This is a genomic window from Paenibacillus tarimensis, assembly GCF_021532315.1.
Lineage (GTDB): Bacteria > Bacillota > Bacilli > Paenibacillales > Paenibacillaceae > Paenibacillus_I > Paenibacillus_I tarimensis.
In genome coordinates this window covers 115,343-173,013 of record NZ_JAKGAO010000009.1, presented here as the reverse complement: position 1 = coordinate 173,013, position 57,671 = coordinate 115,343, and the positions used below count along the sequence as shown (strand labels likewise).

Annotated in this window: 49 protein-coding genes (2 of these 49 running past the window's edge); 16 read left to right on the top strand and 33 right to left on the bottom strand. The window is 52.0% G+C overall.

The window, feature by feature from the left end:
• Positions 1–859, top strand: partial view of an HD-GYP domain-containing protein gene (locus tag L1N82_RS09620; RefSeq protein WP_328284461.1) — the 3' portion only. It extends 176 nt beyond the left edge of the window; the window shows 859 of its 1,035 coding nt (coding positions 177–1,035); its start codon lies beyond the left edge, outside the window; the stop codon is at positions 857–859.
• Positions 860–952: 93 nt separating this feature from the next.
• On the opposite strand, the gene L1N82_RS09615 is transcribed toward L1N82_RS09620, so the two are convergent.
• From L1N82_RS09615 to L1N82_RS09585, 7 genes are all read right to left on the bottom strand, one after another.
• On the bottom strand, positions 953–2,125 hold the full coding sequence (locus L1N82_RS09615) for a C40 family peptidase (protein ID WP_235287165.1): 1,173 nt from the start codon (positions 2,123–2,125) through the stop codon (positions 953–955).
• A 211-nt stretch (positions 2,126–2,336) separates the two neighbouring features.
• Positions 2,337–3,734, bottom strand: coding sequence for a Fe-S cluster assembly protein SufB (sufB, locus tag L1N82_RS09610; protein WP_235287164.1), 1,398 nt, complete (start codon positions 3,732–3,734; stop codon positions 2,337–2,339).
• 58 nt (positions 3,735–3,792) lie between these two features.
• A complete protein-coding gene (gene sufU / locus L1N82_RS09605) occupies positions 3,793–4,209 on the bottom strand; it encodes a Fe-S cluster assembly sulfur transfer protein SufU (protein WP_235287163.1) in 417 nt (138 codons plus the stop codon).
• Positions 4,196–5,422: a cysteine desulfurase gene (locus L1N82_RS09600; RefSeq protein WP_235287162.1), complete on the bottom strand. Its 1,227-nt coding sequence runs from the start codon at positions 5,420–5,422 to the stop codon at positions 4,196–4,198. The genes sufU and L1N82_RS09600 overlap by 14 nt, the downstream gene beginning before the upstream one ends.
• Positions 5,419–6,726 carry a Fe-S cluster assembly protein SufD gene (gene sufD / locus L1N82_RS09595; RefSeq protein WP_235287161.1) on the bottom strand — a complete coding sequence of 436 codons (1,308 nt, stop codon included), beginning with the start codon at positions 6,724–6,726 and terminating at the stop codon, positions 5,419–5,421. Before sufD ends, L1N82_RS09600 begins: the two co-directional genes overlap by 4 nt.
• A gap of 22 nt (positions 6,727–6,748) precedes the next feature.
• Positions 6,749–7,528 carry a Fe-S cluster assembly ATPase SufC gene (gene sufC / locus L1N82_RS09590; RefSeq protein ID WP_235287160.1) on the bottom strand — a complete coding sequence of 260 codons (780 nt, stop codon included), beginning with the start codon at positions 7,526–7,528 and terminating at the stop codon, positions 6,749–6,751.
• A 184-nt stretch (positions 7,529–7,712) separates the two neighbouring features.
• Positions 7,713–8,303, bottom strand: coding sequence for a DUF1802 family protein (locus L1N82_RS09585; protein WP_235287159.1), 591 nt, complete (start codon positions 8,301–8,303; stop codon positions 7,713–7,715).
• A 180-nt stretch (positions 8,304–8,483) separates the two neighbouring features.
• Between L1N82_RS09585 and mtnK the strand changes: the two genes are divergently transcribed.
• Both mtnK and mtnA read left to right on the top strand, forming a co-directional pair.
• Positions 8,484–9,695 carry an S-methyl-5-thioribose kinase gene (gene mtnK, locus L1N82_RS09580; protein WP_235287158.1) on the top strand — a complete coding sequence of 404 codons (1,212 nt, stop codon included), beginning with the start codon at positions 8,484–8,486 and terminating at the stop codon, positions 9,693–9,695.
• A 71-nt stretch (positions 9,696–9,766) separates the two neighbouring features.
• A complete protein-coding gene (gene mtnA, locus L1N82_RS09575) occupies positions 9,767–10,846 on the top strand; it encodes an S-methyl-5-thioribose-1-phosphate isomerase (RefSeq protein ID WP_235287157.1) in 1,080 nt (359 codons plus the stop codon).
• A gap of 42 nt (positions 10,847–10,888) precedes the next feature.
• Here the strand turns inward: mtnA and L1N82_RS09570 are convergent, their stop codons facing one another.
• Positions 10,889–11,191 carry a YunC family protein gene (locus L1N82_RS09570; RefSeq protein WP_235287156.1) on the bottom strand — a complete coding sequence of 101 codons (303 nt, stop codon included), beginning with the start codon at positions 11,189–11,191 and terminating at the stop codon, positions 10,889–10,891.
• Positions 11,192–11,390: 199 nt separating this feature from the next.
• Here L1N82_RS09570 and L1N82_RS09565 point away from each other — a divergent pair, with 199 nt between their 5' ends.
• Positions 11,391–11,951 carry a hypothetical protein gene (locus L1N82_RS09565; RefSeq protein ID WP_235287155.1) on the top strand — a complete coding sequence of 187 codons (561 nt, stop codon included), beginning with the start codon at positions 11,391–11,393 and terminating at the stop codon, positions 11,949–11,951.
• 128 nt (positions 11,952–12,079) lie between these two features.
• Here the strand turns inward: L1N82_RS09565 and L1N82_RS09560 are convergent, their stop codons facing one another.
• Complete coding sequence (locus tag L1N82_RS09560) at positions 12,080–12,466, bottom strand: DUF423 domain-containing protein (RefSeq protein ID WP_235287154.1); 387 nt, start codon at positions 12,464–12,466, stop codon at positions 12,080–12,082.
• Between the two features lie 55 nt (positions 12,467–12,521).
• Between L1N82_RS09560 and L1N82_RS09555 the strand changes: the two genes are divergently transcribed.
• Positions 12,522–12,971: a hypothetical protein gene (locus L1N82_RS09555; RefSeq protein ID WP_235287153.1), complete on the top strand. Its 450-nt coding sequence runs from the start codon at positions 12,522–12,524 to the stop codon at positions 12,969–12,971.
• 47 nt (positions 12,972–13,018) lie between these two features.
• Here the strand turns inward: L1N82_RS09555 and L1N82_RS09550 are convergent, their stop codons facing one another.
• The gene (locus L1N82_RS09550; protein WP_235287152.1) at positions 13,019–13,516 is read right to left on the bottom strand and encodes a DNA-deoxyinosine glycosylase; all 498 of its coding nucleotides are present in this window, start codon (positions 13,514–13,516) and stop codon (positions 13,019–13,021) included.
• Positions 13,517–13,780: 264 nt separating this feature from the next.
• Between L1N82_RS09550 and yhbH the strand changes: the two genes are divergently transcribed.
• The gene (yhbH, locus tag L1N82_RS09545) at positions 13,781–14,929 is read left to right on the top strand and encodes a sporulation protein YhbH (protein ID WP_235287151.1); all 1,149 of its coding nucleotides are present in this window, start codon (positions 13,781–13,783) and stop codon (positions 14,927–14,929) included.
• Between the two features lie 137 nt (positions 14,930–15,066).
• Here yhbH and L1N82_RS09540 read toward each other — a convergent pair whose 3' ends face one another.
• The 3 genes from L1N82_RS09540 to L1N82_RS09530 all read right to left on the bottom strand — a co-directional run bounded on the left by L1N82_RS09540 (position 15,067) and on the right by L1N82_RS09530 (position 21,334).
• On the bottom strand, positions 15,067–16,668 hold the full coding sequence (locus L1N82_RS09540; RefSeq protein WP_235287150.1) for a family 10 glycosylhydrolase: 1,602 nt from the start codon (positions 16,666–16,668) through the stop codon (positions 15,067–15,069).
• A gap of 200 nt (positions 16,669–16,868) precedes the next feature.
• Entirely contained in the window at positions 16,869–20,024 is a 3,156-nt protein-coding gene (locus L1N82_RS09535) for a hybrid sensor histidine kinase/response regulator (RefSeq protein ID WP_235287149.1), read from the bottom strand.
• Positions 20,025–20,092: 68 nt separating this feature from the next.
• Positions 20,093–21,334 carry an ATP-binding protein gene (locus L1N82_RS09530; protein ID WP_235287148.1) on the bottom strand — a complete coding sequence of 414 codons (1,242 nt, stop codon included), beginning with the start codon at positions 21,332–21,334 and terminating at the stop codon, positions 20,093–20,095.
• 174 nt (positions 21,335–21,508) lie between these two features.
• Between L1N82_RS09530 and L1N82_RS09525 the strand changes: the two genes are divergently transcribed.
• From L1N82_RS09525 to L1N82_RS09515, 3 genes are all read left to right on the top strand, one after another.
• A complete protein-coding gene (locus L1N82_RS09525; RefSeq protein WP_235287147.1) occupies positions 21,509–25,285 on the top strand; it encodes a response regulator in 3,777 nt (1,258 codons plus the stop codon).
• A gap of 124 nt (positions 25,286–25,409) precedes the next feature.
• Positions 25,410–26,105, top strand: a complete 696-nt coding sequence (locus tag L1N82_RS09520) for a response regulator transcription factor (protein ID WP_235287146.1) — start codon at positions 25,410–25,412, stop codon at positions 26,103–26,105.
• A 182-nt stretch (positions 26,106–26,287) separates the two neighbouring features.
• The gene (locus tag L1N82_RS09515; protein WP_235287145.1) at positions 26,288–27,259 is read left to right on the top strand and encodes an HD domain-containing protein; all 972 of its coding nucleotides are present in this window, start codon (positions 26,288–26,290) and stop codon (positions 27,257–27,259) included.
• A gap of 118 nt (positions 27,260–27,377) precedes the next feature.
• Here L1N82_RS09515 and hflC read toward each other — a convergent pair whose 3' ends face one another.
• The 3 genes from hflC to L1N82_RS09500 all read right to left on the bottom strand — a co-directional run bounded on the left by hflC (position 27,378) and on the right by L1N82_RS09500 (position 30,145).
• Positions 27,378–28,256 (bottom strand): protease modulator HflC, encoded by an 879-nt coding sequence (gene hflC, locus L1N82_RS09510; protein ID WP_235287144.1) that lies wholly within the window; start codon positions 28,254–28,256, stop codon positions 27,378–27,380.
• Positions 28,253–29,305: an FtsH protease activity modulator HflK gene (gene hflK / locus L1N82_RS09505; protein WP_235287143.1), complete on the bottom strand. Its 1,053-nt coding sequence runs from the start codon at positions 29,303–29,305 to the stop codon at positions 28,253–28,255. Before hflK ends, hflC begins: the two co-directional genes overlap by 4 nt.
• A 177-nt stretch (positions 29,306–29,482) precedes the next feature.
• Positions 29,483–30,145, bottom strand: coding sequence for a hypothetical protein (locus L1N82_RS09500; RefSeq protein WP_235287142.1), 663 nt, complete (start codon positions 30,143–30,145; stop codon positions 29,483–29,485).
• Between the two features lie 246 nt (positions 30,146–30,391).
• Here L1N82_RS09500 and L1N82_RS09495 point away from each other — a divergent pair, with 246 nt between their 5' ends.
• Together L1N82_RS09495 and L1N82_RS09490 are read left to right on the top strand one after the other, a co-directional pair.
• Positions 30,392–31,816: a SpoVR family protein gene (locus L1N82_RS09495; RefSeq protein ID WP_268821920.1), complete on the top strand. Its 1,425-nt coding sequence runs from the start codon at positions 30,392–30,394 to the stop codon at positions 31,814–31,816.
• Positions 31,817–31,929: 113 nt separating this feature from the next.
• Entirely contained in the window at positions 31,930–32,292 is a 363-nt protein-coding gene (locus L1N82_RS09490; protein WP_235287140.1) for a hypothetical protein, read from the top strand.
• Positions 32,293–32,422: 130 nt separating this feature from the next.
• Here L1N82_RS09490 and L1N82_RS09485 read toward each other — a convergent pair whose 3' ends face one another.
• Together L1N82_RS09485 and L1N82_RS09480 are read right to left on the bottom strand one after the other, a co-directional pair.
• On the bottom strand, positions 32,423–33,187 hold the full coding sequence (locus tag L1N82_RS09485) for a methyltransferase domain-containing protein (RefSeq protein ID WP_235287139.1): 765 nt from the start codon (positions 33,185–33,187) through the stop codon (positions 32,423–32,425).
• Positions 33,188–33,361: 174 nt separating this feature from the next.
• The gene (locus L1N82_RS09480; RefSeq protein ID WP_235287138.1) at positions 33,362–35,257 is read right to left on the bottom strand and encodes a PrkA family serine protein kinase; all 1,896 of its coding nucleotides are present in this window, start codon (positions 35,255–35,257) and stop codon (positions 33,362–33,364) included.
• 584 nt (positions 35,258–35,841) lie between these two features.
• Here L1N82_RS09480 and L1N82_RS09475 point away from each other — a divergent pair.
• Complete coding sequence (locus L1N82_RS09475; RefSeq protein ID WP_235287137.1) at positions 35,842–36,585, top strand: DUF2161 domain-containing phosphodiesterase; 744 nt, start codon at positions 35,842–35,844, stop codon at positions 36,583–36,585.
• A gap of 46 nt (positions 36,586–36,631) precedes the next feature.
• On the opposite strand, the gene L1N82_RS09470 is transcribed toward L1N82_RS09475, so the two are convergent.
• The 4 genes from L1N82_RS09470 to L1N82_RS09455 form a co-directional block, all read right to left on the bottom strand.
• The gene (locus tag L1N82_RS09470) at positions 36,632–37,825 is read right to left on the bottom strand and encodes an aminotransferase-like domain-containing protein (RefSeq protein WP_235287136.1); all 1,194 of its coding nucleotides are present in this window, start codon (positions 37,823–37,825) and stop codon (positions 36,632–36,634) included.
• Between the two features lie 157 nt (positions 37,826–37,982).
• Positions 37,983–39,311 (bottom strand): ABC transporter substrate-binding protein, encoded by a 1,329-nt coding sequence (locus L1N82_RS09465; RefSeq protein WP_235287135.1) that lies wholly within the window; start codon positions 39,309–39,311, stop codon positions 37,983–37,985.
• 247 nt (positions 39,312–39,558) lie between these two features.
• Positions 39,559–40,392, bottom strand: coding sequence for a carbohydrate ABC transporter permease (locus L1N82_RS09460; protein WP_235287134.1), 834 nt, complete (start codon positions 40,390–40,392; stop codon positions 39,559–39,561).
• Positions 40,392–41,270, bottom strand: coding sequence for a carbohydrate ABC transporter permease (locus L1N82_RS09455; RefSeq protein ID WP_235287133.1), 879 nt, complete (start codon positions 41,268–41,270; stop codon positions 40,392–40,394). The genes L1N82_RS09460 and L1N82_RS09455 overlap by 1 nt, the downstream gene beginning before the upstream one ends.
• A 206-nt stretch (positions 41,271–41,476) precedes the next feature.
• Here L1N82_RS09455 and L1N82_RS09450 point away from each other — a divergent pair, with 206 nt between their 5' ends.
• Together L1N82_RS09450 and L1N82_RS09445 are read left to right on the top strand one after the other, a co-directional pair.
• Positions 41,477–43,306, top strand: a complete 1,830-nt coding sequence (locus tag L1N82_RS09450) for a sensor histidine kinase (RefSeq protein WP_235287132.1) — start codon at positions 41,477–41,479, stop codon at positions 43,304–43,306.
• Between the two features lie 2 nt (positions 43,307–43,308).
• Positions 43,309–44,916, top strand: a complete 1,608-nt coding sequence (locus tag L1N82_RS09445) for a response regulator transcription factor (protein ID WP_235287131.1) — start codon at positions 43,309–43,311, stop codon at positions 44,914–44,916.
• A gap of 356 nt (positions 44,917–45,272) precedes the next feature.
• On the opposite strand, the gene L1N82_RS09440 is transcribed toward L1N82_RS09445, so the two are convergent.
• Both L1N82_RS09440 and trmL read right to left on the bottom strand, forming a co-directional pair.
• Entirely contained in the window at positions 45,273–45,524 is a 252-nt protein-coding gene (locus tag L1N82_RS09440) for an AbrB/MazE/SpoVT family DNA-binding domain-containing protein (RefSeq protein ID WP_235287357.1), read from the bottom strand.
• Positions 45,525–45,720: 196 nt separating this feature from the next.
• Positions 45,721–46,185 (bottom strand): tRNA (uridine(34)/cytosine(34)/5-carboxymethylaminomethyluridine(34)-2'-O)-methyltransferase TrmL, encoded by a 465-nt coding sequence (gene trmL / locus L1N82_RS09435; RefSeq protein WP_235287130.1) that lies wholly within the window; start codon positions 46,183–46,185, stop codon positions 45,721–45,723.
• Between the two features lie 135 nt (positions 46,186–46,320).
• Between trmL and L1N82_RS09430 the strand changes: the two genes are divergently transcribed.
• A complete protein-coding gene (locus L1N82_RS09430) occupies positions 46,321–47,037 on the top strand; it encodes a response regulator (protein WP_235287129.1) in 717 nt (238 codons plus the stop codon).
• A 90-nt stretch (positions 47,038–47,127) separates the two neighbouring features.
• On the opposite strand, the gene serC is transcribed toward L1N82_RS09430, so the two are convergent.
• The gene (gene serC / locus L1N82_RS09425; protein ID WP_235287128.1) at positions 47,128–48,216 is read right to left on the bottom strand and encodes a 3-phosphoserine/phosphohydroxythreonine transaminase; all 1,089 of its coding nucleotides are present in this window, start codon (positions 48,214–48,216) and stop codon (positions 47,128–47,130) included.
• Positions 48,217–48,311: 95 nt separating this feature from the next.
• Between serC and thpR the strand changes: the two genes are divergently transcribed.
• Positions 48,312–48,890: an RNA 2',3'-cyclic phosphodiesterase gene (gene thpR / locus L1N82_RS09420; protein ID WP_235287127.1), complete on the top strand. Its 579-nt coding sequence runs from the start codon at positions 48,312–48,314 to the stop codon at positions 48,888–48,890.
• Positions 48,891–48,939: 49 nt separating this feature from the next.
• Here the strand turns inward: thpR and glnA are convergent, their stop codons facing one another.
• From glnA to L1N82_RS09380, 8 genes are all read right to left on the bottom strand, one after another.
• Complete coding sequence (glnA, locus tag L1N82_RS09415) at positions 48,940–50,364, bottom strand: type I glutamate--ammonia ligase (RefSeq protein ID WP_235287126.1); 1,425 nt, start codon at positions 50,362–50,364, stop codon at positions 48,940–48,942.
• A gap of 269 nt (positions 50,365–50,633) precedes the next feature.
• Entirely contained in the window at positions 50,634–51,695 is a 1,062-nt protein-coding gene (gene aroF, locus L1N82_RS09410; RefSeq protein WP_235287125.1) for a 3-deoxy-7-phosphoheptulonate synthase, read from the bottom strand.
• 139 nt (positions 51,696–51,834) lie between these two features.
• Positions 51,835–52,785, bottom strand: coding sequence for a 4-hydroxy-3-methylbut-2-enyl diphosphate reductase (locus tag L1N82_RS09405; protein WP_235287124.1), 951 nt, complete (start codon positions 52,783–52,785; stop codon positions 51,835–51,837).
• A gap of 27 nt (positions 52,786–52,812) precedes the next feature.
• Positions 52,813–54,312, bottom strand: a complete 1,500-nt coding sequence (locus tag L1N82_RS09400) for a sensor histidine kinase (protein ID WP_235287123.1) — start codon at positions 54,310–54,312, stop codon at positions 52,813–52,815.
• Positions 54,312–55,004 (bottom strand): response regulator transcription factor, encoded by a 693-nt coding sequence (locus L1N82_RS09395; protein ID WP_235287122.1) that lies wholly within the window; start codon positions 55,002–55,004, stop codon positions 54,312–54,314. The genes L1N82_RS09400 and L1N82_RS09395 overlap by 1 nt, the downstream gene beginning before the upstream one ends.
• A gap of 83 nt (positions 55,005–55,087) precedes the next feature.
• Complete coding sequence (locus L1N82_RS09390; RefSeq protein ID WP_235287121.1) at positions 55,088–56,665, bottom strand: S1C family serine protease; 1,578 nt, start codon at positions 56,663–56,665, stop codon at positions 55,088–55,090.
• Positions 56,666–56,947: 282 nt separating this feature from the next.
• Complete coding sequence (locus L1N82_RS09385; protein WP_235287120.1) at positions 56,948–57,364, bottom strand: YugN family protein; 417 nt, start codon at positions 57,362–57,364, stop codon at positions 56,948–56,950.
• 65 nt (positions 57,365–57,429) lie between these two features.
• A protein-coding gene (locus L1N82_RS09380) for a response regulator (protein WP_235287119.1) crosses the window boundary here: on the bottom strand, positions 57,430–57,671 show its 3' end. 424 nt of this gene lie beyond the right edge of the window; only the last 242 of its 666 coding nucleotides appear in the window; the start codon falls outside the window, past its right edge — the gene reads right to left on this strand; its stop codon occupies positions 57,430–57,432.

Genomic DNA, 57,671 nt, shown 5'->3' with positions numbered 1-57,671 from the left:
GGGCTCCCACCCCAATGGGGCTGATAAACTGCGCCCGTTGTTCGAGGATGCGCTGCAGGGGATTAGCGAACTGTTTGTAAATGCAACAGCAGATGGGAAGATCCAATCTGAGGATGTAGACCGTACGTTTAAACCACTGGTTGACGGCTGCCGTACAGAAAAGGACGTTGTGTCCCTGCTGGTCGCCTTGAACAATAAAGACGACTACACGTATCAGCATTCCGTGCAGGTTGGCATGATCTCTTATTATATTGCCGCATGGATGGGCTACAGTGAAGAAGAAGCTCAGCGTGTCGGTAAGGCAGGCTTCCTTCATGACATCGGCAAATGCCGGATTGATTACAACATCCTTAATAAACCGGACAAGCTTACAGAAGAAGAGTTCGAGAAGGTTAAGCAGCATACGCTTTACGGAGAAGCGATTTTACGCGAATCGTTAGATGATGAAATATTCGCGCTTGTAGCCCTTCAGCATCACGAGCGTTTTGACGGTAGCGGCTATCCGCACGCTCTGAAGGGTGAGGAAATTATTCCTGCGGCACGTATTGTCGCTATCGCCGATATCTACAGTGCGATGATTTCATCCCGGGTCTATCAGGAGAAGCAGGACTTGCTGCATGTTCTCAACGAGCTCTACGAGCTCAGCTTTCACAAGCTGGACCCCATCATTACCCAGACATTCATTAAGCATATGATTCCTAACTTTATCGGGAAGAAGGTCGAGCTTCAAAACGGGGAGACCGGAACCATCGTCATGACCAATCCAAGCGATTTTTTCAGGCCGCTGATACAAATTGGCGAGGAATTCGTCGATACGTCGCGTAAGCCTGATAAAGGAATTAAAGATATTCAGCTATAATCACACTTACTCCAAAAACAGCAAGGGATGATGATTACCGGCAGCCTCTGAGCTGCTGTAATCATCATCCCTTGTTATTTCATTACATTTACTTCACGGAAGACGCTTCGAATACAGATAAGTATCCTTCCAATATTTCTTATTGATATCCGTTACTTGCACACCGTCCTTAGGCATCGGACTCGAGTGAATCATCTTCTGTGCGCCCATATATATACCAACATGTCCCACCGTTCTATTACTCTTGAATCTGCCCGGTACATAAAAATACAGCAGATCCCCTACACGCAGCTGGCTGCGGGAAACCCTCTTTCCAAGTTTCGCTTGTTCTCTTGCCGTCCGGGGCAAAGTAATACCGGCCTTTTTATAGACATACTGCACATAAGATGAACAGTCAAAGCGCTTGGTTCGCGCATATGGGCCAGCTCCAAATTTATAAGGAACACCCAGATGCTTCCGAGCCTCATTCACAATTGCGATTGAATTCTTCAGTGCCGGAACGGCTTCATCTTCTTGAACACCGCTATTCTGAGCAGTTGGCTCTACTTCGCTCATAGCCGGCAGGCCTGATTCCTGCTCAGCTCCCGGCTTCTTAGCCGGATCGGCTGGATCATCCGCAAAACCTTGATCTGCCTGTGGATCTGCTGGTAGCGGCTGCGGGAAAATCGCAACGCGTTCATTATCCATCGTAAATACTGCTTCCTTATTGAACAGCTGCTTTAATGCATCAGCTGGAACCAGCATTCTGTTCCCGCGCTTTATAACAGGACTGTTTAACTGGATTTCCCGTCCCTCCTGCACGACTATTGCCGATTGATCACGCAGCTTAAGAACAGGGTCATGGTCACCGATCCACAGCTCGGTGTTGTTTTTATCCTTTTCCATGACGGCCTGGAATCCGATTAAACCCGCCATTTTCGCTGCATCCGCATAGAGATTCCCATCGATCTTTTCCAGCTCCACGATAGCTTGACCGTTCTCAAGCATTAAGGGTTCATTACTGCCGGCAATCTTCTGTTCAATCATTCCGGTCTGCTGCGGTGTATCTTCTGTACTGCCCCCGTGATGCTTGTTATCACTTGTCTCTTGCTTCTTCTGTGTTCCAGCTGACTGCTGCTTCTGACCGGTGGACTGCTGCTTCTGTCCCCCGCCGCCGTTCTGCTGGGCTTTCTGGTTGCCTCCTCCAGCTGCACAACCCGATACACTTGCAGCCGTCAGACTGGCAGCCAGAACAATGGCTGCGATTCTATACCTTGTGGATACCATGTGCTATTCATCCTCCCGTGAAGGTTCCGTTACCTTCTATAGGATGGATTAGTGCAATCGTAACTATGCAGAGAAGCGTACTTTTTTAGATGCTCAGTGCTATGAAAAATGGTAACACAGAAGCAAAAGACAAACATAAAAAAAGTGCCTGAGCATCTTAGACACATAGGTCAAGATAGCTGCAGACACGTCATGATTGTTTATGAAATTATTAACCGATACTGCCTTCCATCTCGAACTTGATGAGACGGTTCATCTCTACGGCATACTCCATCGGAAGCTCCTTCGTGAACGGCTCGATGAAGCCCATTACGATCATTTGTGTCGCTTCATCTTCGGTCAGACCGCGGCTCATCAGGTAGAACAGCTGATCCTCAGACACCTTGGAAACGGTCGCTTCATGCTCAAGTGTAATATTGTCATTCATGATCTCGTTATAAGGAATCGTATCCGATGTCGATTGATTATCCAGGATCAGCGTGTCACACTTGATATTTGCTTTTGCTCCGTCCGAGTTGCGACCGAACGATGCAAGACCACGGTAAGACACTTTACCACCGTGCTTACTAATGGACTTGGATACGATCGTGGAAGTCGTGTCTGGAGCCAGATGGATCATCTTAGCACCGGCGTCCTGATGCTGGCCTTTACCGGCAACAGCGATGGAAAGAACCATACCCTTAGCGCCACGGCCGCGGAGCACGACAGCCGGATATTTCATCGTCAGCTTCGAGCCGATGTTTCCATCCACCCACTCCATCGTTGCGTTCTCATCTGCAACGGCACGCTTGGTTACGAGATTGTAGATATTTGGCGCCCAGTTCTGGATCGTCGTATAACGAACGCGTGCGTTCTTCTTGACGATAATTTCCACAACCGCGCTGTGCAGGGAGTTCGTGCTGTAGATCGGCGCTGTACAGCCCTCTACATAATGCACAAAGCTGTCTTCATCTGCGATGATCAGCGTACGCTCGAACTGGCCCATGTTCTCGGAGTTGATCCGGAAATACGCCTGCAGAGGAACCTCGCATTTTACACCCTTTGGCACATAGATGAAGCTGCCTCCGGACCAAACCGCGCTGTTCAGCGCTGCGAACTTGTTATCATTAGGCGGTATAACAGTACCAAAGTGTTCACGAAATACGTCTGGATGCTCACGCAGTGCAGTGTCGGTATCCATGAAGATAACTCCCTGCTTCTCCAGATCTTCCTGCATACTGTGGTAGACTACCTCCGACTCATACTGGGCAGATACACCGGCAAGGAACTTCTGTTCCGCTTCGGGGATGCCCAGCTTGTCGAATGTTTCCTTGATTTCGGTCGGTACTTCCTCCCACGTCTTGCCCTGCTTTTCGGATGGCTTAACATAATACTGGATGTCGTTGAAGTCCAGCTCATCCAGATCACCGCCCCAGCGAGGCATCTCCATCTTGTTGAACTGCTCCAGCGACTTTAATCTGAAGTCGAGCATCCATTCAGGCTCATTCTTCATTTGGGAGATTGTCTTCACGATCTCGGGTGTAAGACCTTTGCCTGATTGGAAAACGGACTTATGCTCATCACGGAAACCATATTTGTACTCTTCGAGTTCCGGGGCTTTCTTGGCCATTACAAATTACCTCCTTAGTGTGAAGCACTGTCCCGCTCACGGTTACGCTTCACTAGGGTCAGTTCTCGACCCCTTTGCGCAGCGCGTTCCAAGCCAGCGTGGCGCATTTAATCCGCGCCGGAAACTTGTTCACGCCCGACAGTGCTTCCAGGTCTTCATATTCCTCAAACTCTACCTCGTCACCCTTCATCAGCGAAGAAAACTTATCCGCCATGACGAGTGCCTCTTCCTTCGTTCTGCCTTTGACAGCTTCTGTCATCATGGAGGCGGAGGACATGCTGATTGAGCAGCCTTCTCCAGTGAAACGGGCCTCCCGGACGATTCCGTCTTCAACCTGCAGCTGCAGGGAAATACGGTCGCCGCATGTCGGGTTATTCAGTTGAATCGTAACCGATTCCTCTTCCATCGTACCCCGGTTGCGCGGGTTCTTGTAGTGATCCATAATGACACGGCGGTACAGATCATCCAATTGCATGTCCGAAGAACTCCTTTGTACGTTGTAATGCGGACACCAGCCGCTCCACTTCGTCTTCGGTGTTATAGAGATAAAAGCTTGCGCGAGCCGTTGCAGAAACTTCCAGCTGCCTCATCAGCGGCTGGCAGCAGTGGTGTCCGGCCCGAACGGCGATCCCTTCCGTATCCAACACGGTAGCAACATCGTGGGGATGCACATCCGCAAGATTAAAAGTTACAAGTCCTACGCGGCCCTCGCGAGGCCCGTAGATTGTGATACCTTCCATCTCGGAAAGCCTGTCATAAGCATAAGCTGCGAGCTTCGATTCATGACGGTCGATCTCATCCAGCCCTACTTCGGTAAGAAAATCAATCGCAGCAGCCAAACCTGCCGCTCCTGCAATTATAGGCGTTCCGCCTTCAAATTTCCAGGGAGCTTCCTTCCAAGTGGACTCATACAAGTCAACATGGTCAATCATTTCTCCCCCAAACTCTATCGGTTCCATGCGTTCCAGCAGCGATTTGCGGGCATACAGTGCACCTATACCGGTTGGTCCGCACATCTTGTGACCGGAGAAAGCGAAGAAATCGCAATCCAAATCCCTGACGTCAACCTTCATATGAGGAGCCGACTGGGCACCATCCACGACCATCACAGCACCATGACGATGAGCGACTGCCGCAATCTGCTTCACCGGATTAATGACGCCAAGCACGTTCGACACTTGCATGACAGATACAATTTTCGTGCGGTCCGTTATGGTCCGCTCTACATCGGCCATAGCGATCGTTCCGTCTGCCTGCAGGGGAATGTATTTCAAGATGGCGCCGGTCGCTTTCGCAACCTGCTGCCAAGGGATTAGATTACTATGATGCTCCATTGGGGTCAGAACAATTTCGTCCCCTTCCCCGCAGACTGAGCGTGCATAGGACGAAGCAACCAGATTAAGGGCTGTCGTCGTTCCGCGTGTGAAGACAATCTCATTTGCTTCCGATGCATTCAGGAAACGGGCAACCTTCTCCCTGGCTCCTTCATAAGCATCGGTTGCGCGCGAGCCCAGCGTGTGAACCCCGCGGTGAACATTGGCATTATTATTCTCATAATAAGCTTTCACCGCACTGATGACCGACTCCGGCTTCTGGGAAGTCGCCGCATTATCCAGATAGACGAGCGGATGACCGTTGATCTCCTGATGGAGAATCGGGAACAGCTTGCGGAGCTCGAGCACATTCATGATCCCAATTTCCCTTCGATTAGACGGTTCAGCTGATTACGGACAGCCTCCAGCGGTATATCTGACACAACCGGTGCAAGGAAGCCGTAAATAATGAGACGCTCCGCTTCGGCTTTCGAGATGCCCCGGGACATCAGGTAATAGATCTGTTCCGCATTGACCTGCCCAACACTTGCCGCATGGCCGGCAGTTACGTCATCTTCGTCAATCAGCAGGATTGGATTGGCGTCTCCGCGTGCCTTCGGGCTCAGCATCAGAACCCGTTCTGTCTGCTCACCGTTTGCCTTTGTAGCGCCCTTCTCAATCTTGGTGATACCGTTGATAATCGCAGTAGCCTGGTCGCGCATAACCGCACGGGTTACCATCTGGCTGTCCGAGCTGCGGCCCCAGTGTACGGCTTGTGTGGTGATGCTCATATTCTGTGAATGGGTGCCAATTGAAATAACTTTTGCGTCGGAGGTAGAACCATTCCCGTTCAGCACCGATTTCGTGTCCGACAGCAGGTTGCCATCGTGCAGATCGCCGATAATCCACTCAATGCTGGCATCATTATCCACAACCGCACGACGGAGCGATAAGTCAATCACATTGTCGGCAAGATGATGAACTGTAGCGAACGTTACTTTTGCCCCAGCCTTTACAATCACTTCAGCTGCACTGTGATGGACAGCAGGAGCCGACTTGCCTTCTGATCCGCTGACCACATAGTCCACATAAGTCACTTTGCTGAATTGATCAGCTACAAGCAGAATATGCGGAGCAAACGATGCTTCCGCATCATCCTGGAACAGGATAGCCTGCAGCGGAATTTCAACTTCTACATTCTTAGGAACGTAGATGAATACGCCGCCGTTCCAAAGTGCGGCATGGGTAGCCGTCAGCTTGTTCTCATCCTTCGGGATGGCTGTGAACAGGTACTGCTTTACCAGGTCCGCATGTTCGCGTGCAGCTGTTTCCAGATCGGTGAAAATAACACCCTTGGCCTTCAGTTCATCGGAAAGCTGACGGTATACCGCTCCAGAATTACGCTGTACGAGAAGAGTTCCGGCAGTGTCCTCCGGAAGGATTGCCTGAACCTCTTCCGGCAGCTCAGCCAAGGAAGCTTCCTTCTGTGCTTTATAAACCCCTAGGGCTCCCAGATTCCAACGGTCGATACGAACTTTCTCCGGCTTCGGCCACTCCAGCGTTTCCGACTGGTCGGCCGCTTCCGCTCTAAGCTCGGTCAGCCATGCAGGCTCCTGCTTATTTTGTGACAGTGACTCAACAATCTGACGGCTTACCGGGGTGCTCAATTGTGTACTCATATGCGTCATCGCGCTCCCTTCGTTAAGCCTGGCCGACGGTCTCGTCGACGATGCCCAGTTCTTCTTTCACCCAATCGTAGCCTTCTGCCTCAAGGCGTTGTGCAAGCTCAGGACCACCAGATTTCACGATCCGGCCTTGCATCATTACGTGTACATAGTCAGGCGTAATATAGTTAAGCAACCGCTGGTAGTGCGTAATGATAAGGAATCCGCGATCCTCGGAACGCATGCTGTTGACACCGTCCGCCACTATGCGCAGTGCGTCAATATCAAGACCGGAGTCGATTTCATCAAGGATGACAATCTTCGGATCCAGCATCATCATCTGCAGAATTTCGTTCCGCTTCTTCTCACCGCCGGAGAAGCCTTCATTCAGGTAGCGGTGTGCGAACTCCGGATTCATCTCAAGCTCTTTCATCTTGCTTTCCATCTGGCGGATGAACTTGATCAGGGAAATTTCGCTGCCTTCCTCACGGCGGGCATTGATAGCGCTGCGCAGGAAGTCAGAATTCGTCACACCTGCGATCTCGCTTGGATACTGCATAGCCAGGAACATGCCGGCGCGTGCACGCTCATCCACTTCCATCTCGAGGACATCTTCTCCGTTCAGGTGTGCGGTACCGCTAGTTACTTCATATTTGGGATGGCCCATAATCGCGGAAGCCAGCGTACTCTTGCCAGTACCGTTCGGTCCCATGATCGCGTGGATTTCGCCACCCTTGATCTCAATATTGATGCCTTTCAGAATTTCTTTTCCTTCGATGGCCGCCTTCAGGCCTTCAATCTTAAAATGTGTAGACATGGTCAGTCCCCTTCCAATATTATCATCAGCATCTCAAAAGCAGCCAAAGCCGTAGACCGGCACTGCATGCATTTGACCGCCTGAGTGATTCTCAGTGATTCTCACCTTGATTATAATTATTTTAGTATAAGTCCTGTTACAAAGCAAGGAAGTGAACAGGCATTTAACGGCCCGGGAGCAAGGTTTAATCAAACCTTTTTCTGATTTTAACCGTCTCTTCATGGAACTGTTCATCTGTCAAAACAGGCTTCATACCAGCTTCCGGGATGCGTTCTTCCAGCTTCACCCAGGATTTACAGCCCGTATAGACCGGCTTAAGTGGAATCTCAACCGGCTGCTCCAGCCGGTACACCCGCAGCAGCAAGATATGAAGCGGCTGTTTCCTTTTCCATTTTAACCGTTCTTCAGCAAAGGTATCAGTCCAGATATGTAATTCTTTGAGTTTGTCCAGCTGCTCCTGGTCCGTTACCTCAATATCGTCCACGGCCTCGGCGTAAGTATCAATCCGCAGCAAGCCCTGTCCGGGATCCCATTCCTTAAGCGTCTCGTCAACTAGTCCCTGGTATTCCGGCTTCAGCAGCTCACGGCGCTGATGCTCATAGGCGGGCAGCAGAAAAAACCGCGGGCTGACCAGTCGGAAATCCCTTGTCTCCTCGGCGATACCGCCTTTGCGCATGACCATGATGAGCTTGCCTTCCTTTAAGGCTTGTACGGCTGACGCCCATTCCTTAAGCGCAACATGTTCAGATCCGTCCGATCCATTAGTTACAAGCATATTAGAATGACCTCCATCCGTTCATTTTTGACATTATAACAAAAGATCGGATAAATAACAGCAGAACCTGCGACTCCATTCAAGCTTTTTCAAAATCAATTTTAAATTGAAACAATTTCTATTATACTGTTCTAGGAATCAGTACCCACGCACACCGCATTTATATAGGAGGTGGACCAATTGTCCGCATATCATCCGCTTTCTGAACAGGAAGCCATTGAACTTGCCAGTAAAATTACGGAAGTATTTGGTCCGGAGGCCCGTCTCACCAGCCGGGAAATCGGCGACGGCAATCTGAATCTCGTCTTCCATATCCGCGACGAGCATTCCGGCCGCAGCATTATTATGAAGCAGGCACTGCCCTATGCCAAGGTTGTAGGGGAGTCCTGGCCGCTGACGCTGGACCGCGCCCGGATCGAGAGCGAAGCGCTCCGTATACAGTACAAGCTGGCACCGGGCCTTGCTCCGAAGGTGTACGACTATAAGCCTGAGCTCGCATTGACCATCATGGAGGATTTAAGCGATCATGTCATCATGCGCAAAGGCCTAATTGAAGGCGGACGCTACCCTCATTTTGCAGAGCATATTTCGACATTTATGGCTAACACGCTCTTCTTCACATCCGACCTCGGAATGAATCAGCAGGAGAAAAAGCTGCAGGCCGGAGCTTTCGTTAACCCGGAGCTGTGTAAAATAACAGAGGATCTCATATTTGACGATCCGTACACCGTATCGGACAATAATGATTACGAGCCTGCCATTGAAGACGCGGCCAGAGCGCTGAGAGAAGATACCGAGCTTCATCTGGAAGTTGCTCTCCTGCGGGAGAAGTTCCTGACCCAGGGCCAGGCGCTCCTTCATGGCGACCTGCATACAGGAAGTATCTTCGTGACGCCCGAGTCCACTAAGGTTATCGATCCTGAATTTGCCTACTACGGGCCAATGGGCTTCGATATCGGCGCGCTGTTTGCCAACCTTCTGTTGAATTACTGCGGACAAGCCTTCTGGATCAAGGATGATGCGTTAAGAAGCGAATACCGCGGCTACCTGCTGTCCACAATGCGGAATGTCTGGAGCCTGTTTGAAGCAAAGTTCCGCGCTCACTGGGACAGCTCATGCGTGGACCGCATAGCGGCATCCACCCCTGGATACCAGGACCACTATATGCGCAGATTGCTGCAGGACTCTATCGGCTATGCAGGCTGCAAGATGGTCCGCCGGATTGTCGGCCTGTCTCATGTAGCCGATATTAATACAATCAGTGATCCCGACATCCGCGAACAGGCACAGCGCCAGGCACTTGCCATCGGAACGGCGCTGATCAAGCTGAACCGCACAGCGTCATCTATTGAACAGGCTGTTGATATCGCCGCAAGCACCACTGCAGGCTGACTACAACGCCTTATAGAAGACTTGTGTCCGCAACCAGTACAAGCGGAGCTTCCGCAGAAAGGAACCCTATCATGACTACAAATTCACGCGGCAAAGACCTGCAATCCGTGATATGGGCTGCGGACCATCTGCAGCTCCTCGACCAGAGGCTACTGCCTGAAGAAGTGCTGTACCTGGAGCTTCGCACATCGGAAGATGTCTGGGAAGCCATCCGCCATCTTAAGGTAAGAGGAGCCCCGGCCATCGGTATCTCCGCGGCATACGGACTGGTGCTTGGAAGCCATGAAGCCGCCGGCGGCAATCCTGAAGCATGGCTTGCAGCCGTCGAGAAGCACGCCGAGCATCTGGCTACATCACGGCCTACCGCCGTTAACTTGTTCTGGGCGCTGGACCGGATGAAGCGTCGCGCCGCGGAGCTGGCAGATGGCAGCAGAACCGCAGAGCAGTGCCAGGAAGGACTGCTCGCCGAAGCCATCGCCATTCAGAGTGAAGACGAAGAAACCTGCCGGCTGATTGGCGAGCATGCCCTCGACCTGTTTAAGGACGGCATGGGTGTTCTAACCCACTGCAATGCCGGCGGTCTTGCCACAGCCCGCTACGGTACAGCCCTGGCGCCCTTCTACCTGGCCCAAGAGAATGGCATTAACCTTAAGATCTTTGCCGATGAAACAAGACCCGTCCTGCAGGGTGCCCGCCTGACCGCCTTCGAGCTTCAGCAGGCCGGTATCGATGTCACTCTTATCTGTGACAACATGGCAGGTATGGTAATGTCCAAAGGCTGGGTCGATGCGGTTATCGTCGGGACCGACCGTGTGGCCGCTAATGGTGATGTGGCAAACAAGATCGGCACGTATAGCGTTGCAGTCTTGGCGAAAGCGCATGGCATCCCGTTCTATGTAGCGTGCCCGATGTCTACGATTGATCTGGAGACTCCAACCGGAGCCGAGATTCCGATTGAAGAGCGGGCCGCGGAGGAAATTACCGAAGGCTTCGGCAAACGGACAGCGCCCGAAGGCGTTAAGGTATTTAACCCTGCATTCGATATAACCCCGCACAGCTATGTAGATGCGATTATTACCGAGAAGGGCATTATCCGCCCTCCGTTCGATGTTAATCTTAAGAAGCTGTTTGACTCCATCCCGACAGCTTAGAAAATAGTGAGAGCCGCCCGGCCATCCCGGCGGCTCTCACGCTTATATCATGAGCTGAAGGGCGTCTGTCCCCTTCATGCCGGCATGGATGCCCAGTTTCTCGGCCTCAAGCGTAACGGATTCCAGCGGAGCCTCAAGAAGCTCATCCAGTGTGCGGACACCAACAGCCCGCCCTGCCACTATTCCTCTGTCAGCCAGTTTGTCATTAAGCAGACCGACATCAAGAGCCCCGCACATAATATAGCCCTTGTCTGTCGACACTGCGAGCAGCGTCGTCTTAGGAAGCTTCACTTCTACTCCCAGCACAGTAGTTCCGCCCAAAACGTATGGAATTAACCGAATCAACAGCAGTCACCCCCGCCTGTGTCATTGACCTTACCAGCTTATGCAGAAGTTAAACCCAGTGTAAGGGCAGATGTCACTATAAGCTGCTGACTATGTTTAAAACCTGACGGTGTAGGGTAAAAAAGTGCTAAAAAGATAGGGCTATATCCAAGGACCTATACATGATATGATAGAAGTAACACCACAAGACGGAGGACCTATGAAACCCCACGACTCCACATCGACTAAAGCATATATCTTTAATGTAGATCTCATGATCAAGAGCGAGTCCAATGCTTCCGCTCTGGAGAAGCTGATCAAACTACTCAATCAGGATCACGTCGTTGATTTCCGGATCCAGTCAGGCATCCAAATTGGCCAGTTAATTGAACAGGCGCTTCAAACACAAGAACCGGGTAAGGCTGTAGCGATACCAGCCAAGCTGCAAGCGAAGGCACAGCCTGCCTCACCCGCTGAAGAGCAGTCAAAGCCAAGAGCAGCCAAATCAGAGACAGCCAAGCCAGAGCCCGCAAAGACAGGCGGAGGCAAGGTGAATAAGAATCAGGAGATGGACCCCCAAGTTGTGGCGCGGATCCGGTCCTTTATAGCCGCTAACCAGCTGATCCGCTTGAACGTCAATAAAGGCCGGGGGGTAAAGCTCAGTGTGCCCTGCCGGATTTTGAATATGGATGAGGCAGCACTTATTATTACGGTCTACCATGTGGACGAGAAGCAGGTATACACCTTCAGCCTGAATGAAATAGATGATTTTATCCAGTAACGAAGCAGACCAGCACATCATAAATCCCTATAACTGCATGAGGCAGTCTGCCGGCTGATTACCCGCCTGGACAGACTGCCTCATTATTTTACCTCCGGATCATACGGAATGACTGTTGATTGCCGTGTTTACCGCTGTTTGGCCGGCCAGACGGCTGCAGCAATCAGTGCCCATCCGGCAATGAATAGAACACCGCCGAGCGGTGTAACCATACCGAGCTTCGTGAAACCTGTGAGCACCAGCACATATAGACTGCCGGAGAACAGGAAGATGCCGATATGCATCAGCCGCCCCCCAAGCCGCAGCTTTCTGCTGTCCCCACGAGACAGCAGAATGCCGGCCAGTATCATCCCAAGCGCATGGTACATATGATAGCGTACACCTGTCTCGTAGATTGCCAGCCTATCTGCCGTCAACCATCCCTCCAGACCATGGGCGCCGAATGCTCCCAGCATGACCGCTAACCCGGCATGAATAGCGCCATAAAACGACAGTTTATTGTTCAATGTTTCCACAACCTTCGTCATAGGGTATAATTTACAAAACAGGATAAAGGAGATACACGTACATATGGATCACAATCAACAACCTCCGCAAGACAATCAGTATCGCGATAAGCATGAGCAGCACCAGGGGATGACGCCGGTGGCACCAGCCCCTTATGATGAAGGATCGCTTAAACATTCCGGTCTCGGCATTGCGTCCTTTATCATCGGGATTGTCAGCAGCATTGGGATCATCGCGGTCATCTTCTCCGTTGCCGCGTCCATAGGCACTTACCTACTTCCGGACAATACGCTTGCTCCCGGCTTTGAGACAGACCCGGCTGTTATCTTATCTTCCCTGTCGATCCTGGCCGTACTCTTCCTGAGCTTCGTTGGATTGATACTCGGCATTATCGGTCTGGTTATTAAACGCCGCCGCAAGGTCTTCGGCATTATCGGTGTCGTTCTAAACGGGCTGCTGCTGCTTGGATTTTTATTCCTGATAATGACAGCTCCGCTGCTGCAAGCAGTCTGACTCGTACCGAATATCACAGTCGTTCCCCATCACAAGGGGAGCGGTTTTTATTTGGAATCTGCGACCACACGCCACTGCTCAAGCTTTTCCTTCAGAGGCAGTGTATACGCAGGGCTCGTTGATGGCAGCTTGACCAGCTTAGGCATATTTCCCGTAAGCTTGGGCGCAGCATGCCGCATGAAGAGCTCATACGCCTTGCCGCCATTAAAAAAGAAGGTCTCAATACCCGGATATTTCTCAAGCAAGGGGGCAAATTCGTTCACCTCCGGATTCCGTATGGCGGAATCCAGACTGCCGCTTCGTTCGCAAGCTGCCAGCACGTCCCAAAGCCCGATCCCCCGCTTCAACAAGAACTGCTTGCGCCGCTCATAATCTTCCTCCGGCTCTTGCCCGTACAATCCATACATAATCGGCCAAAAGCCGTTGCGCGGATGAGCATAGTAACGCCCTTCCTGCAGCGACACCTCTCCAGGCATGGAGCCTAGCACAAGTCTTGTACAGCCTTCATCCACAACCGGAAGCAGCGCTTCCAGACGCTCACTCAAGCAGTACTCACCTCCCATTACCTTTTGCAATAGCAATCCCGCTTGCAGTATCCAACCTGGCCGCAGGAGCAACATAATTCCCCTTCCATCCTCTAACTATAGCCGATCCCTGTCGGCCCGTTCAACTCTCCCCGATTCCCTCTCTGCTGCGTGTTCTGCATAAAGAGCTGCAGGTCCTAAGCGGTTTTCGCTCACATAACTGCTGCACGGCTGAATATATTGTATAACAAAGGCCGCATACCGGTTATGGAGGGGATGGCAAGCATGACAGAACCGTTGTTTATCGTGTCCAGGGAAGACTGGTCGCTGCATCGAAAAGGATATCAGGACCAATCCCGCCATCAGCAGAAAGTCCGGGAAGCCATTAAGCAGAACCTGCCTGATCTTGTCACCGATGAAAGCATTATTCTGTCGGACGGACGGCAGATTGTCAAAGTACCGATCAAAAGCATGGATGAATACCGCTTTGTCTACAACTTCAATAAGCAGAAACATGTCGGACAAGGGGACGGGGACTCGCAGGTCGGCGACGTGCTCGGCAAGGATCCCAAGGAAGCCAAGGGTCCCGGCAAGGGTCAGGGAGCCGGTGACAAGCCTGGGGAGGATTATGTAGAGACCGAGGTCAGCATGGCTGAGCTTGAAGATATGCTGTTCGAAGAGCTGGAGCTGCCCAATCTTGAGAACAAGCAGAAGGACGTCATGGAGGCTTCTGACATTGTCTTTCACGATATCCGCAAGAAGGGCATCATGTCCAATATCGATAAGAAGCGTACGCTTATAGAGAACCTTAGACGCAATGCCAATGCGGGCAAATCCGGCATATCTGGCATCAGCCCGGAGGACCTGCGCTTCAAAACCTGGCAGGAAGTGATGAAGCCCCATTCCAACGCCGTTGTTCTTGCGCTGATGGACACATCAGGAAGCATGGGCTCGTTCGAAAAATATGTAGCCCGCAGCTTCTTCTTCTGGATGACCAAATTCTTGCGGCGCAAATATGAGCATGTGGAAATCGTGTTTATTGCTCATCATACAGAAGCCAAGGAGGTCAGCGAGGAAGACTTCTTTACAAGAGGCGAGAGCGGCGGAACCATCTGTTCCTCGGCCTATCAGAAGGCCGTAGATATAATTGATTCCCGGTACCCTCCCCAGAGCTGGAACATATACCCCTTCCACTTCTCGGATGGCGACAATCTCACCTCGGATAATGAGAAGTGCGTCAAGCTGATTCATGAGCTGATGGCACGCTCGAATATGTTCGGCTACGGGGAGATTAATCAGTATAATCGCAGCAGCACACTTATGTCTGCCTACAAGAGCATAAACAGCCGTAAATTTCTGTACTCGATTATTAAGGAGAAGACAGAGGTTTATCAGGCTCTCAAGAAGTTCTTTTCCAAGCCGGCCAGCGTCTGACACTGGAGCTCTTCCCCGCCTCCGCCCGCAAATGAAGGAGCTTTCCCTTGTCATCGAGGATGACAGAGGGAAAGCTCCTTCTTGCCGCCTTAGCGTGCTGCTCATGTTCAATGCGGCTGCGGCACCTGACTATGCTGTTACCGGTAATACAAGCGAAGAGCATCAAGGATCCCCAGCGGGTTGCGGCGAAGGTCCTTCGCACTGAAGAAGACATCGCCTTTTATCTCTGGATGCTTCTTATTGTAGACCAGCTGATTAATGATCTCCTGCGGACTCTGCCATCCTACTTCCGGGGTGCCCAGCTTGTATGGGGAATGGCCAATATACAGGTCCACACCCGTCCCTCCGACTTCTCTGGCCCACCAGTCGGCAAGCGTGTCATACCGGACAGCGGTATTCGTCATGCTCCAGTACAGCTGAGGCATGATATAGTCCACCCAGCCCTGCCGGATCCAGGTCCTGACATCCGCGTACATACTGTCATATGCGGTCACTCCCGCCTTCGTATTAGAGCCAGTCGGATCGACAGCTGCATTGCGCCACACTCCGAAAGGACTGACCCCAAATTCAACTTCAGGGTTGACCTGTTTAATCGCAGACCCTAAATCCCGAATGAAGCTGTTAATATTATCACGCCGCCATTCCGCAACTGTAGCAAGCTTGGCCGGATTGTACGCCCGGTACGTAAGATCATCCGAAAACTTGCCCGAGGACGGGTAGAAATAGTCATCCAGATGGATGCCGTCCACATCATACTGCTGCACAACTTCTGTAACGACATCGATAATATGCTGCCTGGCTTCAGGTACTCCCGGGTTAATATAGAGCTTGCCTCCCGAATTGACAATCCACTGCGGGTATTTCTTGGACACATGACCGCTTGCCAGATTTTCCAGCTTGGCATCCGGACTTGCTCGAAACGGATTAAACCAGGCATGAAACGCCATCCCCCTGCGATGGGTCTCATCAATGAGGAACGCCAGCGGGTCATAGCCCGGATCCTTGCCCTGGGCGCCGGCCGCATACCTGGACCAGGGAACCAGCTTGGAAGGGTAGAAGCTGTCGGCAGAGGGCCGGACCTGCACGAACACCGTGTTGATACCGGCTGACTGCAGTTCATCAAGCAGCTTCACATACTCCTGCTTCTGCATCTCCGGCTTGCCGTATGAGGCAGCCGTAGGCCAGTCCAGATTATAAACCGTTGAGATCCATACCCCTCTCATCTCCGCCGCACTGTCCGGTATCTGAGGGACAGGGGCAGGAATTGGAACCGGAGCTGGAACTGCGGGAGATGCATCTCTTGCCGAGAGCCGGATGGTCTGTTCCACCTGGTTCCATACGACCTTCAACCCAAGCTGCTCACTGACAAATCGAATCGGCACCATCGTGCGCCCCTTCACCATCTGTACGGAAGCATCCAGCGGGACCGGGCTGTCGTTGACATAAGCCTCTGCCTGATTCCCTGTCATGCGGATAACGGTGTCATCACGCGTGATGGTAACGGTCCGTGCAGCCTGAACCCAAGCCACACTTGCACCCAAGCCTTCACTGATAACCCTCAAGGGGACCATCGTCACATTAACCTTCGGTATGATAAAAGGCGGCACATCTGTCGTTAGCTGCTCGCCTTCCAGATATAATGATATTGAACGTGCATCAGCCGCCTCGACCGTTGTCTTGAGCAGCGGAAGCATAAGCGATACAAGCAACAGCCAGCTAACCCATTTGCGAAATGCCATGCCAACAATAACCCCCATTATTTGGACTGATTATACCTTCCTCTATGTTAGACGTCTGAACGGCCTCTTTGTTGCTGCTGCCCGGAAAATAATCCAATGGGAAGTCGCCTGCTCAGGACAAGATCGGCTGTAAAAAAACTGCCCCCAAGGATAGCCCCTGGAGACAGTCTGGAATTGGCGCTTATACATTAGTTTGATTCTTACCGGAGCCTGGATTCGAGCTTGTTCTTCCACCGGGCCATCAGCATTCTGACGTCCTCCGTCCGAATGGGCTTGCTCAGACAATCATGCATCCCTGCTGGCATGCCCGTAACTTCTCCTTTAGTCTGCGGAATGGCCGTAAGCCCTACGAAGATCGGCAGCCTGTCGGCCGGGAGCAGATCCGTAACGAGTCCGACCGCCTTTACCCCATCCATCACAGGCATCTGGATATCGACAAAAACCAGATCGTAACGGCTGCGCAGCATATGCTCGACAGCTTCAATCCCATTTTCAACTACATCCGCATGCAGGTCTAATCTGTTTAACACGCGGAGAAAGAACTGCTGCTGAGCCGGATTATCCTCTGCAAGCAGAATACGAAGCTCAGACATACTTTCCCATTGCCAGTCCGCATCTGCCGGCAGTGCGGAAGAACCAAACAGCTGCAGACTTCCACTGCCTTGCCTGTTGGGGTTGTTAGCAGGCACCTCTTCCTCGGGTGCTTCCGTACACAGTGACTGCTGATGAGAGATAAAATGCAGCGTAAACGTGGAGCCTCTGCCTTCCTCACTATCAACCGTTACGTGTCCTCCCATTAATTCCGCCAGCCGTTTGCTGATCGCAAGCCCAAGACCTGTCCCGCCATATTTGCGGTTGATCTCAGGATGGAGCTGAGAGAACGACTGGAACAGGTCACCAAGCTTATCTGCCGGTATTCCGATACCCGAATCCTCGATCGCGACGCGGACGAGCGTGCCTTCCTCCAGCTCTGTAGGCTCACACTCCACCTTGATCCGCACATATCCCTTCTCCGTAAACTTAACGGCATTGCCAATCAGGTTAAGCAGAATTTGGCGCAGCCTGGTCCCGTCTCCCTGAAGCTCATGCGGGGTACCGTCCTTAATATAATAGCTCAGCTCGAGGCCCTTCTTCTCGGCCAGCGGCCTTAGCAGCTGAACCGTCTCGCTCAGGACTTCATCGATATTGAACGGCTCGTCGATCAGAACGAGCTTGCCCGCTTCCATCATGCTGTAGTCCAGGATGCCATTAATCATTCGAAGCAGGGTGTCTCCGCTGGTATGAATAATTTCCGTATACTCACGCTGTTCTTCAGTCAGCTCTGTTTCAAAAAGCAGGTCGGCCATTCCCAGAATCCCGTTCATCGGCGTACGGATCTCATGGCTCATCATTGCCAAAAACTCTGATTTGGCCTGATCCGCCTTTTCGGCACGCTCCTTGGCGTTCATGATCTCCCGCTCGTTCGTTATATCCCGGAATACAACTACCACACCCATTACAGCCTGATCGTCCAGCTTGTCGTTAATAGGGCTTACCTGATACTCTGCAAGGAAGCTCGTCCCGTCCTTGCGCCAGAACACCTCGTCAGAAATCAGCCGTACCATGCCGTCTCGGAGCGTAGCGTATACCGGGCAGGTCTCAAACGAATAAGGGGTTCCGTCCGCTTTTGTATGATGGATAAGGTAATGATTAACCTTTCCGATCATCTCATGTGCCGCAAAGCCAAGCATCCGTTCTGCGGCCGGGTTAACAAACATTGTCCTTCCATATTGGTCCATGCCATATATGCCCTCGGAGACCGAGTTCAATATTAGGCTGTGACGATGGCTCAGCGTTTCAATCTGTTCAATATACCGGGTTCGCTCCGTGATGTCATGAAGAATACCAAAGACGCCTACAACCTTTCCCTTGACCACAATCGGCACCTTGGTCACCCCGCACATGACCTGCTGGCCGTCCTTGCGGATAATGCGCATTTCGTAGCGCTGGGGCTCTCCGCCGCTCGCCTTCTCAAAATACTGCTCCGCCCGCTCATAATCATCGGGATGCAGCAGGCTGCGGAAGGAAGGCAGATCGCGCAGCTCCTGTCTGTCGTACCCTGTCAGCTCCTCAAAGCTTGGGTTAGCCGAAGTATAACGCCCCTCCAGGTCATAGGAGAACACGCTCGCCGGATTATACTCAAACAACGATCTGTAACGCTCTTCACTCTCGCGTATTCGATCCTCCAGCTGCCGCTGCTGCGTTACATCCCGAACGGTTCCAATCAGACTGACCGCCGAGCCGTCAGGGGCCCGCTCCAGCGTGGCCTGCGCGTGAATCACACGTTCCCCGTCTTCGCCGGCTAGTATACGGTACTCCGTCTCATATTCATTGCTGTGCAGGGACTGGTTCAGCGCGAGACTAACCCGCTCACGGTCATCCGGGTGCACAGCAGAGAGGAAACGTTCCACCATGAAAGGCCCCTGGCCCTCCAGCCGGAAAATTCTGCGCATCTCCTCCGAGCACGTCCACAAGCCTGCCTGAACATCCCAGTTCCACGAGCCGAGGTTCGCCAGCTGCTGTGCCTTGGCAAGATTATTCTCGCTGTGACGCAGCTGCTCCTCCCCCTGCTTCCGAGCTGTTATATCGCGGCCTATACCCAGATAATAAGGCGACCCGTCCTCCTCATCTTGAATCACCTTCATCGTTGTCTCAAACCATCTATAGCCGCCGTCCTTATGCCGAACCCGGATCTCGAAGATACTGCCGTCCGAATAGTCTCTCTCCACGATGTTCGAGGGATCATCAAACAGAGTGCGGATATCCATATCCCGCAGCTCTGATTCCTCATAACCTAGCAGCTGCGTTGCTGAAGGAGAAATATATAAGAGCTTACCGCCCGGAGAGCTGTATGTAATAACATCCTGAGCATGGTCGGTAATAATCCGCAGCAGCCGCTCCGGGTCTTTCAGAAGATCCATGCCGCCGCTTCCCGTCTGCTGCACTTCCTTAATGAATATGTAAGAACCAAGAACCGTTTTCCCTTCCCGGGCAGGAAGCTGATCTGTGATAACGGCTATATGACTTCCGTCGGCCCGCTGGATTTGAGCTCTTCCAGTCTGTTTCATCTCCCCGCTGGCAGCCTCACTTCCGTTAACGCCCGGATACCCGGACACGAACAACTGCCTCACGGTTAAAGCAGCAAGTGCTTCTTCCGTATGGCCGGTTAACTGCTCAGCTGCCGCATTAGCGGTGATGATTACCCCTTCTTGATCCACAAGAAGTATCGCCTGGGGATGGTCTTCGAATAAGGAGGCAAATAATTTGCCCTGCCCTGCTTGTTCTCTCAGACGCTTTGTATGTTGTTTTTCAGCCATATGACTCCCCACCCGTTAACTCAGCTTTTCTGTACCTCATTCGAACCTGCAGCAATTATTACCCATATCTAGCTGGTTTGAAATTTCAAAAGGCATACTGTTCCATGACCCGGCCTGGAACGTATCGTCATTCTTCCATTCATCGCACGGATCAGACTGATGACCACCATCAGCCCCAGCCCGGTACCCTTTTCCTTGGTCGTAAAAAAGGGCAGACCGATTCTTGCCAGCTCCTTGCCGGTCATGCCGATACCTGTATCTTTGATCTGAATCATCACACTGCTGCTGTCCCGCCAAGTTTCAACCGTCAGCTTGCCGCCGTCCGGCATAGCTTCTACCGCATTTTTAATGATATTGTACAAGCACTGCTGCAGCTTGCGGGAATCGCCATGTATAGGCAGTACGCCTTCTGAATGGTGTTCAATCCGAATATCGATGCCGGACTGCTCTGTTAAAGGATCGACCCAAGTTTTGATGTTCTCAACCTCCTTCACGGCATCGAGCTCGCGTGCCTCCTCAACCGCCGGCTTGGCAAAATTCAGATAATCGGTAACCACCGCGTTCGCCTGCCTGATCCCCTTCATCGCCTGATCTCTGTAGAGCTCAAACTGCTCAGCCGGCAGCTCCCGCTTGCCCAACAGCTGGAGGAAGCCCAGAGCAGAAGTCAGCGGATTCCGGACTTCGTGGGAGATGGAAGCCGCAAGCTCACCTACCAACTGATACTTTTCCATATTGAGCTGTTCTTCCTGCAGACGCTGCTGATTGTTAATCAGATGAGCGATGACGGTCAGAGCCGCGGCAGCCAGATAAGTACCGGACAGAGCTGGCAGCCCGCCGTCATTAAATACCGGACTGCCGCCGAAAACCCTGTACAGCACAAGGTAAATCATCATTAAGATAGCTGTCCGAATGAGCTTGTGAGATAAGCGTACCCGCAGCCATCCGCGGTTACCAGCATACCATCCAACCGCTGCTAACATGAGTGAGGCCGCTCCGGCAGCGTAGGACTCATTAATCCCCAGAAAGAAACTGCCGATATTAAATACAGTCCATGCCACCAGCACCGGCAGGCGCCGTTCATACATAAGAGCAAGGGATAGACAGACCGGTATGGTGTAGATCACATACAGGCTTGGATTCGGTTCAATAAAAAGGAAATAGAAGCAAGACAATAAAAGCAAACCGCTTAGCAGCATGCTTCGATGAAGGCGGAGTTCTTCCAAGCGGGGAGACAAGAACAAGTAAAGCAGATTGGCGGCCATCAAGCACAGCAGGCCGTTCACTTCATACGCCAGGATCAATGGAGTCAATTGGGTTCTTTCCTTCCGTCCGTAAGCGTGATAGTTTTACTACTATTTTACTATATTATCTGCCAAAGCAACAGTATCTGCTGCGGTAGTCATTCAGCTTGGCAGCCCGCTTCTTAAGCCAATTTATGCTGATTTCCTATGATAGATATCTCAAGTTAAAAGGTGGCGTTAATCTTGTTCCGATCCATTCGTTCCAAAGTAACGGCTGTTGTTCTTCTCTCAACGGTCCTTGCCATGTGCAGCGCAGGTCTTGCTAACTATTATTTGGCCAGGTATAAGCTGACCGAGCAGCTTGAAAGCAACAGTCTCAGCGCTGTTATGGATACCGCAAGGAGCTTGTCCAATTATCTCGAGCTTCAGCTGGTGAAGGGTGAAACCATCGGCAGAACTGATGTCATCCGGCACGGTACGCTGGAGGAAAAGCTTGCATACCTGAATGCTGAGCTTAAGCAGGACAGAGAAGCTATGGTCAGCGCAGGTATCGCGCAGGCTAACGGCACTCTGAGGCTGACTGACGGTAATACCCGGCAGCTGGGTCCCAGCAGCCGATTCCTTAAAGCGCTTGGCGGCATCCCTTCCATCAACGACCCTGTATTCGATGAAACGGGACGCTATGTCATCAATCTCTACATCCCTGTGAAAAGTGCATCCGGCCAAGTGAATACGCTCCTGTTCTTCTCATTGGATGCTAAAAAGCTGTTCGGGCAGCAGCTTCAACCGATCAATCCGCAGGATCCTCGAAGGGTTATCCTGGTGGATCAGGACGCCAACGTACTCTATCACTCCAACCCTGAATTCATCCGGAAGCGGAATTATTATAACGAATATGCTGCCGATGCTTTACAGATCAAGCGGCAGTTTGCAGAGCCATATGGCATTGTAGACCTTAATCTTGGCTACGCAACCAAGACCTTCTATTCCCAAATCCCCGGAAGCAGCTGGCTGCTGGCCTACTCCTTTACCACCGAAGATTTTTATTTGCCGCTTCACGGTCTGTTCTGGACAACGCTTCTGGCTGCAGCAGTATCCGGGGTAATCCTGTTTATCATTGTGTACTGGACCTTCCACCGGTTCATCATGCAGCGTGTCCGTCAGATTGTGACAGCGACTGATAAAGTAGCAAGGGGCAATTTCACTCTGCCCGCGATCGAGATTCAGACCATGGACGAGCTGGGCCAGCTTGCTCATTCCGTTAATGGCATGGCAAGAAGTCTTCGGGGCATGTTTGAGCCTTTCGAAACATTCATCCACCGCAACCACTATGCCATGATTGTGACGGATGCGGATTACCGGATCAGCCTTTTTAACAGCAGAGCTGAGGAGATGCTCGGTTACAAAGCGGAAGCCGTCGTGAACCGTGAGACCCCTATGCTGTGGCTTGACCCCCAAGAGCTTGCGCGGCGGTTAGATGAATCACGGAACCTGACGGATGAAGAGCTTACACCCGGCGCGTTCTTCGCGCGGATAGCCGATCAATCGCCTGAGGAAGAAGAGTGGACGTGGATCGCAAGCGATGGCCGCCGGATACCAGTACATGTCAATGTGACCGAGATGACCCACCCAGACGGCCAGACGAAAGGCTTCGTTATCGTAGCCCGTGATGTTACAGCTTATAAGGAAACCATTGTTTCCAGGGATCAGATGCTCAGCATCGTCGATTCTGCACATGACTTTATCGCGTGTCTTCATGCTGACGGCGCCATGTTCTTCATCAACGATGCCGGCATGCGTTTTCTGGGTATTGAGGAGCTCACCGACTGGAACCGCAATCTCAAGCAGTACATCAGCCCGGAGAGCGGCTGTGATCTTGAGGAAGCCTTTCAGTCGGCCGACCGTGACGGATATTGGGAGCATGAGGTGGAATACCTCAGTGCAGACGGTTCGGTCGCGACCATGTCGCAGTCACTCGTGGTTCAGCAAACCGAGGGAGAGCCTTACTATTTCACAATAATACGGGATATGAGTGAACAGAAGAGATTCCAGCAGCAGCTACTTGAAGCGAACCAGGCCAAGAGCATGTTTCTCGCTCGCATGAGTCACGAAATCCGAACGCCGCTGAACGGCATAATCGGGCTAAGCCATCTGATGCAGCGCACACCGCTTACCGTAACGCAAAGAGACTATATGCAAAATATTATGGAGTCCTCAGATTCTCTGCTGCGGATCATTAACGATATCCTTGATTTCTCCAAGGTGGAAGCAGATCAGCTGTCGCTTTCGGCTGCGCCGTTCTCCCTCCAGCAGACGATTCGCCGCATATGCGGTTCAGCAAGTGTTCTGCTGGGCTATAAGCCGGTTGATATTCTGATCGATATATCCCCGGACCTGCCTGCCGCGCTTGTTGGCGATGAAAGCAGACTAAACCAGGTTCTGATGAACCTGCTCAGTAACGCCATTAAGTTTACAGATCAAGGCACAATCCGGCTTGGCGTGTCCGTCACCGGTCATAAGGAAGCCTCGGTTCTGCTGACCTTCACGGTTACCGATACCGGAATCGGGATCTCGGAGGAACAGCTTCAGCATCTGTTCCAGCCATTCATGCAAATTGACGGCTCTACCTCTCGCAAATATGGCGGCACAGGGCTTGGGCTGGCCATCACCAGGCAGCTGGTGGACCGGATGGGCGGAGAGCTGACTGTCATAAGCAGGCTGGATGTGGGAAGCGAATTCCGCTTCACTCTTCCGTTCGGCACAGCACCGGACACGACAGAAATGAGGCTTAACCGGACGGGGCTTGACGTCCTGGTTGTCGAGGATAACGCCGAGGCCCGTGATAATCTTGCCTCCACAGCCGCCGGTTGCTCCGGCCGGGTAATGACGGCAAACAGCTGGTCCGAAGCATTCCATAAGCTGCGCGATTCATCACCTCCTGATGTGCTGCTGCTCGATATGGAGGCGGAGGATATGTTTGGCGAGGATACATGGTTCAATATGCGCCGTTTGACCCGTCAGCTGAAGGTTAGCACCGTCCTGTATACCTCCTTAAACGGCAGGCATGCCATTGAACAGCTGGATGAGCATTGGAAGCCTGATGCCGTATTGGTTAAGCCGCTGAGTCCCTTGGCTCTGCACCAAGTACTGCTTACTATTGAAGAGAGGCGGCTGAACGGGGAAGCTGATATCCCGCTGTCCGATCATGCAGTACCGAAGCTTGCAAACGCAGAGACCCGGCATATTCTCGTAGTGGAGGACAATCTGATTAACCAGATGGTTACAAGACAGCTGCTGGAGGAACGAGGACTGCGCGTCACGGTGGCGGCCGACGGTTATGAGGCGCTGGAGCTGCTTAAGACAGAGCTGTTCGACCTGACCTTTATGGATATGCATATGCCGGGCCTTGACGGGATCGAAACTGCCAGGCGGATCCGCGCGTTGGCGGAGTTCGATCGCATGCCTATTATTGCCTTAACCGCCGACACGACCTGGGAAGGCCGGGAAGCTTGCCTGAAATCTGGTATGAATGATGTCCTGACTAAGCCGCTGCAGCCAGAGATCCTGATACAGGTTGTCAGCCGCTGGCTGCCCGGCGACGGCCTCCCTTCCGAAGAAGTGACCCTGGATCAGGCTTCAGCAGGCAAGCATCATCAGATGTCTCCCAGATTCCTGAACATTCAGGCTGATCCCGCTATCTTTAATCCGGCGGCAGCTCTGCAGCTGCTTGATGGCAAGGAGGAGCTTCTCCTTCAGCTGCTCGCTTCCTTCCGTCAGCAGTACAGCGACGCATCGGACCGTATCGAGTCTCATCTTGAGCTGCAGGATCTGGCAACAGCCCGGCGGCTTGCCCACTCGCTGCGCGGTGCAGCCGGAAGCCTTGCAGCCGGTGCAGTATACCGGACCGCAGGCAGGCTTGAAACCGTCATCGAACGTCAGGATACGATCTTCTTCCCCCAACTCATCCAGGAGCTGCGAGTGGATCTGGCAACTTTCGACGAACTTATTGCAAAAATTTGAAATTCGACAAAAACGGAAATAGACTTCCAGCTCTGTGCAGGCTATAATCTTGTTAACGGTAAAATATTAACAAAGTGTTTCATTTTTTAATAAACCGCTCACAGATTTAGGCAGGTGCGACCGCATGATGAAAGTACTAATTATCGAAGACGACAAAATTTTTGGAGAAATGCTGAGTTTATACCTATCCGGAGAGAATTTCGAGGTGAAGCATGTCGAAACTGCCCGGGACGGGCTAGCGGCCGTCACCTCCTACCAGCCGGAGGTCATTCTGCTTGACCTGGTGCTGCCCGATGGTGACGGGGCAGATCTTTGCGTACATATTCGCAGTATCACACAGGCTCCGATCATTGTTGTATCTATGAAGTCGAACGTCAGTGAGAAGATTAAGGTCCTTACTGCGGGCGCGGACGATTACATGTGCAAGCCCTTCAGCATGCAGGAGCTTAAAGCCCGGATAGAAACAATCTGGCGACGATTCCAAGCAACCCCTGTTGTGCAGACAGACCTGCAGCAGGTGCCCGAGGCGCCCTTAGAACGAATTCAGGTCGATCATGAACGGCGCACCATTGTCATAGATGGGCAGCATCAGGAAACCACTTATTCCGGCTTCGAAATCATGCGTATGTTCTGCCAGAATCCAAGCCGGGTCTTCAGCCGGGAAGAGCTAATCAATTCACTCCGGGGTGTAGACTCTTATATCAACGACCGGGCGATTGACGTGCATGTTACCAATCTCCGCAAGAAGATAGAAGTGAATCCGAAGGAACCGAAGCACATCAAGACGGTATGGGGCGTCGGCTACAAGTTTATTCCCTAACAATTGCCCTGTATGACTCAGGGCCGCAGGCGGTATTCTCACGATAATCGGTGAGAATACCGTCTTTTTCATGGGAAAACCACACAGCTTTTTAACACTTGTCTGATACCTGGGGCACAACTTTTCACAAACTTATCTCCGATAATAGTAGTAAGCTATGTGAAAATAGGAGATGAGCTTTTGTGCATATAACGGATTTATCAACTATCGTTCCGGATCAGGCTGCTGCCTCCCGGCCTGTATTCGGTACGATTGGCCAGCCAATCATCGAACCTGGCACCGTGCTGTCCGCGGCTCTGCTTGAGGATATGAAGCGTCTGGGCATTCGCCATGCCGTGACAACCGATGAGGAGACAAGGGATGTCCGTTTCGACGAGCTGATTGACTCCAGTCTCTGGATGCGTTATGTGCTGATTATGCGGAAGGTGTACTTAAATGCGACTGCCGGTGATTTTGCTGAGTTTGAGCTGTTCGACGCCGCGATGTCCATTGTGGAGAAGGCTCGTACCCGCTCCATAATTGTCCCCCTGCCGACAAGCTCCGTTCCCTGCGCCCTGCAGCCATTCGCACACGTCGTCAACGTCGCCATATGGGCTGCCCAAATTGGAGTCTGTATTAACCTTCATGCAAGTAGGCTTGTGGACCTGACAGTAGGCTGTCTGCTGCATGACATCGGCAAGCTGCTGACCGAGCAGCAGAGCGAGCATGCTGAAGCCGGCTACCGGTTTGTGAAGCGGCTGTTTCCGCCCGATTCGGATATCCCGCATATTGTCCTGCAGCATCAGAACGTACCGTTGGCCGGACTCCGCAGATTCACACTGGATCGGCCGTTCGTGGATCTGACCCGGATCTGCCAGATGTGCAATTATATGGACCACTTAAGCTGTGAGGCTGATGCCATGCATTACGGCGCGCTGGAAGTGCTTATGGCCCTCAGTAACACAATGTTTACCACGGACGAGCTTCAGGCGCTTGTGCAGGTAGCGCCCAAGTATATGCCCGGCAGTACAATTCAGGTTCATGACGGCCGCAAAGCTGTTGTCGTCAAGCTGACCGAATGTGCGGACAAGCCAATGCTCCGCTTCATCGGCACCGATACCATCGTGGCGCCGGAAGGCTTGTCGTCGATGCCCGCTTCACTGGTGAAGCCTTAACAGCGTGAATATGCCTGCAAACAAAGCAGGCCGGTCCTTCAGCAGCGCCCGGTTAAGGGCGCTGCCGGAGAACCGGCTTTTTTACGTTCACACTATATTGGTTAACACAACCGTTAGCTTACTTCTCGCCTGTCAGTATGCGTGTGTACGGCGAGTCAATCGGCAGCATGATCACCGGCTCACCCTGGAATGTCGTAATATAGCTTTCCAGAGTCCGGTACAGCTTGTAGAATTCCGGGTCCTTGCCATAAGCCTCGTTATAGATCCGGGCAGCTTCACGCTCGCCTTCAGCTACGATTTTCTTAGCATCGGCCTCGGCCTGAGCAATCAGCTCTGTCGCCTGACGGTCTGCATTGGAGGTGATTTTGCGCGACTCCTCATCCCCCTCTGACAGATAGCCCGCAGCGATCGACTGGCGGTCCGATATCATCCGGTTGTATACGCTCTGCTTGTTCTCTTCCGGCAGGTCGGTACGCTTGATGCGCACATCGACGATTGAAACCCCATAGTTCTGCCGCTCCGCCACCTCCGCAACAATCTCTGTGATCTCATCATTCAGATTGCCTCGGGAGGTGTTCTCGCTTATGATACTGCCGTACTCTATCTCCGACAGCTTCCGCCTAAGTGCGTTGTATACAGCATCGCTTAACCGGCTTTCAGCAGCCGATACGGAATGAAGGGACCGGAGGAAGAGCTGGGGATTGTCAATGCGCCATACCATATAGTTATCGACGATAATCGGCTTCTTGTCCTTGGTCAAAATAGTCGTCGGCTGGCTGTCATAAACCTTCTGGTATTTGGGCAGTGACGCAACCGTTTCAATGAACGGCACTTTGAATTTAATACCCGGCTCGACATGAACGCGCACCGCTTCACCAAACTTCATTACGACCTTGTACTCGCCTTCCTTGACGATGAACATAGAGCCGAACAAAGCGATCAGTACCAGAACCGCCGCTGCTCCGGCGATAACCCACTTACGATTGTTCATGGTCATTGTCCGCTGCCCCCTTCATTCGTGCCTGTGCTTTCAGTCTGCTGGGTACCGTTCGTCCCCTGCTTGGCGGATGAAGATTTGCCCATCAGCTCATTAAGCGGCAGATAATTCACCGTATCACTGCCTCCGTCTGTTATCACAATCTTCGCGTTCGGCAAAATCCGCTCCAGCGTCTCCAGTATGAGGCGGTCAGAGGTGACAGCAGGATTTTTCACATATTCATTGTAGACGGCATTAAACTTCGCCACGTCACCCTCGGCGTTCAAAATCCGTGATTTCTTCTGTGCTTCCGCATTCTCAATCAGCGCCTGTGCCTCGCCTCTCGCTTTAGGCAGCCTGTCGTTTACATACTTCTGCGCCTGGTTGATCTTCGTATTCTTCTCCTCGCGGGCATTCGTCACATTCTTGAATGCCTCCTGGACCTGGCCCTCCGGCGGTTCAATATCCTGGAACTTCAGGTCAATGATCTGTATGCCGGTGTTATACTGATCTTGGATTTCCTCCAGCTTCTTCTTCACCTCGGCCTGGATAACCGTCTTGCCTTCGGTAATCGCGTAATCAAGCTTGGTCGATCCCATGACGGAACGGATGGCCGCGCTGGCTGAATTGCGAAGGAACTTCTCCGGCTCTTCGATGTTGTATAGATAATCCCGTACGTTCGCAATCTTCCATTCCACAACGGCATCAGCGGACACGATATATTCGTCACCGGTAATCATGAGCGCCTCTTCTTCGACCGGAGTAATCTTGCCGCCTTCCTCCCGGTACCCGATATGAATCTTCTGCGTCAGATTCGCCGGCACCTTAACCACCTGCTGAATTGGATAAGGCAGCTTGAAATGCAGCCCCGAGCTCTCCTGCGTCGACGTATATTTGCCGAATGTCAGGATCGCCGCCTCCTCCTGTTCCTCTACTGTATAGAAAGTCGTCATTCCGAAGCCGACCACTAGAAGTATGACAGCTCCAAGCAGCACCTTCTTCCACAGTCCCGGCGGCAGCTCCACATTACGCTTCGTCTTGCCGTTCAACCCGCCCTGATAAACTTCCATTCTGCCATCCCCTCTCCTGCTTATCACCGGCTCTGACTCCCCTTTACCGGTCATGTTAGGTAATACGGGATGCGCTCGCTATCGTTTCGCCCAATTGTTGACGCAAAGAAGCTCTCCTTCGAACGATTAAGGATCGCCGGGAGAGCTGGCTGAGATCTGTGCAGAAGGAACAAGCAGTTATTGGTCAAGCCAATGTTCAAGAAGAGCAGTCTGCTCTGGCTTATTACTGTCGTTAGTATCCAGCTTTAGCTTTTCAAGTGCAGCGAGCTCTTTTTTCAATTCTTCTTGAAACAGTGGGTTATGTTCATTTATTAAATTCCCATTTAGCACGGAAAACCTCCCTTGGTGACCACCTTTAATATAAAAACTATTATTATTCTCGTCCATTTGTTTACCTAGGAAAAGGTAATACTCCTCTCCCATCTCTAGTACTTGTTTATTAAGTTGATGAATAATTACCTCTTTATAGGATTCTTTTCCTTTCCACTGCTCAATAACTTGAACTGTGGAAATAACCACCATATTGTTAGGCTTCTCTTGAGAAACAATTGTTCCGTGTACAATTAAATCAGAGTTGTTCTTCAACTCTTTCAGAGAAGAGCTGCTATCAGCGAACATACCTTCAGCCAGCGTACCGCCTTCAGCTATGTCTACACTGTCTACTAATGAGACAGTAAACTCTCCGTCTTTTGTAATAATGGAGGATTTAGTGATCTCGTTAACACGCCCAGCTTGAGATGAGGATATGACTTCGGATTCATAACTTACTTCAGTCGTTAAAATCATAGCCGTGCTGACTATGAGGGCAGTCCCCAGTATATATAAACTGAGCTTTTGCATGTTCTTATGGACCCCTTCCACTTACCTACTATATCCAAAATTAGAATATAAAAGCTATTACTCGCTATTATACACTTATCGCTATATTTCGCACAGATGATTCTTAAGTAGATGAGCAGCCCCCTACTTTAAGCAATCCCCAAGGAGCATACCCCTGCCTGCCTGCTCATAAGATTAAAATACCAATCCGCGCCTTATGTGCAGGCGGACAACAGTAGGAGGGGACGTGCGGTGAATCAAGATGAGATGCAGCAGCTGGAGCGGGCGATTGATGAGATTACCGAGATCGCAACAGGCTTCGGCCTGGATTTTTATCCGATGCGTTATGAAATATGCCCCGCGGAAATTATTTATACCTTCGGCGCTTACGGAATGCCTACACGGTTTAGCCACTGGAGCTTCGGAAAGTCCTTCCATAGGATGAAGACCCAGTATGACCTGGGCCTTAGCAAAATCTATGAGCTCGTGATTAACTCAAACCCGTGCTATGCCTTCCTGCTCGACGGCAACTCGCTGATTCAGAACAAGCTGATCGTCGCTCACGTATTGGCACACTGTGACTTCTTCAAGAATAATGTGCGCTTCAGCGCCTCCAACCGCAACATGGTCGAGAGTATGTCCGCTACAGCCGAACGGGTCGCCCAGTATGAAATGGCCTATGGCGCCAGGGAAGTCGAGCGCTTCATAGATGCTGTGCTGGCCGTACAGGAGCATATTGATCCAACGCTCATTAAGCCCTACCAGCTCGACAAGACCCGTTACATCGAGATGCTCCGCAAGCAGCAGGAGGAGGAAGAGCAGGGACTCCCGGTCCGAAGCAGCCCGTACAGCGACCTGTGGGACCTTGAGAAGGAGGAGGCGGAGGACGAAGAGACGGATAAGACGAAGCGGTTCCCGCCGCAGCCCGAGAAGGATATCGTCTGGTTTATCGAGGAATATTCCACCGTTCTGAAGGACTGGCAGCGCGACATCATGTCCATGCTCCGGGATGAGATGCTGTACTTCTGGCCGCAGATCGAAACGAAGATTATGAACGAAGGCTGGGCTTCGTACTGGCATCAGCGGATTATCCGCGAGCTTGACCTGACAAGCGAAGAGACGATTGAATTCGCAAAGCTCAACTCCGCTGTCGTTCAGCCGTCAAGACACAGTCTGAATCCTTATTACCTGGGTCTTAAAATATTCGAGGACATTGAGAAGCGCTGGGACAACCCGACCGAGGAGGAGCGTGAGCGTGCCGGCCGCAAGCCCGGCAAGGGCCGGGAGAAGATGTTCGAGGTGCGGGAGCTTGATTCGGACATCTCCTTCCTCCGTAATTACCTGAACAAGAAGCTTGTCGACGATCTGGATTTGTATGTCTTTGAGAAGAAGGGGCCCGAGTGGAAAATCACGGACAAAGCATGGGAAAACATCCGCGATCAGCTCGTTGTATCCCGCGTAAACGGCGGCTTCCCGAACATTGTCGTCACAGACGGCGACTATAACCGCTCAGGCGAGCTGTACCTTTCTCACCACTATGAAGGGGTTGAGCTCGACCTGAAGTACGTGGAGCGCACACTCCCCTATGTGGTCCAGCTTTGGGGCAAGAATGTTCACCTGGAAACATTCGTAGAAGACAAGAAGCTTGTTTTCAGCTGCGACGGCAAGAAGATCAGCCGCAAGTTTCTGTGAATTTCCTAACGTTTCAGAATATGCCAACCGCGGGTATCGATTATGTAAGCTGCCGCTTCCATGCTGAATAACTACGGGAGTAACATCCCAGACAACTGATGAGGTGATGAGATATGGAGACGCTTCTCATTATAGTAGGCGCAGCCATTCTGGTCGGGGCTGTCGTCTGGTTCAGTAAAAGCCGGTGGAAAACAATCGAGACCGCCAGAGGCGGAAATGTGGATGCACTTGAAGTGAAGAATGCTTATTTAAAGGATAAAGATATACGCAGCAGGGTTAAGGTTGAGAATGGCGGGACACCCGTTACAGGGATCGCTTCTACAACCGGAACGCTGGATACATCCTTCGGCGCAGCGGATGCCGCTGACGACACCGTTTACCGGCTTGAGGTAAACGCAGGCGACCTGGATAAGGCTGAACGGGCCCTGCAGCAGTTCGAGCAGGAAGTCCAGCATGATGAAGGTGTGAGACTGTAACAGCAGGCAGCGCAGTAATGCATTTATTGCGGCAGCCAAGGGATTAGAGCTAACAATTAAATAGAGAAGCAGTGCTGCAGTTCAAGCGGCAGATGCCCCGGCTCTTATATGGAGAGAGCCGGGGCTTTTTTTACGATTGCTTAACTGCCGCCACTCTCAGCCTTCTGTAATCTGCCGTCCAGCTGCCGTCCCGGTAGCACAAGGGCTTTACGGCTTCCTCCACGTAACGTCTGACCGCCCGCTCCTCTTCCTGATCCAACCCGGCGAAGACACCGCCTGCAAAATGATCCAGCCAAATCTGAAGCCCTTGTTCCCCTCCGCTCAGTGGTGTCGGACGGTCATAGCTGTAGATGGAAAGGACTCGGAAGCCGTGCTTCTCCAGCAGCTGCTGATATGCCTCCGGAGTTGGGAAATACCACGGAAGGACGATCCTCCTCCCCAAGCTCAGCAGCTGGGCCGACTTCTGCAGGGCATGTACAATTGAGGCAATGTTCCCATCTGCGCCGAACTCAGCCACGAACCGGCCCCCGACTCGGAGTGAAGCGGCAATGGAAGCAGCCGTTCGCTCCGCATCCGTCATCCAGTGAAGAGCCGCATTGCTGAAGATGGCATCCACCGGCTTTGCAGTCCGGTACGCTTGGCCGTCGGCTTCCACGAACTGCAGGTTCGGGTATTTGCTGCGGGCGCGCTCAATCATTTCCCGGGAAAAGTCTACTCCCGTCACCGCGGCACCGCTGCTTGCCAGCTTAGCCGTCAAGTCTCCCGTTCCGCAGCCCCAGTCCACTGCCGACTCTCCCGGCTGCAACCGAATAATCTCGATCAGATCCTCGCCTCCCCTGGATACAAAAGCCATTGCCCGGTCATAATCCTCTGCTTGCCAGCTGTTAGCAGCCATATGTTCCACTTCCTTCCTGTTGGTTACATTAGTTGTAACACGTTCAGGGTGATTAGTTTAATATATAAAGTAAATATACTTTATAGTTTATACCTATATATTACCTAAAAGAAACCGGACGATCCTGCGATCGGCCGGCTTCCTTGTGATAGGTCGGCTAAGCTCCCCTGCTGATTAACGGTTCAACAGACTGCCCACGTAGCGCAGCAGCTCGTTGGCACATACCGGGCAGTACCCGTGCTCGTCAATCAGCCGCTTGGATACTTCGTTAATTCGTTTCAGCTGGTTCTCATCCGGTGTCTTGGTGGACGTCGTAATCTTGACGATATCTTTAAGATCATGGAACAGCTTCTTCTCAATCGCTTCCCGCAGCCGGTCGTGGCTGGAATAATCAAACTTCTTGCCTTTACGGGAGTAGGATGAGATCCGAATCAGAATTTCCTCCCGGAACGCCTTTTTAGCATTCTCCGAAATGCCGATCTGTTCCTCTATGGAACGCATCAGGCGCTCATCAGGATCAAGCTCCTCACCTGTCAGCGGATCTTTAATTTTCGTCCAGTTGCAATAAGCCTCAATGTTATCCAGGTAATTCTCGAACAGCGTCCGGGCTGATTCCTCGAAGGAATAGACGAACGCCTTCTGAATCTCCTTCTTCGCAAGGCTGTCGTATTCCTTACGGGCAATGGAGATGAAGTTCAGGTACTTCTCGCGTTCCTCCTTCGTGATGGAAGGATGCTGATCCAGCCCATCCTTCAGCGCACGAAGCACATCAAGCGCATTGATACACTGCAGGTCCTGCTTAATCAACGCGCTCGAGATCCGGTTGATGACATAGCGGGGGTCAATACCAGACATGCCTTCCTCCAGAAACTCGTTCTGCATCTCCTTCAGATCGGCCGCCTTATAGCCCTCCACCTCCTCGCCGTCATACATGCGCATCTTCTTCACGAGGTCCATGCCCTGCTTCTTCGTTTCCTTCAGCCGCGTCAAAATCGAGAAGATCGCTGCTGCCCGAAGCGCGTGGGGCGCAATATGAATATGCTTCATATCACTCTGCTCGATCAGCTTCTTATATATTTTTTCCTCTTCGGAGACTTTCAGATTGTAAGGGATCGGCATGACGATCATCCGGGACTGCAGCGCTTCATTTTTCTTGTTGCTGATGAATGATTTATACTCGGTCTCATTCGTGTGTGCGACGATAAGCTCGTCGGCTGATATGAGCGCGAATCTCCCCGCCTTGAAATTCCCTTCCTGCGTCAGCGACAGCAGATTCCACAGAAACTTCTCGTCGCATTTGAGCATCTCCTGGAATTCCATTAGACCGCGGTTGGCCTTATTCAGCTCGCCATCGAACCGGTAAGCACGCGGGTCGGACTCGGAGCCGTATTCCGTGATGGTTGAGAAATCAATGCTTCCTGTCAAGTCGGCAATATCCTGTGATTTGGGGTCCGAAGGGCTGAATGTCCCGATGCCAACCCGGTTATCCTCGGAGATCAGTACGCGCTCGACCGCCACATTCTCAATTATTCCGTCATACTCCGTCTTCAATCTCATCTGACAGGACGGGCACAGGTTGCCTTCAATCCGGACGCCAAGCACCCTCTCTACATCCGGCCGCAGCTCATGCGGTATCAGGTGAAGCGGCTCCTCATGCATCGGACAGCCCTGAATCGCATAGACTGCACCTTTCTCCGTGCGGGAAAACTGCTCCAGCCCCCGTTTCAGCAGCGTAACCAGCGTGGATTTACCCCCGCTGACCGGCCCCATCAGCAGCAGGATCCGTTTGCGGACGTCCAGCCGCCTGGCAGCCGAATGGAAATACTCCTCGACAAGCTTCTCAACCGCCCGGTCCAGCCCGAATATTTCCTTCTCAAAAAACTTGTAGCGCTTGTTCCCGTTGTCCTCCTCGACACCCTCATTCTTGATCATTTCGTAAACCCGAGAGTGGGCTGTCATTGCTGGTGTCGGGTCCTTCTTCAGCAGCTCCACATAGTCTTTAAACGTCCCTGTCCATGCCAGTTTCTCACTTTCCTGATTATAATCCGAGATTCGTTTGAAAATATCCATGCTGTGCCTCCTCCCTGTCTCTCCCTGCCGCTGGTGCTTCTTAAGCCTGCCCGCCACCCGCCGCACTCGATGCCCGCAAACGCTCCGCCGTCAAGCGGTCGCCGTTCACCCAAACCCTGAGCCGCCATGTAAGCTTTTGCGGCTTTCTTCCGATGTTGAGTGATATATACCTATGCGTGTTCGCATCTGAAATTGCCCCATATTTTGTTTCTTCTTCCGGCTAATTGCGGAATACGCTTCACAAAATGTTAATCAAGGCTTGATACAGCCATAATAAATACGGTTTAAGCTGATAAAAATCAGACCTGTGCCATGAGGAGGTTCCGATGAAACGATCGCTCCGTACCCGAAAGCGCAGACTAGCCGTGAAAATTGCTTCGCTGCTGTCCGGCCCGTCACTCTGCCCCGGCACCTGACGCTGGATTACAGCTGCAAAGACGCTCTCTTATCCCGTCTTCCCTCTTCAGGGAAGGCGGTTTTTTGCATAAAGAGCCGAAGCTTCATCCTGTGCTATAATACGGTTACTTATGTTTACGGCAGTCTGCTGCACTAGCTGCTGTTAGTTGGGAAAGGGGAAGCTGTCTGTGGCTGTCAAGCATGAAACCGAGCTGTACACACCTGTAAAAGCCTACTACGAGAAGCTCGGTTATGAGGTGAAAAGCGAGGTTCTCCACTGCGATCTCGTAGCCGTGAAGCCCGGTGAGGAGGCAACGGTAATCGTGGAGATGAAGAAGACCTTTAATCTGGCGCTCCTGCTTCAGGGGGTTGAACGGCTCCGCTTGACTGACCGTGTCATGCTGGCTGTAGAGCGCAACCGGAAGAAACCCGGAGCGGTTAATCAGCGGTTCGGCGACTTGACAGAGCTGTGCCGGCTGCTCGGGCTTGGGCTGATGACGGTAACCTTCTACAAGACAAAAGCGCCGGTTGTCGAGGTGCTCTGCGAGCCAGGGGACCCGCCTGCCAGAGGCATGAGGAGGAAGCGCCAAGCCAGGCTGCTGACGGAGTTTCGCGAGCGCTCCGGTGATTACAACGTGGGCGGCAGCACGGGCCGCAAACTGGTAACCTCCTATCGCGAGAAGGCGCTCCGCTGTGCCTGGGCGCTTCACCAGGAAGGCGATCTGCCGCCGCGCCGCGTCAGGGAGCTCAGTGGAAGCCCGCAGGCTGCCCGCATCCTGCTGCATGATTACTATGGCTGGTTTGAGCGTGTGAATCGCGGTATTTACCGCCTGCGTCCGCAGGGAAGACAGGCGCTGATCGATTACGCCGACGTCGTGGAAGCCTGGCGCCAGTCTGCTGCAGGGGAACCCCCGGAGAGCGAAGGCAGCTGAAATTTCGGCCTTGGTCTCCACAGGCTGCGTGTTCCTGCCCGGCGTTCTAGCTGCGTGCTGTAAACTCGCATACTGACTCCACTAATTTTTCGATGCCTGACGCCAGCAGCTGTTCATTCACGCTGGCAATATTCAGCCTTACTCTGTTACAAACGGGCGATTCCGCATAGAACCTGGCGCCAGGGGCTATTGCGACTCCCTTCATAAGCGCTGCCCGCCGGAGCGCATCTCCGTCGAGCCCCTCGGGAAGCTCCAGCCACATGAACAGTCCCCCAGCTGGAGAATGCCACCGAAGACCTGCGCTGCCGTATGACCCTATGAGATGCTCCGCGATCCGCATCCTCTCTATGCATTTCTCTGCTTTGCTCCGAATGTGGAGAACCAGAGAGCCATCCAGCAGCAGCTGATGAAGAAGCTGCTGCGGCAGCATATGCCAGCGCTGCTCTTCCCCGCCCATCATTCCCGCCATTACACTAATAAGCTCCGGGCTGCCCACAGCCCATGCCGTGCCGATCCCCGGCAGCCAAGTCCGCGAATAGGTTCCCGTATACAGCACCTGCTGTTCATCTTCCGCCAGCGCATACAGGGTAGGATGTTGGCTGTTGGGATCCGTGTAGAGATCGCGGTACGAACCATCCTCCAGAATCGGCACCTCATAACGGCGGCACAGCTCCACGAGCCCTCTTCTCCTCTCCAGACTCCAAATGCGGGAAGCAGGACTGCTGAAATCCGGCATAACGTACACAAGCCTCAGCTTCCCTGTTTGCAGCAGCTGCTCAGCCGCATCAAGCAGCATCCCCTCCTCATCACACGCTACATCCGCCGTGCACAGATTGTTCATCCGGAAGAGCTGGAGAGCTTCAGCGGATACAGGACGCTCGACGAGTACCGTATCTCCAGGCTCAGTCAGTGCCTTCATACAGAGCTCTATCACTGCTCCCGGGTCTGGCATGATCAGCAGCTGCTCGGGAGCGGCATCTATACCCTGAGCCAATAAACAAACGCGCAGCTGCTTCCGCAGCGGATCATAGCCCTGAGCTCCCGTACCGCCAGCCATATAGGTCTCTTGTGCAAGCACCTGTTCCGCCGCCTGCCGGATAAGCTTAGGCGGAAGCCAGTCTTCTTCAGCTGGCAGCTCTGCGTCGAACGGCAGCAGCCCTTCTCCCCCGCTCCATATTTGCATCTTGTCCGGTAATATACGACTGGTAGCCACCGCTCTTGAAGAATACCGGTATTTCAATAGACCCGCCGCCTTCCATTGTCTTCTGGCAGTCTATTGTACGCCGGTGCCCGCTCATTCATTAACATATTCTTGGAATAATTCATAAAAAAACGGCCTGGACAAGGTCAACCTGTCCAAACCGTTATTTACCCGCCTATGAAACTTGAAGCAGCTATTATTTCGCCCGCAGGTTATTCCAGGAGTTCTGGAAGGCCTCAAGCATTTGCTCTTTCGTCAGCTTCTTGGCAATGTATGCCTGCATGCTGGAGCCAAGCTCCTGAGTTACGCCCTCCGGATAACGGAACCAGTTCCAGGTTAGCGTTTTGCCCTCCTTGCTGTAGGCAATGATGTCGGTAGCGATGTCGCCAAGCGTATCCGGGTTCGTTACCTCAATCGACTTGAACGCCGGGATAAATTTGAACTCGTCTACGATATACTTCCTGCCAAGGTCGGAGGTAACCATCCAGTTCAGGAATGCCTTGGCTTCTTCCTTCACCGCAGAATTCTTGTTCACCACCCAGTTGTTCGGTACGCCGACAAACAGCTTGTCATTCGTCTCTGCATCGTCATTGATCGGCATAGGCAGAACACCTAGCTCCAGGTCAGGATTGATGCCGTCGATCTGCACCTGCGTCCAGTTGCCCTGCTGCATCATAGCCGCTTCACCGCTTGCAAACAACGTAACCTGTGTGTTGTAATCCGTTGTCAGCGGGTTCTTGTTGCTGAACTCCAGCGTCGTATCCAGCAGGTTCACCCAGGCATTAAAGACAGGGTTGCCTGGAATTTGGCCGGTTCCATCATTCAGAGCGTTAACGAATGCAGTAGGGTCTTCCTGCTGTGCAACTGCTACATTGAAATTATGAATGCCAAGAATCCACCACTCTTGATACCCGTTAGCAAACGGTATGATGCCCGCATCCTGAAGCTTCTGCGCCGCTATTCTCAGCTCGCCCAGCGTCTTTGGTGTCTCGGTTATGCCAGCCTTGGCGAACAGCTCCTTGTTATAGATAAAGCCGTAGCCCTCCAGGTTCATCGGCATACCATAGATCTTGCCATCCTTGGTCATCGGAGGCTTTGCTGCTTCCACAACATCCCCTACCCATGGCTGATCGGACAAGTCTTCCAGATGCTCCATCCAGGTTTCCATCTCCTGGTAGCCGCCATTGTTGAAAATGTCAGGCTCGTCGCCGGATGCGAATTTCGCCTTCAGTGCAGCACCATAATCCGCACCGCCGCCAACCGTTTCGATGACGATCTTGACATTCGGGTTCTCCTTCTCATATTCCGTCTTCAAGCGCTCCAGCGCTTCTGCAATCTCCACTTTAAACTGGAACATGCGAATCGTGACCGGATCCTTCGCCGTCTCAGTATCTGTATCTGTTCCGGTATTGCTTCCGGTATTTGTGCCGCCCGTTCCAGTCGCACCGTTGTTGCCGCCGCCGCAGCCGGCAGCCAGTACAGCCACCAGGATGAGTGACAGCAGTGTCGTTGTCCATTTTTTCATGTTTGTGCCTCCCTTTTTTTATCCATCTCATCGTGTACGCTACTTGCACCCTATTAGCTGCGTCTGCCCGTACCGCTGCCTTACATATTCTAGTATAACTCGTTTATGAAAACGCCTACACCGACGACATTGAACAAAAAAGTGTAGAATGTTGACGCCTGAGGCGGATTGATAGCCAGCGCCCTGCTGATCACCAAGCTGCCGTTATCCTTGCAGCCGGTATACATAATTTTTTGCTGCCAGACTACTAACCCTTGACCGAGCCAGCCGTAATCCCCTCAATGATGTGCCGCTGAAGAGACAGGAAGAAGATTACGATCGGCACCACGCCCATCACCAAAGCCGCCAGTGCCAGATCCCACTGCTTCGTATACTGGCCGAAGAAGGAGAACGTGGACAGCGGAATGGTCCGCAGCTCCGGCTTGCTCAGGATCAGCTGCGGCAGCAGGAAGTCATTCCATATCCACAGGCTGTTCAGAATAATGATCGTGACCGTCATCGGCTTCAGCAGCGGGAATACAATCCGCCAGAAGACTCCATACGGGGTACAGCCGTCAACAACCGCAGGCTCCTCAACCTCAAGCGGAATGGACTTGATGAAGCCGTGATACAGGAAGATCGTCAGCGATGAACCGAAGCCCAGATAGCATACCCATAGTCCGGGCAGGCTGCCTACCAGCGAGAACCAGCTCGCTACCTTCATCAGCGGAATCATGATGGATTGGAACGGGATGACCATAGCCGCCACAAACATCAGAAAGAGGATACTGTTATATTTAGTGGGCCTGCGCACCATTCTGTACGCCGCCATTGAGCTGATTACAACAAGACCTGCAATGCTGAATACCGTGATCAGCAGCGAGTTGATGAAAGCCTGCGGATACTTCATAATATCCCATGCCTTGGCATAGTTTTCCCAGTTAATTGCCTGTGGCAGAGCCGCTGCATCAAGCAGGATATCTGCAAATGACTTAACTGAGTTACTCAGCAGAAAGTAGAACGGTACCAGGAACACGAACACAAGCAGAACCGCCAGGATTTCGGTCGTAAATGTACGAGCAGTATATCGTTTTGTTTCCATTACGCATGAACCTCCCGGCGCTTAGTCAGCCATACCTGTATGGTGGTAATTAAGGCAACCACGACGAAGAACACCAGTGCTTTGGCAGTGCCCAGACCGTAGCGGTTATTCTGGAACGCTTCCAGGTAAATATTCAGGGCTACTGACTGAGTCGAATTAAAAGGCCCGCCTTTAGTAAGCGACAGAATGACATCGAAGGTCTTGAAGGACCAGGATAATGCCAGGAACAGACAGATCGTTACAGCCGGCATAATGAGCGGAACGGTAATATGCCGAAGACGCTGCCAGGCTGTGGCGCCATCAATGGATGCCGCTTCGCTTAAATCCTTCGGCACGTTGATCAGCGCGGCGATGTAGATAATCATCAAGTAGCCTGCCCCGTTCCAGACACTTACGATAACAACGCCCCAGAAGGCCGTCTGTTCATCGCCAAGCCACGGGAGATTAAAGAAAGGAATGCCCGTCAAATCCCCGATCGCCGAGAATCCCTTAATAAAGATGAACTGCCAGATGAAACCAAGCAGCAGACCGCCGATTACATTCGGCAGGAAAAACAGCGTCCGCAGCATATTCCGCAGCTTCAGCCCCTGTGTCAGCAGCAGCGCCAGGATGAAGCCTACCAGGTTCGTCAGCACGACGGCAACTATCGTGAACCGGACCGTGAAATCGAACGAGCTCTTGAAGCCTTGATCACTCCAGAGCGCCATAAAGTTGTCCAAACCTACGAATGAGATGCTGCCGGAGACCCCATTCCAGTTGGTGAAGGAATAATACATCCCCATAATAAAAGGCAATATGACAATAATCGCAAATACGACGGTTGCCGGTCCAGTAAAAACGAGCTGCTGCATCCATTCGCTGTACCGCTTCTTGCTCATGCCCGTCTTCCCCCTTGTCTATAAATATCGTTTGGTGGCACACAGCCCGACGGCTCGGCCCTTATATCTAGTATAGAAAGCTGCCGGGTCAACAAACACCGATACGAATGACGCGAAAGGTGGAACATATTGATCTTTCAACTGCCCGCCACTATAATTAGTGCGAGCGTTTGCACCATGAACATATAACACACGGGGGAATGCTTATGGGGCTGCTTGAGTGGATCAAACGCAGTCTTCGCACCAAGTTAATTGTGTTTCTCATCATTGCGATAGCCATACCCATGCTGCTGTCAATCTATCTGACCAACTCCCGCACCACCGAGATCGTCACCGAGGATGCGCTTCAGCAGGCGTCCAATCTTGTTTTTCAGGGAAAAACAAATCTGATCCACTATTTTGACGTTACGAATCAGGCCTCTCTGCTGCCCTACAACGACACCAAATTCGGGGATACTCTGTACCGGATTCTGGAGAGGGGGAAGACCGACTACCTGTCCGAAGAGGAAATCTACCGTACGATCCAATCTATCTCCAGGTCGGTAAGAGAGATCCGGCAGGTCTATCTGCATGCCCAAATGGCGGGCAAGGGTTATCTGATCATTCAGGGCAACCTCAAGAAAGCGGAGCAGAGCGCTCCCCATGAAGGCGTGAGATTTACGGAGGACCGCAACGTCACCATTCAGGCGGCGCATATGAGTCATGAATACGGTATTCATACCAATCCCTATTATCCGCCCGAGGAAGTCATTACGATTCATCGCCGTATTATCCGGATCCCCTCGTACAAGCAGATCGGCACCATCTCGATTGATCTCAAGAAGGATGTCGTGGATTCTATCTGCAGCCAGCTCTATGATCCCGGTAAAGAGCAGCTGTACCTGCTGAGTGAGGATGGCTCCATCGTATACGGACCACGCGGAACCGAAAGCGGTATCATACTAGACGAGCCCTGGGTAAAAAAGCTGACAGATGCAGAGGGGCCTAGCGGCACAGGCCGTACTGGCAGCAGCAGCACGAGCAGCTGGTATGTGTATGAGAAGCTGAATACCTCCTATATGAATTGGACACTTGTTAAGCTGATCCCACAGTCTGTCTTAACAGAAAGCACGCGTCAGGTAACATTCGTGAACACAGTCATCCTGACGATCTTTCTGCTTGCTGCGATCGCGGCTGCCGTTTACGTGTCCTTCCGCATTACCCGGCCTATGAAGCATTTAATTCGCTACATCAACCAGGTGCAGACTGGTGATCTGGATGTCGATATCCGCATTCAGGGGACGGACGAGATCGGTATGCTGGCCGGTAAGTTCCGGAAGATGATGGAGACGATTAACAACCTGATCTTACGGGAGTACCGGCTGCAGCTGGCAAGCAAATCCAATCAGCTTAGGGCCCTCCAGGCTCAGATACAGCCGCATTTCCTATATAATGCTCTGCAGTCTATCGGCACGCTGGCCTTGCAGCATCAAGCACCCAAGGTTTATACCCTGATCGCCCAGCTCGCCAAAATGATGCGGTACTCGATGAGCACCTCAGATCAGCCGGTAACCGTCCATGATGAGATTGAGCATGTCAGAGCTTATCTCGCCCTGCAGCAGCAGCGCTTCGGTGACAAGCTAACGGTTCATTATGACATACAGGACCGAGCCGCTGCTGTGAAGGTCCCGCGTATGCTGGTCCAGCCGCTCGTTGAGAATGCCTTCAAGCATGGCTTCGATCCGGCCGGAGGCCGGATTCATATTATAATTCAAGCCAGGATCATAGGAGATCTCCTTCGGCTGTCTGTTGAGGACGACGGTCCGGGCATGACAGAAAGGCGTCTCGACCAGGTGAGAGAAGCGCTCCGGATTGCACGGATGAATGAGCATGAGCAGTGGCTCGACGAGCATATCGGCCTTGTTAATGTCATGACAAGAATGCGTTTATACAGCGGCCCGGAAGCTGATATTACGCTAGAGCAGCCCGGCAAATATGAGAAGGGGACAGGCGGTCTGAGGGTTACCCTGCAGCTGCCAGGCAGCAAGGAGGAATAGCGATGAACATATTAATAGTCGATGATGAGCAGCATGCCCGTGATGCCGTCAAGCTGCTGGTCGACTGGGACAGCTATGGAATTACGAGGCAGCTGGAGGCCGATAACGGGGAACAAGCCAAACGTATAATAGTAGAGCATCGTCCTGAGCTTGTGCTGACAGACATGCACATGCCGATTGCCGATGGACGGGCACTGCTTGAATGGATTTCTGTCCATTATCCTGACATCAGAATTATCGTCATTAGCGGCTACAGTGACTTCGATTATATGCGCCATGCCATTAAATACGGCGGGTCCGACTACCTCCTTAAGCCTCTTGATCCCGATCAGCTGAACGAATCCGTCCGTAAATCCGTGGAAGCAGTTCATAAGTCCAGAGCCGATAAGCTCAAGCAGTCCGCGGAGAATATAGAACGTAATCAATTTAAACCTGTATACTGGGATAACGTCTTTACACGGATGGTCTCCGATTCATCAATTCCCGTCCAGCTGATCGAGCAGGCCAGCTCGGAATTTGGCATCCCTGCAGGCGGTACCTCCTGCCGTGCCATTATCTGCTCGCTGGAGCCGCTGCCTCCTCTACTGGTCAAGCGGTTCCGAGGTGACAGAGAGCTCATTGCCTTTGCCATGACCAATATTTTAAACGACTTCGTCAGGCTGAGCTGGAAGTCCGGTTACGCCTTTAGGATCCCGAGCCAGCGTGATACGGTTTATGTTGTATTGTGGGATGGTCTGTCCATGATCGAGCGCCGGCTTCAGGAGCTGCAGAGTGCCCTCGCCGTAACTATGGGAGCCCGGCTGCATTTTGGAACGGGCGGCGTTCAGGTATTCCCATCAGGCCTTAAGCAATCCGCGCATGAAGCCAGAGAAGCTCTTGACAGACGCAATCTCCTGGATGGAAACCAATACCTGCACTTCTATGATCAGCTCCAGCCGCCAGCTGGCAAGAGACCGCATCTAAGTGATATCGAAGAGGCCGTACGCCTTGCTATTCTTAGCCGCAGCGAGACGGAAATCGCTGCCGCTGTCCGGCGCTGGTCCGCCGAAGCGGCTGCCATGACTGTCCTGACGCCGGCAGATGTAGAGAACTGGCAGCAGGAATACCGTCTCATCTACAGCAGATGGAGCCAAGCCCTGGCCGATAATCCCGAGCTTATACCGAAACCCGCAGAGTTTCCCGCTGTTTTCGAGGAAGACGGCACATTCTCACTGCATGGAACAGAGGAAGCCATACTGCGCCATATTGTTGCCTTGTCCGATATACTGGCCGCCAAGAAGCGTTCTGAACGCAATGTGATCAATGATATTCTTCAGTACATTGACCAAAATATTAATGAAGATCTGTCACTGTTCGCGGTTGCGAGCAAATTCTATTTAAGCAGGGAATACATTTCACGACGGTTCAGACAGGAAACCGGAGCAACATTATCCGAATACGTGGAGCGCATGAGAATGGATAAGGCCAAGCTTCTGCTTGGCAATGCCGAGCTCCGTGTAACTGATATTGCAGGCATGGTAGGGTATGCCGATGATAAATATTTCAGTAAAGTCTTCAAGAAACAGACCGGAGTGTCCCCAGGCCAATATCGCAAAACGGTTCAGGATTAATTGCGCTAGTTATTGTAACAATCTGTTCACAAATTGCTTCGTTTTCTTTTTGACTGGGCTTGGGTATAATAAAAGCAATCATTGGAGGTGTGCAGAATGAGTGTTAACTTTATCATCATCATGACCGTCATGGTCCTGTTCGTCCTCGCTATTCTGACGTCATCGTACAACGATGACAAGACCAAAGGTCTCTAGTGTGCGTCTGCATCCGGCTGCTCCTTGTTGGAGCAGCCGGCTTGTTTTTATTGTCAACGCCTGTGCCGGTAACAGCCTATAACGCACGGATAACAAATATGCCCCCTTCAGCCGGAAGCCGAAGGAGGCATACGTTACCTTACTATTTCACTAAGCCTTAATCAACCTTTGCGGAGCTGCGTCATATCGGTAATGCAGGATGAGCACAGGTAACGGTCTTTGAATTCACGCACCTCATCCATTGCACCGCAAAATACACATCTTGGACGGTAACGCTCCAAAATAATGTGGTCCCCTTGAACTAGAATTTCAACAGGGTCCCCCTCGTTCATCTGATACCTCTTACGAAGCGATTTGGGCAGTACGATACGGCCCAATTGATCTACCTTACGAACGACACCAGCCGGTTTCAAATGTATCACCTCTCCTGTATTCCTTGTTGTTCCTTGTCAACTACATGTGTAGAAACCTAGGCTCTATAGAGTTCGTGAGCTAACTTGCTTTTCCTCCCCAACTTTCGTTTTTTCTTAATATCCTGCAACCGGAGAGCTATAAGCTTGCCCAATGACTTGATCTTACAGGTAATTCAGTCCATTCTTTCCAAGCATTTTATTCCAAACCGGCAAAATTCGTCTGTCTAAATGCCTCGAATAATACGATAGCCGCCGAGTTCGACAGGTTCAGCGATCGCACATCACCAGTCATCGGAATCCTCAGACAGGTTTCCGGATTGCGATCCAGCAGCTCTTGGGGCAGGCCTTTGGTTTCCTTGCCGAATACAAAGAAGTCGCCATCCCTAAATTCGAAATCCGAATAACGCTTCGAAGCTCTGGTGCTGGCAAAGAAGAACCGGCCCTCCGGGTTGGCCAGCCGCACTTCCTCAAAGGAATCGTGATGCTCTACATGAACAGCATGCCAGTAATCCAGCCCGGCCCGTTTCAGGGTCCGGTCATCGGTCAGGAAGCCCAGCGGATGGACCAAGTGCAGATGTGCCCCCGTTGCGGCGCAGGTACGTGCTATATTGCCTGTGTTTGCCGGAATCTCCGGCTCAACTAATACGATATGAAAAGCCAAACGCAGTTCCCCCTCAATTTTACCTCTTGAATTCCATATGTTTGGATATTTTACACTCGTTTTACTTTTACTTAATCTTTTGCATAAGGTCAGCGTACATAATAGGAGTACTAAAGTCGGCAAAGGAGAATCAGAGTGAAGAAGAAAATATTAGTCGTCGACGATGAACCTTCCATTTCCATGCTCATTGAGTTTAATTTAAAGCTTGCAGGCTATGATGTACGCTGCGTTCATGACGGCGAAGCAGTATTCGACATGCTGAAGCCGTTTCGCCCTGATCTAATTGTGCTGGACCTTATGCTGCCCAAGATGGATGGCATACAGGTCTGCCGGGAACTGCGTGAGCAGAATAACGCTGTTCCGATTGTCATGCTGACAGCGCTGCAGGATGTGACAGATAAGATTGCCGGCCTTGATAACGGTGCTGATGATTACATGACCAAGCCGTTCAGCCCGCAGGAGCTGATCTCCCGTATCCAGGCTATCCTTCGCCGCGTACAGCAGCTCCCCGCCAGCGGAGATGGTCCTGTTCATGAGATTGGACGCCTGAGCATCCATGCTGAGCAGCGTGAAGTCCGTCTGGACGGTAATCTTATCGACCTCACGCCAAAGGAATTTGAGCTTCTCCTCTTCTTGTGCAAGCACCGCGGTAAAGTACTGAGCCGACAGCAGCTGCTCCACGGCGTATGGGATTATCATTTTCTCGGTGACACCCGCATTGTGGATGTCCATATCAGCCATCTCCGTGACAAAATTGAAAAGAACGCCCGTACCCCGGAATATATTATGACAGTTCGCAACGTCGGCTACAAGCTGACCGGTCCCCAGGTAAAAGACTTAACGCATGCCTGATTGGCTGCCCTCGCGAAAGACCGCCCTGCTGCTCGGCAGCGGGCGGTCTTCTCTATGTGTTACCTATAATCGCTTACCGTACTAATCCGACTAGCCATTGCGCTTCTGGAATTCAGCCATGAAGGAAGCCAACGCCTGGCAGCTCTCATGTGTTACCGCATTGTAAGTAGAGGCTCTCAGACCGCCTACGCTGCGGTGTCCTTTCAATCCGACAAAGCCCTGCTGCTCCGCTTCCTTCACAAACTGCTTCTCCAGCTCTTCACTATGAATACGGAAGGTAACGTTCATCATTGAACGGCTCTCCGTATGAGCGAAGCCCTTGTAGAAGCCGCCGCTTTGGTCAATGGCATTATAGATCAGGCTGGTCTTAGCACGATTCAACTCGGCAACCTGCTCCACTCCGCCCTTCGATTGAATCCACTTCAATACGAGATTAACCATGAATACCGAGAAGGACGGCGGTGTGTTATAGAGGGAATTGTTCTTAGCATGCGTGTCATAACGCAGCATTGTAGGCAGAGTCTTAGGAGATGCTTCAACCAGATCCTTACGAATAATAACAACCGTAATACCAGACGGCCCCAGGTTCTTCTGAGCTCCCGCATAAATCATGCCGAACTTGCTGACGTCGACCGGACGGCTAAGAATGTCGCTGGACATATCAGCAATCAGCGGAACATCTTTCGTATCCGGGTAGGCTTGGAACTGTGTGCCTTCAATGGTCTCGTTGGATGTAATATGTACATAAGCCGCGCGCTCCGGGATTACAATATCGGATAAAGCAGGAATACGACGGTACTCGTCCGCTTCCGAGGAAGCAGCAATTGCTGTTTCACCGATCAGCTTGCCCTCTTTCAACGCTTTGTCCGCCCAGCTTCCGGTCATCACATAAGCGCCAACACGATCAGGTGCAAGCAGGTTCATCGGGAACATGGCAAACTGCGTGCTGGCCCCGCCCTGCAGGAAGAGAACATGATAATTGTCCGAAATACCATACAGCTCACGAAGCAAAGCCTGTGTTTCATTGTTGACCTGCTCATACGCGGCACTGCGGTGGGACATTTCCATAATAGACATACCTGCCCCATGATAATCAACGAATTGTTCTTGCGCTTGCTGCAGTACCTCCAATGGTAGTGCAGCAGGTCCTGCATTGAAATTGTATGCACGGTTAGTCACGTTTCCACCCCTGGCTTTCTGTATAGGATATGGTTATGATAGCAAGTTTAGTGATACGCTTCAAGTAAATATGACATTGTCAAAGGGGAAATCACATGAAGCAATCTGTGCGCTTATTTACTGGCATTGCGGTTCCCGAAACAGTTCGTCAGCAGCTTGAGCGCTTTTTGCCTGAGTGGACAAGCCGGCTGGCCTTCGAACGGTGGCCTCACCCGAAGGATTGGCATATTACACTGCATTTTCTAGGCGAGATGCCTGCAGACAGACTCGATGACATACGCTCCGCACTGGATGAGGCCGCATCAGGCAGTGAGCCGTTCACAATCGATGTGGCGGATTACGGCGTTTTTGGACCGCCTGGCAGCCCGTCCATTCTCTGGGCGGGGATCAAACAACCTGTCCCGGAGCTTGAATCCCTGCATGCCAGACTGGCCTCCACGCTCAAGCAGCAGGCGGGCTTCACAGCAGAGAAGCGTCCCTTCCATCCTCATCTGACCATCGCCCGCAAATACAAGGGCAAGGAACGATGGAGCAGTGAGGCAATGCTGGCAGGTCTGCCGGAGCTCTCCTTATCCTGGCGGGTGCAGGAAGCCGTCCTCTATGAAAGCCGGTTGGGTCAGACTCCGATGTACTCCGTCATTCACCGGTCTCCATTGCAGAATAATAACGGTTAAACAAAGAGCTCCCGCCGAAACGGGAGCTCTTGGCATGTATAAGTGCTAATTAGCAGTCGTAGTACAGGCTGTATTCATGCGGATGAACACGGATGGATACAGCTTTTGCTTCTGCACGCTTCAAGGAAACATAGTTCTCAACAAAGTCCTTCGTGAAGACGCCGCCTTCTGTCAGGAATTCGAAGTCCGCTTCCAGAGCGTCAAGCGCTTCGTCCAGGGTACCTGGAACGCTGCGGATTTCTTTCTTCTCTTCGTCGGAGAGGTCATAGATGTTCTTATCGAACGGTCCATATCCGAGTGCAGTCGGGTCGATACCGCGCTTGATTCCGTCCAGGCCTGCAAGCAGCATAGCCGCAAACGAGATGTAAGGGTTAGCCGTGGAGTCCGGTGTACGGAATTCGATCCGGCAGCCTTTTGGTGTAACTGCAGCAACCGGAATACGGACAGCCGCAGAACGGTTACCCTTCGAGAATACCAGGTTAACCGGAGCTTCATAACCCGGTACCAGACGCTTGAAGGAGTTTGTCGACGGGTTCGTCAGTGCGATCAGCGCTGGCGCATGATACAGAATACCGCCGATATAATTCAGGGCCATCTTGCTCAGGTTAGCGTATGCGCCCTTCTCCCAGAACAGCGGCGTGTCGCCATTGAAGATCGACTGGTGAACGTGCATTCCGCTTCCGTTATCGCCAAACAGCGGCTTCGGCATGAATGTAGCTGTTTTGCCGTATTGGCGGGCAACATTGTGTACGATATATTTGTATTTCAGGAGGTTATCAGCTGTTTTGGTCAGCGTATCAAACCGGAAGTTGATTTCAGCCTGGCCGGCAGTAGCAACTTCATGGTGATGACGCTCTACGCGAAGACCGGATTCCTGCATCAGGCGTACCATTTCGGAACGGATATCCTGCTGCGTATCGATTGGTGCAACCGGCACATAGCCGCCTTTTACGCCAACCTTGAAACCAAGGTTTCCGCCTTCTTCCTTGCGGTTCGTGTTCCAAGCCGCTTCTTCGGAATCTACCGTGAAGGAGGACGTATGCATCGAGCTTTCGTAGCGAACATCGTCAAAGATGAAAAATTCGGATTCCGGTGCGAAGAATGCAGCCGTACCAATACCGGTCTTTTGCAGATATTCTTCAGCCTTCTGTGCGATGCTGCGCGGGTCGCGCTCGTAACGGTCGCCATCAGGCGTATGGATGTTACACATGATATTGAGCGTTGGATGATCTGTAAAGGGATCAACATAAGCAGCTTCCGTATCCGGCATCATAACCATGTCGGATTCTTCAATTCCGCGGAAGCCCGCGATCGAAGAGCCGTCAAACGCAACGCCGTTAACAAAGGTATCCTCGTCCACCTCAGTCGCAGGAAGCGTAATATGGTGCGCACGTCCCGCAAGATCTACGAAACGGAAATCGACAAACTGGATGCTGTTTTCTTTAATCGTGTCCAAAACATTTTGAACTGACATCTTGAATTTCCTCCATTTCCGAACATTTGCGTAAGTTAGAACTCTGATCGTTCTACTTTTTTCTTGAAACCTGTCGTTATTATAGAACCAGCCGCTACCAACCGTCAATAGCTATGTAAGGTATTTTTTAAACGGATGTCAGGTATGCTCACACTTTTAAGTATTTATTCATAAATAGATCAAGCCTTTGGGCTCATGACAAAAAGCAGCCAGAGGGGTATGGGAATATTATCCACCCCTTCAGCTGCCGGATCGTTTATTTCCGAACGTTATCGGGTCCAGACGGCAAAGGCTTCCTGCGGCTCCTTGACCGTATTAAACCGCTTGCCCATTACTTCTGCCAGCTTCTCCAAGTCCTTCAGAAGAGCCGCGAACTGGTCCGGGAACAGGGACTGCACCCCATCGCCTGTCGAAGAATTGTCAGGATCGGTATGCATTTCGATAATCAGGCCGTTCGCTCCTGCAGCCACCGATGCTTTAGCCATCGGTTCGACAAGCTCGCGGCGGCCCGTCCCGTGACTCGGGTCCGATATAACCGGCAGGTGGCTGAGGCTTTGAAGAACCGGGATCGCCGCCAGATCCAGCGTATTGCGGGTATAGGTCTCAAAGGTCCGGATACCGCGCTCACAAAGCATGACGTTCGGATTTCCGCCCGCCAGAATATATTCCGCAGCATTCAGGAACTCGTCGTAAGTGGCACTGAAGCCGCGTTTGAGAAGCACTGGTGTCTGAATCGAGCCCAGCTTGCGTAGCAGATCAAAATTTTGCATATTACGCGTTCCGACCTGCAGGATGTCCGCATGCTCTGCACAGATGTCAACATATTCAGGTGTCATGACCTCCGTGATCGTCAGCAGCCCATGCTTGCGGCCTGCCTCCGCCATCATAACAAGGCCTTCCACCCCGATCCCCTGAAAGCTGTATGGTCCGGTACGCGGCTTAAACGCTCCGCCCCGCAACACCTGGCCTCCAGCATTCTTGACCAGCCGTGCGATTTCATCGATCTGCTCAGGGGATTCAACGGCACATGGCCCGCCCATGACCACCAGGTTGTCTCCGCCGATTTTCACGCCTTTGATGTCAATGACCGTATCATCCGGATGGAAATCACGGCTCGCCAGCTTGTAGGACTTTGAAATCTTAATGACATTCTCAACATCCTTCATGGAACGGAGATGCTCGGCCAGGGCCGGCTCCGCCTTCCCGATAATTCCAATGACGGTACGGTCCGTCCCGCGAGAAACATGCGGCTGTACGCCCGCCCTGACAATATGCTCTACAATTTCATTGATCCGCTCTTCGGTTACGTCCGGCTTCGTGATTACGATCATTACCATCTCTCCCTTTTTCACTTAAACGCTTATATGCTTTCAGACTTTTATGCTTTTATGCTTTTTCGCTTTGATTCGTTAAAGTAAGTATACAAAAAAAAACGGCTGTTCGTCAACCGTCTTTTTCATTGCCTATATTCTACTTCGTTGTCTTCTCCCGCAGGGTTGGCAGCAGCTTCTTCATGTTTACTGTACGTCTTGGCTCCCATGTATCCGGGTTAGCATGATCATACTGCTCCAGATAGGTGATAACTTCCTTCGTAATGGGAGTAGGTGTTGAAGCTCCGGAAGTAACGGCAACACGCTCAATTCCCTCCAGCCATTCGCGGCGGATCTCCGTTACGTCTGCAACACGGTAGGCTTTTACGCCCGAAATCTCCTCGGATACCTGGGCAAGCCTGTTTGAATTGTTGCTCCGCGGATCACCGACCACAATACAGAGCTGTGCCTGTCCTGCCTGGCCGGCCACTGCTTCCTGCCTCACCTGTGTGGCCAGACAAATCTCATTATGAACCTCCGCGCCCGGGAACTTCTCTACGAGCTTGTTTACCAGGTGGCGGATATCCCACTGCGACATGGTCGTCTGGTTGGTGATCAGGATTTTGGCGTCTTTAAGCGCAAGCCGGTCAATCTCTTCCTCACGCTCGATCAGATGGACATGCTCCGGCGCGATTCCAATCGCGCCTTCCGGCTCGGGATGTCCCTTCTTGCCGATATAGATGATCTCATAGCCCTCCGCCACCTTATCGCGGATCAAATCATGCGTCCTGGTAACATCCGGGCACGTGGCGTCTACAACAGCCAGACCCTTCTGCTCCGCTCTGCGCCGGACTTCAGGAGATACACCATGAGCGGTGAAGATAACGGTTCCTTCCTCGATCTTCTCCAGTATTTCAAGGCGGTTCTCGCCATCAAGCGTGATGATGCCTTCCTGTTCGAATGCATCCGTAACATGCTTGTTGTGAACAATCATTCCGAGAATATAAATAGGCCGCGGCAAATCCATATTTTTCGCTGCTTGCAGTGCAAGCACCATGGCATCAACGACACCATAGCAGTAGCCGCGGGGAGAAATTTTCACAATTTCCATCGTACACCCGCTTTCTGCCCTAACCCGCTAGTGTTGGTCCGGCTCTTTCATTATACCTGAATCGTCCTGAGGAGGAAAGAATACCGGCAGCCACACGATGAAGGTCGTACCCTCGCCTTCTCGTGTCTTTACTTCGACCGAGCCGTTATGCTCGTCAATAATCCACTTCGCGATGGAAAGCCCGAGCCCTGTCCCAGCCGTCTTGCCCCGTGACTCATCCGCCCGGTAGAACCGTTCGAAAATATGCGGAACTTCGTCATTGTCCATGCCAATCCCGGTATCCTGTATGATCAGACCCCCTTGGCCGTCCACCCGCATTGCCTTTAGTTCCACATAACCTTCCGCTGTATACTTGAAGGCATTCTCTATGAAGATAAAAATCAGCTGGCGCAGGTAGTCCGCATTGCCCATAACCTGTACATCCTCAATGGACGAAAGATCCCCGATCCGCCAGTCAGCTGTCCGGGGCAGCAGGTTCGCCCTGCGTGCAACCTCTTCTACCAGCGGCAGCAGCTCGATTGGCTCCTTCTCCATCTCATAGCCTGCATCCGCGCGTGCGAGTGACAGCATATCCGCAACCAGCCGGCTCATCCGTTTCGCCTCATCCGATATGTCTTTCATGGCTTCCAGCGACAGTTCAGCCCGGTCCGGACTCAGCACGACCTCCTTGCCGCCCTCGCCTTGAGACGCGGCGAAAGCTTCGGCCAGCTCAGGCCGCCACATTTTCTCCAGCAGGTCAATATTACCCCGTATAGTAGTCAGAGGCGTTCTCAGCTCATGCGAAGCATCCGAGACAAACCTTCTCTGAGCTTTGTAGGCATCATCGAGATCATTGTAGGTCTTCTCCAGCCGCTCCAGCATCCCGTTCAGCGTATCGGTGAGCTGGCCAAGCTCATCATTAGGTGCTCCCCGGGGTATACGCACGCTGAGATTCGAGCCGTTCTCGATCCGGTTGGTTGCACGAATGACGTCCTCGATCGGCCGCAGCGCTTTACGAGCAAGGAACAGTCCCAGCGTAAAAGCCAGAAAAATCGCCACGATGGACGTGAACACCAATATGGTCCGCAGACTGCTTAGATACTGCTCCTGCTGGTCCGTATAATAGGCAACCTGTATAAGTCCGACGATATCTCCACCCGCTTCCATCCGCAGCGGCACCTGATAGGACAAGAAATGAAAGCCTTCCACCATCATATCCGCAAATCCTTCCTTCAGGCCGGATGGATTGGAGGGATAGGGAAGCTGAAGCTGAAACCGGCGGATGGTATCGGATAACGGAAATACTTCCCTGGTGTTGTAATTGACGAACTGTATGAACACACCCTCATACTGCAAGCTGACGAAGGGGACGATATCAAGATTACTGATCGGTACGGCACGAATCTTGTGTGCCTGGCTCTTCAGCTGCTCCTTGATGTCTCCGTACGTATTGTAATTGACGAAGAAGTAGATAGCCGTGCCGAGGATGACCATCGTAACGGCCAGTATGCCGGAGTACCATAGGGTAAGACGCAGCCTGATCGACATCAGCCATTCTCTCCTTTAAGCACATAACCTGTGCCCCTTACCGTCTGGATTAGCCGCTTGGCTCCTCCCTCTTCCGTCTTCTGGCGCAGCATGGCAATATAAACCTCCAGCACGTTGGACTCTCCGCTGTAATCATAGCCCCATATTTTCTCCATAATAGTCTCCCGTGTAAGGACGCGGCGAGGATTCTGCATGAACAGATGAAGCAGATCGAACTCCTTGCTTGTCAGATCGAACGCCCTGCCTGAACGGATCGCTTCACGCGAATCAATATCAAGCACCAGATCTTCAAATACAAGCCTGCCTGCACCGGTATCGGCCTTATCCGACTTGCGGCGGAGCAGCGCACGGACTCTTGCCAGCAGTTCTTCCAGCGCGAACGGCTTCACCAGATAATCGTCCGCCCCCATATCAAGCCCCTTGACCCGGTCCTTAATCTCGTCCTTCGCTGTTAACATCAGAATTGGAACCGTACTCCCGCTCTCCCTGATCCTGCGGCATACTTCCCAGCCATCCACATTCGGCATCATTACATCGAGCACGACCATATCCGGTTCACTTGTCAGCATGGCCTTGAGTCCGCTTAGACCGTCATTGGCCGTCATAATTTCATAGCCCTCGAAGGCGAGCGAGCGTCTTAATAAAGATGTAATCTTCTCATCATCGTCAACAACCAAAATTTTAGGCCTCATGAAGCTTCCCCCTTATATTCCCTCTCATAACAAGGAGCGCAGACAGGCCTTTCAGCCTGCCTGCGCCCCGCAAGTACGATCTGTTACCCGGATACATTGAAATCATTTTTGTTGCCGATGACAACATCCAGATCAATCTTTTGTCCGTTGCGGATGACATGCAAGGTTACCGAATCGCCTACATTCTTTTTCTTGATTGCGGCGATTAGTCCTTCTTTTGTATCGTAATCTTTGCCGTCCATGCCGGTGATGACATCATATTGGCGCAGATCCGCAATATAGGCCGGCGATTTGTATGTGATATTCGAAACAATGGATCCCTTGGTTGTTTCGAGGCCAAGCTCGGCCGCAATCTGTTCATTCATATCGCCAAGTGTAGCACCGATGAAAGGCACTGGCTCCTTCGGAATCTCCTTGTTATTCTTCAGATTATCGAGCACCTCAAGAATAGTGCTTGTCGGGATCGCAAAGCCGATGCCCTGGGCCTGTGTACTAACAGCGGTGTTAATGCCGATAACCTCGCCGTTCAGGTTAATCAGCGGACCGCCGGAGTTACCCGGGTTGATGGATGCGTCCGTTTGCAGCAGATGCTCATAGTTGCGGGTGCCTTCCGTGTCCGGGATGGTGATCGGACGCTCCTTCGCGCTCAGCACACCCACGGTAACCGTGTGGTCGAATCCGTTCGGATTGCCGATAGCTACAACCCAGTCACCGATATTAATAGCGCTTGAATCTCCCAGCTTAAGCGTTGGGAAGGCCTTGTCACCCTCTACCTTTAGTACAGCCAGATCCAGCTCGTAGCTTGAGCCGAGCAGCTTCGCTTCAAGCGGCTGATCATAACCCTGGACCGTCACCTTGATTTGTTCTGAGTTGCCGATTACATGCTGGTTGGTCAAAATATAGCCCGTTTCATCGAAGAAAAACCCGGAACCTAGACCGCTTGGCACAAACTGGCTGCCATTGTTAGTCTCGGGCTGTGTTGGCGCCGTAAAGTTATCTCCGAAGAACTGGCGGAAGAACGGGTCCTCGAACAGGGTGCCGCCGCTGCTGCTCCGGCTTTGAACATACGTCTCAATCTTTACTACTGCCGGACTTGACTGCTCGAAGACTTTGGCAATATTGTTCGGCCGGACGATATCCATGGCATTAGAGACGGTGCTCCCGCCCTGTGAGTTGGCAAGTGAACCTGAACCGCTCTCACCAGACTGCGCCACAATGGCTTGATCAGCGGTGAACCAGTTCTGATAGTCAGCTGTTACCATCAGTCCGCCAAGCAGAATGACTCCCGTCATAAAAGAAGCAAACATCGGCTTCCAGGATGAACGGCGCTTTTCCTTGAGCTGCCATCCGCTTTTGGTTCCGGCAGGCGCTCCCTGATTATATTGCGGAACCGGTTTCGGCGGGGTTACCTCTACAACCTCACGGATACCGTGACCGGAATCCCGCCGCTGCTCCTCAGATGCTTCCGATCTTTCCTGCGGCTGCCCGTTATCATAGGCTGCTGACTTGAATGGACCATATGAATAGTAGTAAGACGGTTTCTCAGCCTGCTCTGATTCCGCTGACTGCTCTGACTCCGGCTTCTCCGTACGCTGGCGCCTGTCTCCCTCTTCTCCCCGAAAGAAGTCATCATAAGGATTTTTCTTGTTTTGATCGTCCATGCTCTACTCCTCCTTATATCCTTAATCCGGTTGTAGGATAAGATTCAACGCGGAATGATTGTGTATTACTATCATGCACATTCTACATTAAACCAATCTTAAAAAAGATTTAAACATAAATAAAAAAAGGAAATCCGACCTACCATTGAAAAAGTAAAGAATAGGTACTCCGACGTAGCCCCTCGTCATGGAAACAATAACATGCAAAAAGGCGATGGCCCCCGAACCGCGGGAACAATCACCTCCTGGCTGTACGTTGATTATTATGGTTGTAGAGCCCCGTCAGCCCGGCATAATCCGCTCGATTTGTCTTAAAACCTCTTCACCCTTCTGCAGCCATTTATCCTCTACCGGAGCATCAGGATCAAGCGGGTGCTGAAACTGGTCAAACAATGCGCCGAAGACGCGCGGCGTGGCGTCATGCTCAATGCCCTCGTTATAGAGATGCTTAAGGACAAACGGCTGTCCGAACCGGATTTTTGCATCGAGCTCCTCACGGTCCTCATCAATATTGCCGCTCGTAACTTCAAAAGGTAGACGAAGCCAGACCTTATGAGCCTCCTCATCAAGAAACCGGTCAAAAAAACCGCTCTTGTAGTCCCAGTTGCCGCCGAGACTGAATTTATAGTCCTTCAATAGATTCCTTACTTCCGTAAACTCGTGACTGCTGTTCTCCAGGCTGGATGAGATCGGAATCACAGGTTTTCCCTCCTAACCGAACGTTATTACCGGTTAGGATGCCCATTTATGCTGCCGTTATGTAATCAGACCGGACGAATCCAGCCTTTGCGGTGCGCAAGCACAGCTAACTGGGTGCGGTCCTCCAGTTCACATTTCATGAGGAGGTTGCTAACATGCGTCTTTACTGTCTTAATACTGATGTGGAGCTCCTCGGCGATCTCCTTATTGGAACGGCCTTCGGCAACAAGGTAAAGCACTTCCTTCTCCCGTTCTGTTAGTCCCTCATCTGTCCCTTGCGAGGAGCGCTGCCGCAAACCGCGGGTTA

Excerpts from the sequence above, each read along its gene's own strand:
- L1N82_RS09540 (WP_235287150.1), bottom strand. The coding sequence starts at position 16,668 with ATGGCATTTCGCAAATGGGTTAGCTGGCTGTTGCTTGTATCGCTTATG.
- hflK (WP_235287143.1), bottom strand. The coding sequence starts at position 29,305 with ATGGAAGTTTATCAGGGCGGGTTGAACGGCAAGACGAAGCGTAATGTG.
- glnA (WP_235287126.1), bottom strand. The coding sequence starts at position 50,364 with ATGTCAGTTCAAAATGTTTTGGACACGATTAAAGAAAACAGCATCCAG.
- L1N82_RS09565 (WP_235287155.1), top strand. The coding sequence starts at position 11,391 with ATGAAACCCCACGACTCCACATCGACTAAAGCATATATCTTTAATGTA.
- L1N82_RS09445 (WP_235287131.1), top strand. The coding sequence starts at position 43,309 with ATGAACATATTAATAGTCGATGATGAGCAGCATGCCCGTGATGCCGTC.
- sufB (WP_235287164.1), bottom strand. The coding sequence starts at position 3,734 with ATGGCCAAGAAAGCCCCGGAACTCGAAGAGTACAAATATGGTTTCCGT.
- L1N82_RS09465 (WP_235287135.1), bottom strand. The coding sequence starts at position 39,311 with ATGAAAAAATGGACAACGACACTGCTGTCACTCATCCTGGTGGCTGTA.
- L1N82_RS09480 (WP_235287138.1), bottom strand. The coding sequence starts at position 35,257 with ATGGATATTTTCAAACGAATCTCGGATTATAATCAGGAAAGTGAGAAA.
- L1N82_RS09600 (WP_235287162.1), bottom strand. The coding sequence starts at position 5,422 with ATGAATGTGCTCGAGCTCCGCAAGCTGTTCCCGATTCTCCATCAGGAG.
- aroF (WP_235287125.1), bottom strand. The coding sequence starts at position 51,695 with ATGATCGTAATCACGAAGCCGGACGTAACCGAAGAGCGGATCAATGAA.
- L1N82_RS09455 (WP_235287133.1), bottom strand. The coding sequence starts at position 41,270 with ATGAGCAAGAAGCGGTACAGCGAATGGATGCAGCAGCTCGTTTTTACT.
- L1N82_RS09405 (WP_235287124.1), bottom strand. The coding sequence starts at position 52,785 with ATGGAAATTGTGAAAATTTCTCCCCGCGGCTACTGCTATGGTGTCGTT.
- L1N82_RS09495 (WP_268821920.1), top strand. The coding sequence starts at position 30,392 with ATGCAGCAGCTGGAGCGGGCGATTGATGAGATTACCGAGATCGCAACA.
- L1N82_RS09535 (WP_235287149.1), bottom strand. The coding sequence starts at position 20,024 with ATGGCTGAAAAACAACATACAAAGCGTCTGAGAGAACAAGCAGGGCAG.
- L1N82_RS09395 (WP_235287122.1), bottom strand. The coding sequence starts at position 55,004 with ATGAGGCCTAAAATTTTGGTTGTTGACGATGATGAGAAGATTACATCT.
- yhbH (WP_235287151.1), top strand. The coding sequence starts at position 13,781 with ATGACAGAACCGTTGTTTATCGTGTCCAGGGAAGACTGGTCGCTGCAT.
- sufD (WP_235287161.1), bottom strand. The coding sequence starts at position 6,726 with ATGAGTACACAATTGAGCACCCCGGTAAGCCGTCAGATTGTTGAGTCA.
- L1N82_RS09400 (WP_235287123.1), bottom strand. The coding sequence starts at position 54,312 with ATGTCGATCAGGCTGCGTCTTACCCTATGGTACTCCGGCATACTGGCC.
- L1N82_RS09585 (WP_235287159.1), bottom strand. The coding sequence starts at position 8,303 with ATGCTTGTAACTAATGGATCGGACGGATCTGAACATGTTGCGCTTAAG.
- L1N82_RS09500 (WP_235287142.1), bottom strand. The coding sequence starts at position 30,145 with ATGCAAAAGCTCAGTTTATATATACTGGGGACTGCCCTCATAGTCAGC.
- L1N82_RS09520 (WP_235287146.1), top strand. The coding sequence starts at position 25,410 with ATGATGAAAGTACTAATTATCGAAGACGACAAAATTTTTGGAGAAATG.
- sufU (WP_235287163.1), bottom strand. The coding sequence starts at position 4,209 with ATGCAATTGGATGATCTGTACCGCCGTGTCATTATGGATCACTACAAG.
- L1N82_RS09485 (WP_235287139.1), bottom strand. The coding sequence starts at position 33,187 with ATGGCTGCTAACAGCTGGCAAGCAGAGGATTATGACCGGGCAATGGCT.
- L1N82_RS09615 (WP_235287165.1), bottom strand. The coding sequence starts at position 2,125 with ATGGTATCCACAAGGTATAGAATCGCAGCCATTGTTCTGGCTGCCAGT.
- L1N82_RS09460 (WP_235287134.1), bottom strand. The coding sequence starts at position 40,392 with ATGGAAACAAAACGATATACTGCTCGTACATTTACGACCGAAATCCTG.
- L1N82_RS09490 (WP_235287140.1), top strand. The coding sequence starts at position 31,930 with ATGGAGACGCTTCTCATTATAGTAGGCGCAGCCATTCTGGTCGGGGCT.
- hflC (WP_235287144.1), bottom strand. The coding sequence starts at position 28,256 with ATGACCATGAACAATCGTAAGTGGGTTATCGCCGGAGCAGCGGCGGTT.
- sufC (WP_235287160.1), bottom strand. The coding sequence starts at position 7,528 with ATGTCTACACATTTTAAGATTGAAGGCCTGAAGGCGGCCATCGAAGGA.
- thpR (WP_235287127.1), top strand. The coding sequence starts at position 48,312 with ATGAAGCAATCTGTGCGCTTATTTACTGGCATTGCGGTTCCCGAAACA.
- L1N82_RS09450 (WP_235287132.1), top strand. The coding sequence starts at position 41,477 with ATGGGGCTGCTTGAGTGGATCAAACGCAGTCTTCGCACCAAGTTAATT.
- mtnA (WP_235287157.1), top strand. The coding sequence starts at position 9,767 with ATGACTACAAATTCACGCGGCAAAGACCTGCAATCCGTGATATGGGCT.
- L1N82_RS09555 (WP_235287153.1), top strand. The coding sequence starts at position 12,522 with ATGGATCACAATCAACAACCTCCGCAAGACAATCAGTATCGCGATAAG.
- L1N82_RS09390 (WP_235287121.1), bottom strand. The coding sequence starts at position 56,665 with ATGGACGATCAAAACAAGAAAAATCCTTATGATGACTTCTTTCGGGGA.